The organism is Streptomyces sp. NPDC046900 (assembly GCF_040644975.1).
In the GTDB taxonomy this organism is placed as follows: Bacteria; Actinomycetota; Actinomycetes; order Streptomycetales; family Streptomycetaceae; genus Streptomyces.
Window position 1 is genome coordinate 1 of record NZ_JBEYXD010000043.1, and the last position, 55,663, is coordinate 55,663.

Below are 55,663 nucleotides of genomic sequence, written 5' to 3' on the forward strand. Positions count from 1 at the left end.
GGCCCAGTCCCCCGCGGGGGACTGGGCCACTGCTCTTTGTGCGGCTCCCGAATGGTCTGGAGGGTGGTCAGCCTCAACCGGTGACGTACTGCTGCATGCCGGGCACCGTCAGGGTCCCGCCGAACTGCCCGGCCTGGGTGACCTTCACGTTCGTGAAGTAGATGAAGGGGATGTTCAGCGGCGGCGGGCTGTCCGGGCTGAAGGTGATCGGGATCAGACCGAGCAGATTGCCCGAAATGCTCTCGGTGTACATCACCGTCTTGCCGTCACGGATGGTGGACGTCGTGCCCTTGCCCGCCTGGACGTGGTACGTCTTGCCGTTGTCGCCGTCGACGAGCTGGTGCAGATCGCCGATGTCGGTGCCATCGGAGATCACGTACTTCAGGACCTTCTTCACGGTGCCGTTGGCGGTGCGCACCTTGACGACGCCCTGGTAGTCCGCGCCCCTGAGCGTCAGCGAGCTGGCCTGAAGGTGCCAGGGGGCGTCGGGCAGAGCCACGATCTTCTCCACGCCGCCCTCGTCGTCGGTGGCTGCGACGCAGTCGTCCGGCACGCTCGGGCTCGCGGAGACGCTCGGGACGGCGGACTCGACCGACTTCACGGCGTCACCGGCCGCCTTGGTGGCATCGGAGACCGTCTTCGTCGCCGTGTCCGTGGTGTCCTTCACGGTCTTGTTGACCGTGTCGGTGAGCTGCTTGGTCGTGTCCTTGACGGTGGTGGACGCCGTGTCCTTCGCGGTCTCCTTCGTCGAGGACGCCGAGGAGGCGGAGGGCGTGGGGGTGGCGCTCGTGGACGTACTCGAACCGCCCGTGAGGACACCTCCGATCGCGTCTCCGAGGGTCCCCAGCAGGCCGCCGCCCTGGGAGGCCGAGGGAGTCGGCGTGCCGCCGCCCGACGGCTTGCCGGACGTGCCCGTCGAGGAGGCGGACGGCTTCGGCGTGACCTTGTCGTCGGAACCTGAATCCGACGAAGAGGTCTTGCCCGGCGAGCTGTCCGTCTTGCCCGGCGAGGCCGAGGGCGTCGGCTGAGCCGTACCGGCGGACTCGGACGCACTCGCGGAGGCGGACGGCGACGGCGAGGACGAGGAGTCCTTGGAGCCGTCCACCGCCTCCACGCACTTCTGGTACTCGTCGACCGACATGCTCTTGGCCGGGTGGTCGTCGGCACGGGCGAACGTGGCGTTGAGCCCGACTCCCATGAAGACGGCGGTCGGCATCGCGGCCATGGCTATCGCCTTGCCCGCCGGCATGTGGAACCTGGTGAACAGCGGCTTCTTGGGTGCCGCGTGGCGCGGCCCGGTTCTCACACGGGACGCGTCCACGTCCGTCCCGTGGGTCACCTCGTCAGCCGGCACTGTGCCTCCCGTTCGTCCCGTTGAGCGGGGTCGTTCCTGACAGGTCGTCCTGCGCGCTCACCCCGTCCGCGGCCTCGAACGGGCTGTCCTCATCAGCCGTTCCGGCCTCCTGCCCCTGCGGCTTCGCTACACCCGGGGCCCACGACACGGCCATGGCACCGCCGATCAAGGCGAAGAGGAAGCCGACCACGAAGCCACCGAAGTTGGAGACAGGCAGGGACACCAGGGCCAGCAGGATCGCCGCGACACCCGCGAAGACTCGTACGTGCTGCTGGAACCACAGGGTCAGGCCCAGGACGACGAGGAGCACGCCGATGATCAGGGACCCGGCTCCGGCAGTGGTCGCCATCGCCACCGTGAGCTGACCGATCTTGAGGTGCGCATACGGGAAGTACATGATCGGAAAGCCGCTGAGCAGGACGAAGAGTCCGGCCCAGAATGGGCGGGTGCCCCGCCAGTCGCGGAAGCGCCGCCGGTAGACGCGGAGATAGTGCTCGTTCTGCGCGGGCGACTCGGCGTTCATCGAATAGCTCCCTGGAGCGGTATTGCTGAGGTGAGGGGGTTGTGCGGCAGTGATGTGCAAGTAGTGAAGGTGAGGGTGGAGAGGGAACGGGCGGGGAAGGCCAGTGGCTCCCCCGCCCGTCAGCGAGTGCTTAGTAGCACTCGACGCCCTGGCCGCTGCCCCACTGCAGACCCATGTGCAGGTTCGCGAGCTTGAAGGTGCCGGCGGTGGTCGCCCACGCCGTCTGCTTCACGCCGGTCAGCGTGGCCGAGTCGGCCTGCTGAGCGAACCCGAAGGGGTTGGCCTTCTTCTGCTGGATCTCGTCGGCCTTGGGCTTCGGGCCCTTGGTGACGCTACCGGCCGCGACGCCGATGTCGATCCCCTTGAAGACCGCCTGGTCCGAGTCGAGGTTCGAGACGTCGATGAAGAGCTGGTCCGCCTGGACGTCCGTGCCCTTGTCACCCGCAGTCAGCTTGAGAGTGACCGACTTGCCCAGGAACGGGATCGGGGTGACCACGGACTGGCACATGTTGGTGATGCTGGCGTGGTCGAACGCCGAGACCGCCACCGGGTGCGCCTGGTCCGTGCTGCCGTCGAGGCTCTTGCCCGAGTCGACCGCGCCGTACTGCGTGAAGCCGGTGCCGACCAGCTGGCCGGCACTCACCTTGAACTCCTGCCCCGAAACACTGAACGAGGCGGCGAGTGCGCCCTGCGCGAGGGCCACGCCTATCGCTGCTGTCGCGGCGACGCTGGGCACCATGACCACAGCGAACCGCTTCCATCTGGTCCCGCCACGCACTTGGGACTCCATGTTTCCTCCTTCTCGGACGTACATCTCCTGACCCCAGCTCGCTACCGGTCGGCGGCTCAGCCGGGCAGGGATGGGAGAAGTGCTACGTCCTCGGGAAGGAGAGCGCCCGCACTCGGAGGCGCGAACTGCGCCCGAATCACCGGCGATCACCCCCGAGCGACAACCACTGGTCGCGCCTGACACGCATCACGCACAACCTGCCGGACAGGCTCCGCAACAGCGGAGACCCCCCTGTCCAGGACCCGACGCCACTGCCGCCGGCTCCTGCCCGGTGGGGACCCACCGAAGACCCGTTGACCCGGCTGGCAGGCGGGTACGGCGATGGACCGAGCGTCGCCGATCGTGGTGCATTCTCGCCGCCCCCGCAAGGGGGTTCGTTACTGGCTAGTAACGGCCGGATAACCGCGCCACGACGCGGCGGCATCAAACCGCAACTCTTCGTGGCGCAAAGGGAGATGACGAAACGGTTGAAGAAGGGACAGAAGCCGACAGAACCAGGGCCTCGACTTACTCCAAGTAACAGCGGCCGCGATTACCAAGATTTGGTAAAGCGCGGCCGCTGTGTGCCTCCGTCGGCGAATCTTTCACTCGGGCATCACATGCCCGTCCGTTTAGCGACTGGTCAGAACAGCGCCCGCGCGAGCGCCCTGCGCGCCGCGGTCACACGCGGGTCCTCGGCGCCGACCACCTCGAAGAGTTCCAGCAGCCGCAGCCGTGCGGTGTCCCGGTCCTCCCCCGCCGTGCGCTGCACCGTCTCGACGAGCCGCCCGAACGCGTCCTCCACATGACCGCCCACCAGATCCAGGTCCGACGCGGCGATCTGTGCCGCCACGTCACCCGGCTTCTCCGCGGCGTTCTTGCGCACCTGCTGCGGGTCGAGGTCCTGCACCCGCTGCAGCAACTCGGCCTGCGCGAGGCCCAGCTTGGCCTCGGTGTTGCCCGGGTCGTCGCTCAGCACGTTCCTGTAGGCCTGGACCGCCCCGCCCAAGTCGCCCGCGTCCAGGGCCTGCACGGCCGCCTCGAGCAACGCGTCATAGGGCCCTGCGGGGGCCTGGACGGGCGTCTCGGCGCCGCCCGGCTCGGCATCGGGGTCGACGGTCAGGCCGGTCAGTCCGAAGCGCTCCTCGGCGACCTGGACGAGCTGGTCCAGGGTCGCGCGGATCTGCTGCTCGGGGGCGGCACCCTGGAAGAGGGGCAGCGCCTGCCCGGCGACTACGGCGAAGACGGCCGGGATCCCCTGGATGCCGAACTGCTGCATCAGCATCTGGTTGGCGTCGACATCGATCTTGGCGAGCACGAACCGGCCGCTGTACTCATGGGCCAGCCGCTCCAGGACCGGGCTCAGCTGCTTGCAGGGCTGACACCACTCGGCCCAGAAGTCGATGACGACCGGGACCTCGGTGGACCGCTGCAGGACGTCGCGCTCGAACCCCGCCTCGTCGACGTCGATGACGAGGTCGGCCGGGGAGACCGCCCCTCCCCCGCCCTGACGGGCCGCTTCGGCGCGCGCCTGCTCCGCCTTCGCCTTGGCATCCTGGGCTGCTTTCACCGCGGCGAGGTCGACGACTCCGCTCATGGACATGTTCCGTGGCTGCATGAGTACATCCTCCCCCCTTCGAAACGCCGCTGTGAAAAGCCCTGTGAAAAGCTGTGCCCGGCGGTGCCGGTCCGGTGTTGACGTCGGTCCTGTGATGCTCTGCGCCGGGTCCCCACTCGGCGCCGGTGGTCGTCGCTCGCGCGCACGCGTCACATCGGGACGCACACGCTTTCGCTACGAGTCGTAGCGTAACTGTCCCCGGGGGTCCCCGGGGCCGCTCCACCGGTGATCTCCCTCACCACTTCACATGACGTCCGGAAATGGCGGTGGACCCGGCCGGATATGGTCACAGGCATGCAAAGCAGCACCTCCGCCGCCCGCACCGGACGCCCGCGCAACGCCGCCGCGGACGCCGCGATCCTCCGGGCGACCCGACAGGCGCTGGTCGAACTGGGCTGGTCGAAGCTGACCCTGGGGGACGTGGCGACCCGGGCGGGGGTCGCTAAGACGACCCTGTACCGCCGCTGGGCGGGCAAGAAGGAACTCGTGGTGGACGCGGTGGCGGAGCTCTTCGACGAGCTGGAGCTCCCCGACCGCGGCAGTCTGCAGGCGGACGTGGAGGGGGTCGTCCTCCAGTTCGCCGCCCTCCTTGAACAGCCGGCGACCAAGACCGCGCTGATGGCGGTCGTCGCCGAGGCCACACATGACGAGGCGCTGCGGCAACGGATCCGGGAGGCGATCGTCGACCGGCAGAAGCGGCTGGTGATCGAGGGCCGCCGACGGGCCCAGAGCCGCGGCGAGATCCCCGCCGACGACGCCGACCCCGCCCCGCAGGTCGACCTGATCTTCGACATGATCGCGGGCGCCGTCGTGCACCGCACGCTCGTCTCCTGCGAACCCATCGACGCCGACTGGGCGTCGCGCTTCACCTCGGTGCTGCTCGGCGGGCTGGCGACGGACGCCGACTGACGGCGCGCCGCAGGATTACCGACGGTAAGGCCTACACCGAAAAGTCTTCCGGCCTGCGACCCCGGATGTTCACCATCTTGCGGCGCACACCTCTTGCCTGGCTGTCATGTCATCGTCATGCTTGTCCGCGGCGAATCTACCCGCATAGATCCGCTGTCACGGCTCCAACTGAACAGTGAGACACGGCTCCATCCGTCAGTGAGACATCGACCACTCTCCCCAGGAGGATCGATCCACGTGAGACCCAGTCTCCCCCGCCGACGCGGCCTCGCTGCCGTCGCGGCGTCCCTGGTCGCGCTCTGCGCCGGCCAGACCCTGAGCGCCCTGCCCGCGACGGCCGCCCCGAAGGCCCCCGCCCCCGCCTCCGCCGTCGTCGCGGCCGAGGACCACGCCGCACAGGCGATAGCCGGCTCGCTCACCGACTCCGCCTGGCGCGCCCACGTCCGGAGCGCGGCGCTCACGTCCGACGAGGTGGCCGTCACCCCCCTCGCCGGCAAGGCAGGCGGCAGCCTCAGGTCCACCCTCGCCGCAGCCGACCGCCGTATCGCCGCCGCCAAGGGCCTGCACTCCGGAGTCGGTTCGCTGCTCCGGCTGCGGCTCGGGGACAGCTCCATGCGCGCGGCGCTGGCCGCCGGGGTCACGCCCTGGGTGGCCGCCGCCACCGCGGACGACGACGCCGCCACCGTCACCGCCTACGACAGCCGGGGCCGGGCCCACACGATCGACGCCCGCAAGGCGCCCTCGCACCCGGTGTACGTCGTGGACATCGACGGCGCCAAGGCGCTGTCCGCCGGTCTGGGCGTCCTGAACGAGGAACTCACCCGCTACGGCGTGGCCTCCGCCGCGTCGGCCCCGCAGCAGGCCCGCACGGCCGCTCCGCGGGCCCAGGCGGCCACCGGGGGCTTCTGGACCACCCGCATCACCTCGGTCCGGCTCGCGGACGACGAGGAGCCCTGGATCAAGGGCGACGCCGAGATCTACACCCTCGTCACCGGCTTCGGCCAGGACGGCACGGCCCGGGTCGACCCCGTCGACATGCCGTACCTGGACAACGACAACACCACGTACTACCCCAACCAGATCCTGGTGAACTGGTCGAACTACAAGTACAACCTCGCCGACGCCGTGATGATGGAGGACGACGGCAGCACCAACTACCGCGACCTCGCCAAGGCGATCGCCACGGCGCTGCTCACCATCGCCGACCAGGGCACCTACATCCCGCTGGTGAACGCGGTCCTGGACGCCATGCCGAACGACTGGTGGACGGACGACCCGGACTACGTCGACTCCTGGTACACCCTGGCCCAGAGCGACAACGGCACCCGCTACGGCGCTCGCGGCAACGGCTGGATGACGGTACAGCCGTACTTCGTGCAGGAGTTCTGAGAACACCGGCGGTCGACCACACAAACGGGCCGGCGGGAACCTGGTTCCCGCCGGCCCTTTCGCATTTGGCCCTCAGAACTGCACGGGCTCGGTGTACGTGCCCCACTCGTCGCGCAGCGCCCCGCAGATCTCCCCGAGCGTGGCCTCCGCCCGAATGGCGTCCAGCATCGGCTCGATCATGTTGGCCCCGGACCGCGCGGCGGCCAGCATGCCGTCGAGCGCGGTACGCACCGCGTTCTCGTCCCGCCCGGCCTTGCGCTCGCGCAGGACCCGGACCTGCTCGCGCTCCACCTCGTGGCTGACCCGCAGGATCTCCAGATCGCCGGTGACCGAGCCGGTGTGGACGTTCACGCCCACCACCCTCTTCTCGCCCTTCTCCAGCGACTGCTGGTAGCGGAACGCGGACTCCGCGATCTCGCCCGTGAACCAGCCGTCCTCGATGCCCCGCAGTATCCCGGAGGTCACCGGCCCGATGGGGTGCTGACCGTCGGGATGCGCCCGCAGACCCCGCTCCTTGATCTGGTCGAAGATCTTCTCGGCGTCCGCCTCGATCCGGTCCGTCAGCTGCTCGACGTACCAGGAACCGCCCAGCGGGTCGGCGACGTTGGCGACGCCGGTCTCCTCCATCAGCACCTGCTGTGTGCGCAGCGCGATCTCCGCGGCCTGCTGGCTGGGCAGCGCCAGGGTCTCGTCCAGGGCGTTGGTGTGCAGCGAGTTCGTCCCGCCCAGCACGGCCGCGAGCGCCTCCACCGCCGTGCGCACCACGTTGTTGTACGGCTGCTGCGCGGTCAGCGAGACACCGGCGGTCTGCGTGTGGAAGCGCAGCCACTGGGCCTTCTCACTGGTCGCCCCGTACACGTCGCGCATCCATCGCGCCCAGATCCGGCGCGCCGCCCGGAACTTGGCGATCTCCTCGAAGAAGTCGACGTGCGCGTCGAAGAAGAAGGACAGGCCGGGGGCGAACACGTTCACGTCCAGGCCGCGGCTGAGTCCCAGTTCCACGTACCCGAAGCCGTCCGCCAGCGTGTACGCGAGCTCCTGCGCGGCCGTCGCTCCGGCCTCCCGGATGTGGTACCCGGAGACGGACAGCGGCTTGTAGGCGGGGATGCCGGCGGCGCAGTGCTCCATCAGGTCGCCGATGAGGCGCAGATGCGGCTCGGGCTGGAAGAGCCACTCCTTCTGGGCGATGTACTCCTTGAAGATGTCGGTCTGCAGCGTGCCGTTGAGCACGGCGGGATCCACGCCCTGCCGCTCGGCGGCGACCAGGTACATGCAGAAGACCGGGACGGCCGGACCGCTGATCGTCATCGAGGTCGTGACATCGCCGAGCGGAATGTCCTTGAACAGGACCTCCATGTCCGCCGCCGAGTCGATCGCCACCCCGCAGTGCCCGACCTCGCCCATGGAACGGGGGTCGTCGGAGTCGCGGCCCATGAGGGTCGGCATGTCGAAGGCCACGCTCAGGCCCCCGCCGCCGGCCTCGAGGATCATCTTGTAGCGCTCGTTCGTCTGCTCGGCGTTGCCGAAGCCGGCGAACTGCCGGATGGTCCACGTCCGTCCCCGGTAGCCGGTCGGGTACAGGCCGCGGGTGAACGGATACTCACCCGGCCAGCCGATCCGCTCGAAGCCCTCGTACGTGTCCTGGGGTCGCGGACCGTACACCGGCTCGACGGGATCGCCGGAGAGCGTGGTGAAGTCCGCCTCGCGCTTGCGTGCGGCGTCGTAGCGGGCCTGCCAGCGTCGGCGGCCCTCCTCGATGGCGTCTGCGTCCATACCGTCGAATTTACTAGGACGTCCAAGTAAATGTCGACCGCTCAAGCCGGCGTGCTGATGAGAAGCCGATGAACGCGGGCCGAAAACCGCCGCACGAAGCCGTCGTACGGCGGTGGCAGCCGGGCCTCAGGCCTTGGCGACCGCCGGCGTCCCCTCCGCGAGCTTCGCCTCGAGCTCGTGGCTGACCTTGCGCTCGACGAAGAACGCGGCCGTCGGGATGGTTCCCGCCAGCAGGACCCACAGCTGCTTGCCGACCGGCCACTTCGCCTTGGAGCCCAGGTCGAAGGCGAAGACCAGGTACACCACGTACAGCCAGCCGTGCGCGATGCCGACGACGCGGGTGAAGTCCGCGGCGCCGTTCACGTCCAGCACGTACTTGGCGATCACACCGAGGGTCAGCAGGACCAGCAGCACGCCGGTGACGTAGGCCATCACGCGGTAGCGGGTCAGCACGCTCTTTTTCATGGGGACGAGGGTAACCGCCGGTTTCGGGCGATCTTCGGGCACCCCCGGGCCGGTACCCGAGCCTGTCAGTCGGCTTTGAAGTCGCCCGCGGCGACGCGCAGAGGGCGCAGCATCGCGAAGATCTCGCCGCACTCCTCCGCGTCGTACGCACCGAGCCCGAAGTCCATCGCCATCAGGTCGCGGGTGGCCGCGTCGCACACCTCACGGCCCTTGTCGGTGATGGAGGCGAGGGTGCCGCGGCCGTCGTTGGGATTGGGCCGCTTGGCGACGAGACCGGACTTCACCAGGCGGTCGACGGTGTTGGTGACCGAGGTCGGGTGCACCATCAGGCGCTCGCCGATCTTCGACATGGGCAGTTCGCCCGCCTTGGAGAAGGTGAGCAGCACCAGCGCCTCGTACCGCGCGAAGGTCAGTCCGTACGGTTTGACGACCGCGTCGACCTCGGCCAGCAGAATCTGCTGCGCCCGCATGATCGAGGTGATCGCGGTCATGGACGGCACGTTCCCCCACCGCTGCTGCCAGTGCTCGTCGGCGCGGGCGATGGGATCGAAGGAGAGGCTGAGGGGCTTCGGCACGGCATCGACCTTACCCGCCGGTCATATGCTGGTCAGCCCTGTCTCGCTTTTCGGTCAGCCGGCCGCCCGGGCGCACACTGGAAGCGGAAGGCCAAGCGCCACGAGCGGGAACCTGGAGGTGGGCCATGAGCACCCTCGAAGAACACGTCGACGTCGGAGTCCCGGTCGACAAGGCCTGGAACACCATCCACCGGGTGGAGAACTATCCGCGCTTCGTGGGCGGAGTGCGCGACGCCCGGTCGGAGGCGGGTGGCCGGGCGCATCTGGACGTCGAGGCGGGCGGCCGGTCCCGGGAGTTCGAGGCCGAGGTCTCCGACCGCGGCGGGGAACGCGTGATGGAGTGGCACACCACGGAGGGTCCTGAACTGGCGGGCTCCTTCTCGTTGCAGCCGATCGAAGGGGACCGCACCCGGGTCCAGATACGGATCGAATACGACCCCGCCACCGTCCATGAGACGTTCGGCGGGCCCAAGGGCTTCGCCCAGGCCACTGCGATCGAGCGGCTCGTCCGCAGCGACCTCGAGCACTTCAAGGAGTACGTCGAAGCGGAGAAGTGAGCGGCAGGAGACCGCTGGGCACCATGGCCCCGGGTCCCCGGGCGTCCGCCGGGCCGGCAGGGTCCCGGTGGCGTCCGGCAGGCCCCGTCGCGCGCCGGGAGCGAACCGCGGGGCACCGCCGCTAGGGACGCGACGCCCGGCGCAGTGCGTGCCGCACCGCTCGCTGTGCCACCGGGCCCAGGTCGTCGAGTGCCGCCACCAGGGACGCCAGCTGGTCCAGGGCGGCCAGCGCCGCGCCCGCCCCCGGTGCGTCCACTCCCTCGTAGAGTTCGATCCCGACGAAGGAAGCCGACACCGCGCGCGCGAGTCCGCCTGCGTCGGCGAACTCCCCGAGCGGCGTCGTGGCCAGCACCCGGGCCAGCACCCGTTCGATCTCGGTGATCCACAGTTCGAGCCCCGCCGCCGTGGCCGGGGCGAGCCGGGGGTGGGTCTGCGCGCCGGCCAGCAGCTGGCCGAGCACCGCGACATGCCCCGCCGCCTTCTCCTCCTCGTGCATCTCGCGCCCGAACGCGAGCAGTTCCCCGAGGGTGCCGATCGCGTCCAGCCGGTCCCGGTAGCGGGCCACCCGCTGCTCCGTCCCGTACCGGCAGGCCGCCGCGAGCAACTCGTCCACCGAGCCGAAGTGGTAGAAGACGAGTGCCTGATTGACCCCGGCGGTCGCCGCGATCGTCCGGGCCGACGTCTTGGCGATCCCCTGCTCGGTGAGGGTTCGCAGCGCCCCCTCCAGCAGCTTCACCCTGGTCGCCTCGCTCACGCCCGCGCCTCCTCGCGCACCGGCCGCAGCCCGGGGCGCACCCCGTGCTCCCGCGCGTCCGCGTAGGTCGTGGTGAAGGACCCCTCGTAGCCGAACAGCGGCCCGAAGTACCGGTTCACCACGCGCACCCTGATCCGGAAGCGTCCCGCCGACTCGTCGAACGACTCCCGTACCTCCGCCTCGGCGCCGATGAGCTCCGGCACCCGCACGTCCACCGGCCCCTCCCGGAAACGGTGTTCGCCGGAGCGGATGAGCAGCGACCCGTCCGGCTCCGCGCGGAAGTGCAGATCGCTCGCCAGATGCTGGTGCGTGCCCAGGTAGTCCAGGACCCGGTCGCCCTTGGGGCTCAGGACCATCTGCGCGTCGAAGCGGCGAGCGCGCCCGGGAAGCCGGAAGGTGCGCACGAACGTCACCGTCTCGCGGCCGAAGGTGTCGGTGTAGGGCACGTTCTCGATGGTGAAGGGGACGTTCCGCCCCTGACGCGGGACGAGGATGTGACGGGTCGCGCCGAGCGCGAGGAACGGCTTGACGAACCCCCTGCCGTGCCAGACGCGGTCCATCACCCCGTGTCCGGTGCAGGCCTCGCCGCTCGCGAGCCCCATGGAGAAGCGGCGCCGCAGCTCCGGGTGCAGCCGCTCGAAGTCCGCGCCCATCACCGTACGGAAGATCGAGGTCATGACGGGTGCTCCAGGGTGGCGAGCAGACGCGGCGCGGTCACCCGCGTGGGCGGGGTGCGCAGACACCGGCGGGCGGCCGGGGTGCGGGACAGGGGCGACTTGGACAGGGCGACGCAGATGGCGACGGCCAGCAGCAGCGGATACAGATACGCCATCGTCGCGGCGAACGGGCCGAACAGGCCCAGGAACGGGTCCAGGCCGAGGCCGGTGCAGGAGACGGTGAGGACCAGGGCGCGGACGGCCAGTTCCAGCAGCCAGTTCGCCAGGGCGCGCTCCGGGGTGATCCCCCGCTCCAGCCACAGGCGGAGGCGGTCGAAGGACCAGGCGGTCGCCCAGCCCATGAGCGGCCGCAGGACCAGCCGGTCGGCGAGGGAGCCGAAGGCGCCCCAGCGCGGCCGGTAGTCGTACCCGGTCAGGAAGCGCACGCCGTCGCCGTCGGGCACGTACCGCCAGTAGCCGCTGCCCTCGGCGATCAGCGACAGCGGATGCGGTGAGGAGAACCGCAGCGCGGAGGTGCGTGTGCCGTCCGGTCGCGTCCTCTCCCCCGCCGACACGCCGGTCCCGGAGATCTTCAGGAAGGGCAGCACACGCGTCGCGTACCGGAAGCGCTGCGGCTCGCCCTCCGCGCGCGGCAGACAGTCGATCTCGGTGAACCGCAGGTCCCACCGCTGGTGCAGGGCGGGGTCCTGCGTGCGTTCCCACAGCTCGTCGAGGCCGGCGCGTATGTGCGCCTCTACGTAGAGCCCCATCCCGAATCCCCCAGGTCGATGCCCCGTTTGAGCGACCGCTCAAACAACTGGCCTGACACTACAGCAGGTTTGAGCGAACGCTCAAACCCCTGGTACGGAAAAACCCCGGCCCTAGGGACCGGGGTTCTCCGTTCACGGGCGGGGAGTTACTTGCCGGACAGATGCCGCTCCACCGTCTCCACCTTCGAGGTGAGGCCGTCGGTCACGCCCTGACGGATGTCCGCCTTCAGCACCACGGAGACCCGTGGCGCCCGCTCCTCGACCGCGGCGACGGCGCGCTTCACCACGTCCATCACCTCGTCCCACTCGCCCTCGATCGACGTGAACATGGCGTCGGTACGGTTCGGCAGACCCGATTCCCGAACCACCCGGACGGCGTCGGCGACGTACTCCCCCACGTCCTCGCCGACGCCCAGGGGCGTCACGGAGAAGGCGACGATCACGCGTTCACGATCCCTTCCTTGCGTGCGCGGGCGGCGATGACGGCGTTCTCGGCCTCGCGGCGCAGCTTGCGCTCGGCGAAGAAGCCGCCGGTCGGCAGCACGGAAAGGACGAAGTAGACGGCGGCGGTCCCGGCGGACCACCGGGCACGGTTCCAGGCGTCCGCCCAGAAGATCACGTACAGGATGAACAGGACCCCGTGGATCGCGCCCATGACGGGCACCGCATTGAAGTCGGTGGTGCGCTTCAGTACCGAGCAGACGAGCAGCAGCAGGAAGGAGACGGCCTCGGGGGCCGAGACCAGGCGGAGCCGGCGGAGGGCGGTGGCGGTCTTTATGTCCACGGGTCACCTTCGGTGGGAGAGTCGCTGACGACGCAGTCGCTTTGTGAACGTGTGCACAAGCCCGCCCATTGTGACATCCGGGAACCGGTGGATCCGGAACCGGGGGTGCGGGGTGTCGGCGCCCGGCTGCCGCGGAGTGCCGTCGCCGGGCCCGACCTCTCAGGGACGCGTCAGGGTCCGGATCCACCGCGCGACTCTGTCCGCTCCACCCGCCCGACCGCTACCTTCGCCACGTGGCGATGTTCCGACTTCAAGGAAGCAAGGTGCTGGCCGTCGACATGGCCGGGGACGCCGTGAAGGCCAAGAACGGCTCCATGGTGGCGTACGACGGGCAGATGGCCTTCAAGAAGCTCACCGGCGGCGGTGAGGGGCTCCGGGGAATGGTGACCCGCAGACTCACCGGCGAACAGATGACCGTGATGGAGGTGAAGGGGCATGGGACGTGCTGGTTCGCGGACCAGGCCACCGAGATCAACCTCGTGACCCTCCAGGGGGACAAGCTGTACGTCGAGTCGAGCAACCTGCTCGCGACGGACGCCGGTCTGCGCACCGGCACGACGTTCACCGGCCTGCGCGGCGCCTCCCAGGGCAACGGCCTGTTCACCACGACCGTCGAGGGCCACGGCCAGGCGGCGATCATGTCGGACGGTCCGGCGGTGGTACTGCGGGTGAGCGCCCAGTACCCGCTGACCGTCGACCCCGGCGCCTATGTGGCGCACCAGGGGAACCTGCGCCAGTCGTTCCAGTCGGGCGTGACGTTCCGCACATTCTTCGGCGAGGGCGGCGGCGAGGCCTTCCAGATCCGCTTCGAGGGGGACGGACTGGTGTACGTCCAGCCCAGCGAGCGCAAAACGATCGCGGGGGACGTCTGACATGGCCTTCCACGAACTGAACTCGAAGGTCGTCGAAGCGACGGTCGTACCGGGGCAGCGGCTGTTCAGCCAGCGCGGCGCGATGCTCGCCTACAAGGGCGACGTCTCCTTCACCCCGAACATCCAGGGCGGCCAGGGCGGGGTCATGTCGATGATCGGCCGCCGCATCGCGAACGAGGCGACGCCGCTGATGACGGTCGAGGGCAGCGGCACGGTGCTGTTCGGGCACGGCGGCCACCACATCCAGGTGATCCAGCTCACGGGCGACACCCTGTACGTCGAGGCGGACCGCCTGCTCGCCTTCGAGGGCACCCTCCAGCAGGGCACGATGTTCATGGGCTCCCAGGGCGGCGTCATGGGCCTGGTGCGCGGCCAGGTCACGGGCCAGGGCCTGTTCACCACCACGCTCAGGGGGCACGGTGCGGTCGCCGTGATGGCGCACGGCGGCGTCTTCGAGGTGCCGATCACCCCGCAGCGCCCGGTGCACGTCGACCCCCAGGCGTACGTGGCCCACCACGGCGACGTACGCAACAAGCTCTCCACGGCGCTCGGCTGGCGCGACATGGTGGGGCGCGGCTCCGGCGAGGCGTTCCAGCTGGAGCTGAGCGGCAGCGGTGTGGTCTACGTCCAGGCGTCGGAGGAGAAGCTGTGACCACCTACCCGGGCGCCGGCCCCGTCGTCCTCGACCCGATGACGCTGCCGGCCGACGACAACGTGAACAAGTACACCTTCTGCGTGGAGCTCAAGGGGAGCCAGTGGTTCCTGCAGAAGGGCAAGATGATCGCCTACTACGGCTCCATCGAGTTCAACGGGATCGGGCACGGACGACTCGACCGTATTGTCCGTACGTCCTTTCATTCGCCACTGCACGCGAGCGACTGGGTGGTGGCGGAGGGCTCGGGCAAGATGCTCCTCGCCGACCGGGCCTTCGACGTGAATTCGTATGACTTGGACGACGGCAATCTGACCATTCGCTCGGGCAACCTGCTCGCTTTTCAGCCAACTCTGTCCCTGAAGCAGTCGATCATCCCGGGCTTCCTGACGCTGATCGGAACCGGAAAGTTCGTGGCCGCGTCCAACGGTCCGGTGGTGTTCATGGAACCCCCGATCCGGGTGGACCCGCAGGCCCTGGTCGGCTGGGCCGACTGCCCGTCTCCGTGCCACCACTACGACCACGGGTATCTGACGGGCGTATGGGGCGGTCTACGTGCGATGACAGGGCTGGGCGGGGCCTCCGGGGAGGAGCACCAGTTCGAGTTCGTCGGGGCGGGCACAGTCCTGCTCCAGTCCTCGGAGACACTGATGGCCGAGCAGGCGACAGGAGCGGTCCCGCACGAGCCCGGGGTGCCGGGTGGCGGTGGGGTACCCGGTCACCAGGGGGCACCGGGGGCACCGCGCCTTCCCGGACAGCTGGGGGACGTCCAGCGTCGCTTCGGGCTGTGAGCGGTAGTCTGCGGAGTGTGACGTCGAACGCGTGCGCACAGTCACACCACCCTCACTAGTTCGCCTTTCAACCTTTTAGGTAGACTTCACTCATGGAGACCGAGACGGCCACGCGCTGGCTGACCGATGCGGAGCAATGCGCTTGGCGCACCCACCTGGAGGTCAACAGGCTGTTGACGTACCAGCTCGAAAGGGACCTCCAGCCGTTCGGCCTGACGATGAACGACTACGAGATTCTGGTGAATCTCTCGGAGTCGGAGGATATGCGGATGCGAATGAGCGACCTCGCCGCCGCCACCCTCCAGTCCAAGAGCCGCCTCTCGCACCAGATCACTCGTATGGAGAACTCGGACCTGGTACGCCGCGAGAACTGCGAGTCCGACCGCAGGGGGCTGTTCGCCGTCCTCACGGACCACGGCCTGGAGACGATGAAGAAGGTCGCGCCCTACCACGTGGCGTCGGTGCGGCGGCACTTCATGGATCTGCTGCCCCCCGACGACCTGGAACACCTGCACAAGTCCCTGGGCCCGATCGCCGAGCATCTGCGGGGCCAGCGGGGCAAGCCGTAGCGCCACGGCGGGGCGGGTTGCCACCGCGCACCCCGCCCCGCCCCGGACGCGAGTCCTTCGCCCCGGGCACGCCCGCGGAGACCCACGACGGTCGCCGCGTACCGTGCCCGTCGTGCCGCTGCGCGCCCCGGAGACCCCGGAGCGGGCCCTGAGGGGCAGACGCCGCGGCCCACCGGCGTGGACCGGCCGAACCATCGGCACCGACCGCCGTGTCGGCCTGGGCGCCGGGCCTGGAGACGCAGGCCCGGCGCCTGGGGCGACTGGTCCGCGATCAGATAGGTGAAGCCGAAGGCCAGAGCGATGAACGGCCCTGACGGGCCGCGGCCTGTCAGGACTGCGAGGTCGAGGACAGGCCCACAAGGCCGCGGCGGGGCACGACTAGTGGCCGTCAGGCCCCGCGCAAGCCGCGCGGCCCCCGCCAGGACGGCGGGGCCAGGGCGGGCCGCACACGGCCCGTGCCACGGCAACGACCGGCACCGGACACGATCCGCCAACCAGCGGTCAGGCACGGCGCACCGGCTGGTCGCCGGCCCCACCACCAGCACCCGGGTACAACTCGACAGCCGGCCGGTCAGCCCACCACCGGGCATCCCGGCGCGCCTGTCAGCCGTTCGTCAGGCCGCCAGCGGCGCCCAAGGGCGACCGAACACCCGGCGGTCAGCCACTGAGACCGGCACCCCGGCATGACCCGCGCACCAGGCCGTCAGGCCCGCGTTGGACGCGAGGCCACCGTCAGGGGGCGAGGTCAGGGCGTGCTGCACAAGGCCGCTGTCGTGTAACGACCAGCACCGGGCGCGACCCGCCACGGGCACCGCGGCAAGGCTTGTCGGCCGGTCGCCAGGCCCACCAGCGGCGCCCGGGCACAACCCGGCGGCCGACTGCCTACACCGCCACCAGCCACCCCCGGCGCGGCCCGTCAGCCCTTCGTCAGGCCTGCAACCGGGCACCGCGGGACCAGGCGGTCAGCCCACCAGCGGCGCCCAAGCACGGCGCGTCGGCTGGTCGCCGATACCGGCACCCAGGCACCACCTGACACCCCGCCGCACGGGCCCCCACCAGCACCCGGGCACAACTCGACAGCCGGCCGGTCAGCCCACCACCGGGCATCCCGGCGCGCCCGTCAGCTGTTCGTCAGGCCCGCTACCAGTTCGTCGGCCGCCCGGTAGGGGTCGAGGTCGCCGGCCACGATCCGCTCCGCCAGGGCGCCCAGGCGGCGGTCGCCGTGCAGGTCGCCGATGCGCTCCCGCAGGGCCGTCACCGCGATCGTCTCGACCTCGCGGGAGGCGCGGGCCAGCCGGCGTTCCGTCAGCACCCCATGCTCCTCCATCCACGCCCGGTGCTTCTCCAGCGCCTCCACGACCTCGTCGACGCCCTCGCTTCGGGCGGCGACGGTCTTCACGATCGGCGGGCGCCAGTCGCCCGGGGCTCGTGACTCGCCGAGCCCGAGCATGTGGTTCAGCTCGCGGGCGGTGGCGTCCGCGCCGTCGCGGTCCGCCTTGTTGACGACGTACACGTCGCCGATCTCCAGGATTCCCGCCTTCGCGGCCTGGATGCCGTCACCCATCCCGGGTGCCAGCAGCACGACCGAGGTGTCGGCCTGGGAGGCGATCTCTACCTCCGACTGGCCGACCCCGACGGTCTCCACCAGGATCACCTCGCAGCCCGCCGCGTCCAGCACCCGGATGGCCTGCGGGGCCGCCCAGGCGAGGCCGCCCAGATGGCCGCGGGTGGCCATCGAACGGATGTACACACCGGGGTCCGAGGCGTGCTCCGACATCCGCACGCGGTCGCCCAGCAGCGCGCCGCCGGAGAAGGGCGAGGAGGGGTCGACGGCCAGGACGCCGACCCGCTTGCCCTGCTTGCGGTACGCCGTCACCAGCGCCGAGGTGGTCGTCGACTTGCCGACACCCGGCGAACCGGTCAGGCCCACCACGTACGCCCCGCCGGTCAGCGGAGCCAGGGCGGCCATGACCTCCCTGAGCTGCGGGGACGCCCCCTCGACCAGGGAGATCAGCCGGGCCACGGCCCGCGGCCTGCCTTCCCTGGCCTGGGCGACCAGCGAGGGGACGTCCTGCATCACAGCTCCGTTCAGATTCAAGATGACGTACGGCGTACGGGGTGCTCAGGCCTTGGGTACCCGCACGATGAGCGCGTCACCCTGGCCGCCGCCACCGCACAGCGCGGCCGCGCCGACACCGCCGCCGCGCCGCTTCAGCTCCAGGGCCAGGTGGAGTACGAGCCGGGCACCGGACATGCCGATCGGGTGCCCCAGAGCGATGGCGCCACCATTGACGTTCACCTTTTCGGTGGAAACCCCAAGGTCCTTCATTGACTGCACCGCGACGGCGGCGAACGCCTCGTTGATCTCGATCAGGTCCAGGTCCGAGACCTCCAGACCCTCCTTCTTCAGGGCGTGCATGATCGCGTTCGAGGGCTGCGACTGCAGGGAGTTGTCCGGACCGGCCACGTTCCCGTGCGCACCGATCTCCGCGATCCACTCCAGGCCAAGCTCCTGAGCCTTGGCCTTGCTCATGACGACCACGGCCGCCGCACCGTCCGAGATCTGCGAGGAGGAGCCGGCCGTGATGGTGCCGTCCTTGCTGAACGCCGGGCGCAGCTTGGCGAGCGACTCCACCGTCGTCTCGCCGCGGATCCCCTCGTCCTTGCTGAAGACCACCGGCTCGCCCTTGCGCTGCGGCACCTCGACCGGGGTGATCTCGGCCTCGTAGACGCCGTTCTTCTGGGCGGCGGCGGCGCGCTGGTGGGACAGGGCCGCGATCGCGTCCTGCTCCTCGCGGCCGATGCCGAGGCGCGTGTTGTGCTTCTCGGTGGACTCGCCCATGGCGACGCCCTCGAAGGAGTCGGTCAGGCCGTCGTAGGCCATCGCGTCGAGCATCTGGACGGAGCCGTACTTGAAGCCCTCGCGGGACTTCGGCAGCAGGTGGGGAGCGTTGGTCATGGACTCCTGGCCGCCCGCGACGATCACGTCGAATTCACCCGCACGGATCAGCTGGTCGGCGAGCGCGATCGCGTCGAGGCCCGACAGGCACACCTTGTTGATCGTCAGGGCCGGGACGCTCATCGGGATGCCGGCCTTGACCGCGGCCTGACGTGCCGGGATCTGCCCGGCCCCGGCCTGCAGCACCTGCCCCATGATCACGTACTGCACCTGGTCGCCACCGATCCCCGCACGGTCGAGGGCGGCCTTGATCGCGAAGCCGCCGAGGTCGGCTCCGGAGAAGGACTTCAGCGAGCCGAGCAGCCGTCCCATCGGGGTGCGGGCACCCGCGACGATGACGGAGGTCGTGCTGTTCGTTCCAGACATGAGCTGCGATCCCCTTCCGGCCGGAGCCGAGGAGTGAACGAGGGTTTACTTCGAATGTACTGAGCGGTAGTCCGCCCCGTCATCACGCCGTCAGTGTGATCGCGCGCACGTTGCGTAACCACTCCGGGAGCGCTGCACTAACAACATGCTGACGCGAATCGACCACATCGGGATCGCCTGTTTCGACCTCGAGAAGACCGTCGAGTTCTACACCTCGACCTACGGCTTCTCCGTGTTCCACACCGAGGTGAATGAGGAACAGGGTGTACGTGAGGCCATGTTGAAGATCAACAACACCGACGACGGCGGCGCCTCCTACCTCCAGCTGCTCGAACCCATCCGCGAGGACTCCACCGTCGCGAAGTGGCTGGCGAAGAACGGCGAGGGCGTACATCACATTGCCTTCGGAACGGCGGATGTCGACACGGACGCCGCCGACATCAAGGGCAAGGGCGTACGCGTGCTGTATGAGCAGCCACGGCGCGGTTCCATGGGGTCGCGGATCACCTTCCTGCACCCCAAGGACTGCCACGGTGTGCTGACAGAACTGGTCACTTCCGCGGCTGTTGAGTCAGCTGAGCACTGACTCCCGTACATATGGGCCGGTAGGGTTGGGGGCGGTCGCCGCTCCACCAGGGCGACCGGGTCCCGCCTGGGCGGTGGGACACGAGTCCGGGGTCCGGGTTTCGGGGGACGAGCGACGGGGCAACAGCCCATGCTCCGCCGTTGATCTGACACCATTCCCCGGGGGCCCCGTTCGGCGGATGGACGGAGCTCGATCGGAGAAGCTTGCGACCAGGGGACGGATGGGACCGCGCAGTGCGGGGCTACGAACGCCAGGAGCGAGAGCCGGCGGCTGACGTCGACCACCTCTCTCGGTTCGAGGCCGAGATGGAGCGGCTGAAGACCGAGCGGGAAAAGGCGATCCAGCACGCCGAGGACCTCGGCTACCAGGTCGAGGTGCTGCGCGCCAAGCTGCACGAGGCGCGCCGCACCCTCATGACCCGTCCCGCCTATGACGGGGCCGACATCGGCTACCAGGCCGAGCAGATGCTCCGCACTGCCCAGATGCAGGCGGACCAGCTGCGGGCGGACGCCGAGCGCGAGCTGAGCCAGGCCCGCGCGCAGACGCAGCGCATCCTCCAGGAGCACGCCGAGCAGGCCGCCCGCCTCCAGGCCGAGCTGCACGCCGAGGCTGTCGCCCGCCGCCAGCAGCTCGACCAGGAGCTGGCCGAGCGCCGGCAGAACGTCGAGTCGCACGTCAACGAGAACGTGGCGTGGGCCGAGCAGCTGCGCGCCCGTTCCGAGTCCCAGGCCCGCCGGCTGGTCGAGGAATCGCGCGCCGAGGCCGAGCAGGCGCTCGCCGGCGCCCGCGCCGAGGCCGAGCGGGTCACCGCGGAGGCCCGGCACCGGCTGCAGAGCGACGCGGAGGCCGCCCGCGCCGAGGCCGACCAGATCCTGCGCCGGGCCCGCACGGACGCCGAGCGGCTGCTGAACGCCGCGTCCACCCAGGCCCAGGAGGCCACCGACCACGCCGAGCAGCTGCGCGCCTCCTCCGCGAACGAGTCGGACACGGCCCGCCGGCATTCCGCCGAGCTGAGCCGCGCCGCCGAGCAGCGGATGGCGGAGGCGGAGGCGGCGCTGCGCGAGGCGCGCGCCGAGGCCGACAAGGTCGTCGCCGAGGCGAAGGACGCCGCCGCCAAGGCTCTCGCCAGCGCCGAGTCGACCAACGAGCAGCGCACCCGCACGGCCAAGGAGCAGGTCGCCCGGCTGGTCAGCGAGGCCACCACGGACGCGGAGGCCACCAAGGCCGAGGCCGAGCAGGTGGTCGCGGACGCCAAGGCCGAGGCCGAGAAGATCCTCGCGGAGGCCTCGGACAAGGCCCGCAGTGTCACGGCCGAGGAGACCGCCTCCCAGCTCGCCAAGACGGCCCGTACGGCCGAGGACGTCCTCAACAAGGCGTCGGACGACGCCAAGGCGACCACCAAGGCCGCCGCCGAGGAGGCCGAGCGGATCCGCAGAGAGGCAGAGGCCGAGGCGGACCGGCTGCGTGCCGAGGCGCACGACATCTCCGAGCAGCTCAAGGGCGCGGCGAAGGACGACACCAAGGAGTACCGCGCCAAGACGGTCGAGCTGCAGGAGGAGGCGCGCCGGCTGCGCGGCGAGGCGGAGCAGCTGCGCGCCGAGGCGGTCGCCGAGGGCGAGAAGATCCGCTCCGAGGCCCGCCGCGAGGCCGTCCAGCAGATCGAGGAGGCGGCCAAGACCGCCGAAGAACTGCTCGCCAAGGCGAAGGCCGACGCGGACGACCTGCGTCAGAGCGCCGCCACCGACAGCGAGAAGGTGCGCACCGAGGCCATCGAGCGGGCCTCGATGCTGCGCCGCCAGGCCGAGGAAACCCTCGAGCGCACCCGCAACGAGGCCGAGACGCAGCGCGCCGAGGCCGTCGAGCTCGCGGACGCGATCAAGGAAGAGGCCGAGCGGGCCGCGCGCGACCTGCGCGAGGAGACCGAGCGGGCGGTCGAGGCACGCCGGGCGGACGCCGCCGAGGACCTGACCCGCCTCCAGACCGAGACCGAGCAGCGGCTGGTCTCCGCCGAGCAGGCGCTCACCGACGCCCGGGCGGAGGCCGAGCGGATCCGCCGCGAGGCCGCCGAGGAGACCGAGCGGCTGCGTTCCGAGGCCGCCGAGCGCATCCGTACGCTCCAGGCGCAGGCCGACGCCGAGGCGGACCGGCTGCGCAACGAGGCCGCTGCCGACGCCTCCGCCTCCCGGGCGGAGGGCGAGGCCGTCGCCGTGCGTCTGCGTACGGAGGCGGCGACGGAGGCCGAGCGGCTCAGGACAGAGGCGCAGGACACCGCAGACCGGGTGCGGTCCGAGGCCCAGGCCGCCGCCGAGCGACTGGGCACCGAGGCCACCGAGACGCTCGCCGCCGCGCAGGAGGAGGCATCGCGGCGCCGTCGCGAGGCCGAGGAGTTCCTCGGCTCCGCGCGTCAGGACGCCGACCAGGAGCGCGAGCGGGCCCGCGAGCAGAGCGAGGAACTGCTCGCCGTGGCGCGGGCCCGGGTCGAGGAGGCCCAGACCGAGGCCGTACGGCTGGTGGAGGAGGCCGACCGGCGGGCCACCGAGATGGTCTCGGCCGCCGAGCAGCACGCTCAGCAGGTACGGGACTCCGTCATCGGGCTGCACGAGCAGGCGCACGAGGAGATCACCGGCCTGCGCTCGGCCGCCGAGCACGCGGCGGAGCGCACCCGCGCCGAGGCGGAGGAGGAGGCGGACCGGGTCCGCGCCGACGCCTACGCCGAGCGCGAGCGCGCCGGCGACGACGCGGGGCGTATCCGGCGGGAGGCCGCCGAGGAGTCGGAGGCCGCCAAGACCCTCGCCGAGCGGACGGTTTCGGAGGCGATCGCCGAGGCCGAGCAGCTCCGTTCGGACGCCGCCGCGCACGCCCAGCGCGTGCGGACCGAGGCTTCGGACTCCATCGCCACCGCCGAGCAGGACGCGGCGCGCACCCGCGCGGAGGCCCGCGAGGACGCCAACCGGATCCGGTCGGACGCGGCCGCGCAGGTGGACACCCTCATCACCGAGGCGGGGTCGGAGGCGGAGCGGCTGCGCGCCGAGGCCGCCGAGACGATCGGGACCGCGCGGCAGCACGCCGAGCGGATGCGCGCCGAGGCGGAGCGGATCAGGGCCGAGGCACGGGCGGAAGCCGAGCGGGTGACCGCGGCCGCCCGCAAGGAGGCCGAGCACACTCTGGACGAGGCCCGCAAGGACGCCAACAAGCGGCGCTCCGAAGCGGCCGAGCAGGTCGACACGCTCATCACCGAGACCGCCGCCGAGGCCGACAAGCTCCTCGCGGAGGCTCAGCAGAGCGCGCACAAGACGACCGCGGACGCCGAGTCGCAGGCCGACACCATGGTGGGCGCTGCCCGCGCGGAGGCCGAACGCCTGGTCTCGGAAGCGACGGTGGAGGGCAACTCGCTGGTGGAGCGGTCCCGGGCGGACGCGGACGAGCTGCTCGTCGGCGCGCGCCAGGACGCGACCGCGATCCGGGAGCGGACGGAGGAGCTGCGCGAGCGCATCACGGCGGAGGTCGAGGAGCTGCACGAGCGGGCGCGGCGCGAGTCGGCCGAGGCGATGAAGTCGGCGGGCGAGCGGTGCGACGCGCTCATCAGGGCCGCCGAGGAGCAGCTGGCGAAGGCCAAGACGCAGGCGAAGGACACCGTCTCGGAGGCCAACTCCGAGGCGGGCAAGGTCCGTATCGCCGCGGTCAAGAAGGCCGAGGGGCTGCTCAAGGAGGCCGAGCAGAAGAAGGCCACGCTGGTCGCCGAGGCGGAGAAGATCAAGGCCGAGGCGATCCGCGAGGCCCGGGAGGCCGTCGAGGAAGGCAAGCGCGAGCTGGGGATCCTGGTGCGCCGTCGCGAGGACATCAACGCGGAGATCTCCCGTGTCCAGGACGTCCTGGAGGCGTTGGAGTCCTTCGAGGCCCCGTCGGGAGGCAAGGACGGCGGCGTCAAGGCGGGCGCCACCGTGGGTGCTCCACGTTCGGGTGGCAAGGCGTCGGAGGGATAGCCGAAAGGCCGATTCTGTGCTTGCGCCACGGGCGTTCCAGACAGGTCCTGGCAAGGTCCCTGGCGGTCAGCCACCCAAAAGGAGTGTCATTCTCCAGACCAAACACCCATCCGCTCGATGACACGCCGCTTCGAGCCCTAGGATTCCCTCTATCACCTCACCGGTCTCATTCGACAGGAACCCCATGAGCGACACTTCCCCCTACGGCTTCGAGCTTGTGCGGCGTGGGTACGACCGCGCTCAGGTGGACGAACGAATCTCCAAGCTCGTCTCCGACCGTGACAGCGCTCTCACCCGCATCACCGCCCTGGAAAAGCGCATCGAGGAGCTCCACCTCGAGACGCAGAACGCCCAGGCACAGGTAAACGACGCGGAGCCGTCGTACGCGGGTCTCGGCGCGCGCGTCGAGAAGATCCTCCGCCTCGCCGAGGAAGAGGCCAAGGACCTGCGCGAGGAGGCCCGCCACGCCGCCGAGCAGCACCGCGAGCTCGCCGAGTCGGCCGCCCAGCAGGTGCGCAACGACGCCGAGTCGTTCGCTTCCGAGCGCAAGGCCAAGGCCGAGGACGAGGGCGTCCGGATCGTCGAGAAGGCCAAGAGCGACGCCTCCCAGCTGCGTGCCGACGCGCAGAAGGACGCGCAGTCCAAGCGGGAGGAGGCGGACGCCCTCTTCGAGGAGACCCGCGCCAAGGCCGCGCAGGCCGCCGCCGACTTCGAGACGAACCTCGCCAAGCGGCGCGAGCAGTCCGAGCGCGACCTGGCCTCGCGTCAGGCGAAGGCCGAGAAGCGCCTCGCCGAGATCGAGCACCGCGCCGAGCAGCTCCGCCTCGAGGCCGAGAAGCTGCGCACGGACGCCGAGCGCCGCGCCCGCCAGACGGTGGAGACGGCCCAGCGCCAGGCCGAGGACATCGTGGCCGACGCGAACGCCAAGGCCGACCGCATCCGCTCGGAATCCGAGCGCGAGCTGGCCGCGCTGACGAACCGTCGCGACTCCATCAACGCCCAGCTGACGAACGTCCGCGAGATGCTCGCGACGCTCACCGGCGCCGCTGTCGCCGCCGCGGGCTCGCCGGCCGAGGACGAGCCGATCTCCCGCGGGGTCCCCGCGCAGCAGTCCCGATAACACGGGGCATACGGCATCCGAACATCCGCGAAGCCCTCTGTCACTGCGGTGGCGGAGGGCTTCGCGCGCATCTAACGTGGCCGCATGATCGAGCTGGAGGGGCTGACCAAGCGGTACGACGAGAAGCTGGCGGTCAACGACCTCACCTTCACCGTGAGACCGGGTGTCGTCACGGGCTTCCTCGGTCCGAACGGCGCCGGGAAGTCCACCACGATGCGCATGGTCCTCGGACTCGACCACCCCACCGCCGGCAGCGTCCGTATCGACGGCAAGCGCTACGACCAGCTCAAGGACCCCCTGAAGCACATCGGCGCCCTGCTCGACGCCAAGTCCGTGCACGGCGGCCGCAGCGCCTTCAACCACCTGTTGTGCCTCGCGCAGAGCAACGGCATCCCGGCCTCCCGCGTCCACGAGGTCCTCGACACGGTCGGTCTGACCCCTGTCGCGCGGAAGAAGGCCAAGGGCTTCTCGCTCGGTATGGGCCAGCGTCTCGGTATCGCGGGCGCGCTCCTCGGCGATCCGCGCATCCTGATGTTCGACGAACCGGTCAACGGACTGGACCCCGAGGGCATCCACTGGATCCGCACGCTGATGAAATCCCTCGCGGCGCAGGGCCGTATCGTGTTCGTCTCCAGCCATCTGATGAGTGAGATGGCGCTCACCGCCGAGCATCTCGTGGTCATCGGCCAGGGCCGGCTGCTGGCCGACACCTCGATGGCCGACTTCATCGCGCGCAACTCCCGGTCGTACGCGCGCATCCGCTCCCCTCAGCGCGAGCGGCTGCTCGACGTGCTGCACGAGGCGGGCATCACGGTCGTCGAGTCCGGCAGCGGGGCGCTGGAGGTGGACGGGGGCAAGGCCGAACTGATCGGTGAACTGGCCGCCCGGCACCAGATCGTGCTGCACGAGCTCAGTACGCAACAGGCCTCGCTCGAGGAGGCGTTCATGCGGCTGACCGCGCAGTCGGTGGAGTACCACGCGCACACCGACGTCCCCGGCGACGCCTGGGCCCGTCCCGCCCGGCGCCTCGAGTGGGGTGCCGACTGGAAGAAGGGAGCCTGAGCCATGGCGGCGACCCAGGTCATCAGGTCGGAGTGGACCAAGATCCGGTCGGTGGCGTCCACGGTCTGGACGCTCTCCGTCGCGCTCGTGGTCACCGTCGCGCTCGGCATGCTGATCTCCGCCCTGACCAGGCGGGAGTTCGACGGCATGAGCACGCGGGAGCGGGTCACGCTCGACCCGACCTTCATCAGCTTCGCCGGGATGAGCCTCGGGCAGTTGGCGATGATCGTGTTCGGGGTGCTCGTCGTGTCGAACGAGTACAGCACCGGCATGATCCGCACCTCGCTCGCCGCGGTCCCCCGGCGCGGGTCCCTTATGTTCGGGAAGATCACGGTCGCCACCGCGCTCGCCCTCGCGGTGGGCATGGTCACCAGCTTCGTCGCCTTCTTCCTCGGCCAGGCGATGCTGGGCCCGCACCGGGCGTACCTCGGCGACCCCGGTGTGCTGCGCGCGGTCGTCGGCGGCGGGCTCTACATGACGCTCATCGCGGTGTTCTCCATGGGGGTCGCCGCGATGCTGCGCTCGCCGATGCTGTCTCTCGGCGTCCTGATGCCGTTCTTCTTCCTGATCTCCAACATCCTGGGGAACGTCTCTGCCACCAAGAAGATCGGCCGCTTCCTCCCCGACCAGGCCGGGAGCAGGATCATGCAGGTCGTGGCACCGGCCGGGGACGACACCCCGTACGGTCCATGGGGCGGCCTGGGCATCATGGTGCTGTGGGTGATCGCGGCCCTGATCGGCGGATACGTCCTGGTGAAGCGGCGGGACGCCTGAACCCCGCTGGTCAGGCGGCCCCTACGGCCCGCCCGGGTGACCGCTGTCGCGCCGGTGACCTGCGGGCCTTTGCTTTCTCTTGAGTGGAACCGTCAGCGGCCGGATATCCTCCTAAGCCTTACGGGGGCAGTGTCGGCCCCGACGTCCTGAACCTTTCGATGGGTGCGGAGCATGATCGAGGCAGTCGGCCTGACGAAGCGCTACGGCGACAAGACGGCCGTGTACAACCTTTCCTTCCAGGTGAGGCCGGGTACCGTCACCGGCTTTCTCGGGCCCAACGGCTCGGGCAAGTCGACGACCATGCGGATGATCCTCGGCCTTGACAACCCCACCTCGGGGCAGGTGACGATCGGCGGCTACCCGTACCGCAAGCTGCCCAACGCCCCCCGCCAGGTCGGCGCACTGCTCGACGCCAAGGCCGTGCACGGCGGCCGGTCCGCCCGCAGCCACCTGCTGTGCCTCGCCCAGCTCTCCGGCATCCCGGCCCGCCGCGTCGACGAGGTGCTCGGTGTGGTGGGCCTCCAGGAGGTGGCGAAGAAGCGGTCCAAGGGGTTCTCGCTCGGTATGGGCCAGCGGCTCGGCATCGCCGCTGCCCTCCTCGGCGACCCCCAGGTGCTGCTGTTCGACGAACCGGTCAACGGTCTCGACCCCGAGGGCATCCTCTGGGTGCGCAATCTGATGAAGTCCCTCGCGGCGGAGGGCCGCACGGTCTTCGTCTCCTCCCACCTCATGAGCGAGATGGCGCTCACCGCCGATCACTTGATCGTGATCGGACGCGGTCAGCTGCTGGCCGACATGAGTGTGAAGGACTTCATCTCCGCCAACTCGGCGGACTTCGCGCGCGTCCGCACCCCCGACACCGAGACCCAGCAGCGGGAGAAGCTCATCTCCGCGCTCACCGAGGCGGGCGGCCATGTGCTGCCCGAGCAGGACGGCGCGCTGCGCATCACCGGGCTGCCGCTGCCCCGCATCAGCGACATCGCGCACGACGCCGATGTGCGCCTGTGGGAGCTGTCGCCGCACCAGGCCTCGCTCGAGGAGGCGTACATGCGGATGACGCAGGGCGCGGTCGACTACCGCTCCACCATCGACCAGAAGGCGGGGCTGATGCAGCCGCTGCCGCCGGGTATGCAGCCGCCGGTCGCGATCCCGGTGCCGGGTCAGGGCCAGCCGGGCTGGTACGCCCCGCCGCCGCCCCAGCACGGTGGGCAGCCCTTCGCGCTGCCGGGGCAGCAGCCCGCGGGCCCGTACGGCGCTCCTGCCGTGCCTACCGTCTCCGGCACGGGCCCGAACCCGTACGCGCAGCCGGCGGCCCAGCAGCCGCCCGCTCAGCCCGTCCCCTCCCCCGCACCCGACCTGACCAAGTCCGAGGACGCCCGATGAGCACGCCCCAGCACCCGATGCCGCAGGCCGCGCCCGCCTGGCAGGCGGCGCCCGGTTCCGCGTACCCCACGTACACCTCGCCGATCCCGGTGGTACGGACCCACCTCGGGCATGCCATCGCCTCCGAGTGGACGAAGATCAGGTCGGTGCGTTCCACGATGTGGACGCTCGGAGTGTTCGTCCTGCTGGTGATCGGCATCGGCGTGGCCGCCGGTGCGGTGGTCGCCGACTCGTCCTCGGAGCTCGGGGGCGAGAACCCGCTCGGCCTCGGCTTCTTCGGGCTGCTCCTCGGGAGCATGTGCATCATCACGCTCGGAGTCCTGACCACCGCGTCGGAGTACGGCACCGGCATGATCCGCACCACGATGACCGCCTGTCCCAGCCGCAGCCGGGTGCTGGCCGCGAAGGCGATCGTCTTCTTCCTCGTCGCCTTCACGGTGTCGCTGGTCGCCTCGTCCTTCGTCGCCTTCGCGCAGGTGGCCATGCTGGACGGCCACGGTGCGAGGACCCCGTCCGGCGGCGAGTGGTTCAAGGCGACGGTCGGCATCTCGCTCTACATCGCGTTGCTCGGGCTGCTCGCGCTCATCGTCGGCTCGATCGTGCGGCACTCGGCGGGCGCCATCACCATCATGATCGGGGCGTTGCTCGCCCCGCTGGTCATCGCGCTGTTCATGTTCGCCGAGTCCCTCGCCAAGGTGCGCACGGGGCTGCTGGAGTACTCGATCCCGAACCAGCTCAGCGTCTTCTACTCCAACTCCCTGACCACATCGGGCCCCTCGGGGTGGGACCCGCTGTGGATCATCCTGGGCGTGACCGCCGCCGCGTTCGCCGGCGCCTGGCTGCTGCTGGAGAAGCGGGACGTGTAGCCCGGTTCAGTACTTCGGCGCGTTACGGGACCGCTGCACCCGCGTGGTGCGGCGGTCCTTCGCGTTCCAGCAGGCCTTGTGCCAGTGCCGGCGGTCTTCCACGCCCGCGTGCGCGGGCCAGGCCACCAGGTGCGGGACACCGGAGGGGATCACCTGGTCGCACCCGGGGCAGCGGTACGTCTTGCCCTCCGCGCCGGCGCCCGCGACATGGCGCACGCTCCACTCCTCGCCCTGCCAGCTCTCGGTGGACTGCCAGCCGCCGTAGCGCGACCTGTCGTCGTCCGCGCTCGGGCCGGACCAGCCGGAGCCCTTCGGTCGGTTGCGACGCGGGGACACAGAACACCTCACGGGGCTATACAGGGAGCACGGGCCTTTTCCAGCCTACGCGGCGCACGCAGGGGTACACGGTCGTCACCGACTTCGGCAGAAACCCTTACCTCCGGCCCTGTTCTGCAGACAATCCGCAAATCTCTCCGTCAAGCCGTGACTTCGGCACATGTCAGGGAGTTATGCCGGGTGGGGGAGCTCCGCGTCGGAGCCAGGAAAGCAGGAAGAGCGATGCACGTAGGAAGTTTTGTACTGGCGGCCCAGTTTCCGGGACAGGGCCAGGGGGAAGCCCTGCACCGCGCGGTGCGGTCGGCCGAAGCCGCCGAAGAGGCGGGTCTGGACACGGTGTGGCTGGCAGAGCACCACTTCGTACCGTACGGGACCTGCCCCTCGGCGATCACGCTGGCCTCCCATCTGCTGGGCCGCACCCGCCGGATCCGGGTCGGCACGGCGGTGAGCGTCCTGCCCACCGTCCACCCGGTGGCACTCGGCGAGCAGGCCGCTCTGCTGCACCTGATCTCGGGCGGGCGCTTCTCGCTCGGGGTGGGCCGCGGCGGGCCCTGGGTGGATCTGGAGGTCTTCGGCGCGGGCCTGGAGGCCTACGAGACCGGGTTCCCCGATTCACTCGATCTGCTGATGCGCTGGCTGCGCGAACCGTCCCTCGCAGCCACGGGGGAACGATTCAGCTTCCGTGAAGTCCCGGTCGTGCCACGGCCCTCCGAGTCGCTCACCGACGCCGAGGGGCCCGAGGTCGTCGTCGCCTGCACCTCGTCCGCGAGCGTGCGGCTGGCGGCAGAGCGCGGACTCCCCATGCTTCTCGGCATGCACGTGGGGGACGAGGAGAAGGCGGAGATGATCGCGCTGTGGCGGCAGTACGCACGTGCGGCCGGGGTCGACGGCGATGTGATCGCCGGCGCCCGTCATGTCTCGGCCGGCGTCTGCCAGATCGCCGACCGGCGCACCGACGCGGTGGAGACGCTCACGAAGGCGATGCCGGGCTGGCTGAAACAAGGCCTCGACGCGCATGTCACGGTCGACGGCCGGGCCCGCGCGATGCGGGACCCGCTGGCGTACACCGAGCTCCTCTGCGCTCTGCATCCGGTGGGCACACCCCGGTTGTGCGTCGACCGGCTCGCGGCCACGGCGGAGCGGACCGGCGTCAGCCGCTTCGCCCTGCTCGTCGAAGGCTCCGGAGACCTCGCGGCGACGGAGGAGAACGTACGGAGGCTGGGTGCCGAGGTACTCCCCCACCTCCGCTGACTCCGCCGGTGCCGTCCACCGGGGGGAGCTTGCCGCTCCGGTACTGATGCACCTCCCGCGTACGGAGCGGCAAGCCGTGGTCGTCGCGTGGCTCAGCAGTCGCGCAGTTCCGGCGACTGGTTGAGCAGTTGACTGCGGACCGAGGTGAAGCGCGCCAGTGTGTCGTCCACCGAGGAGTCCAGCGGGAACACCGCCACCCGGTGGCAGTTCTGGAAGGCCAGGCGCACTCCGAAGTGCCGCTGCAGGGCGCCGCGTATCGCGTCACTCGCGAGCGCACGCAGCAGTTGTCCACGTGCCTGCTCGTCCGGCGGGGGCGTCTGGTTGTCGGCGAAGTCTCCGCCGTCCACCTTCAGCTGGGCCACCAGAGAGCTGATCATCTCCCACGCATAGGGCAGGGAGGTCCGGACGCAGTCGACGAAATCGGCTTCGTTGACCTCGCCTCGCTCGGCCTGTTCGAGTAGGGCCGGTGAGACGTCGAGCGACATGGGTACTCCTCTCGCACCCCAAGACAACAGGGGTTGACGGACAGGGAAGGGAGTTCGCACTGCCGAACACTCTCAGTACACACTGCGCGACCTCCCGTTTACTACGTTAAGCAACGGCGGAGGGCCGCACCAGGAGAATGCGCACACAGCGACGCCCCATTAGGCACACAACAAGCCATTGACGAACGGGGGCATCCCGGGTGAAAGCGCGGAACACGGAAATCCGCCGGAAAGGGCCCCGGGAGACCCCGCGTGGGCGCCCGGCCGAGTCCGCGCGGAAGGGGCCGCAGAGGCTTGGGGAAGCACTGGAAGACGGGCGACCGGTCTGCGCGCGGGGACGCGGAGAACGGCCGCCGTGGGCGCACGGACGCCCGAGAAACGACGGTCGGCGAGGGTGCGCGGGAACGGCCGATTGATCACGGGGAAAACCGGTGGCACGACCGGGGCCGCCGGCTCGGCTGACGAGGGCGAATCGCGCCCGGGCCGCGGGGTCGAGTAGCGTTGCCGACCATGCGTCTCGTCATCGCCCGGTGCTCCGTCGACTACGCGGGCCGTCTCACCGCTCATCTCCCCTCCGCGCCCCGTCTGATCCTGGTCAAGGCGGACGGCAGCGTCTCGATCCACGCGGACGACCGGGCCTACAAGCCCCTCAACTGGATGTCGCCGCCCTGCACGCTGAAGGAGGGCGCGGGCGACGGGGCCGGCGTGTGGACGGTCGTCAACAAAACGGGCGAGAAGCTGATCATCACGATGGAGGAGGTCCTCCACGACTCCACGCACGAACTCGGCGTGGACCCGGGCCTGATCAAGGACGGCGTCGAGGCGCACCTTCAAGAGTTGCTCGCGGACCGCATCGAGACGCTCGGCGAGGGCTACACGCTCATCCGGCGTGAGTACATGACGGCGATCGGCCCGGTGGACATCCTGTGCCGGGACGCCGACGGCGGGACCGTGGCCGTGGAGATCAAGCGGCGGGGCGAGATCGACGGTGTGGAACAGCTCACGCGCTACCTGGAACTCCTGAACCGCGATCCGCTCCTCGCCCCGGTCCGCGGCGTCTTCGCGGCACAGGAGATCAAGCCGCAGGCCCGCGTGCTGGCCACGGACCGCGGCATCGGCTGCACGGTCCTGGACTACGACGCGCTGCGCGGCATCGAGGACGACAAACTGCGGCTGTTCTGACGGGTGTCACCACGACGGCGAGGGCCGGGTCCGGAGAGCGGACCCGGCCTTCTGTGTTGCCGGGCAGCGGCGGGGACTTCAGATCACCGGGCCCGAACCGCTCGGCGTTCCCGAGCCGGTGCTGCCCGACGGTGCGCCTGCCGAGCTGAACGAGGTGGCCGGGGCGCTGGAGGACGCCGGACCGCCGGCCGAGTCGGTGGTGCTCGGACTCGTGGATTCCGACGTCGTGGGGGTCGGCGTCGGCGCGGGCGTCGAGGTAGGCGGCTGCGACGAGGGCGGCGTGGTCACCGGCGTCGACGTGGGCGACTTGGTCGGGGACTTCGACGGGGACTTCAGATCACCGGGCCCGAACCGCTCGGCGTTCCCGAGCCGGTGCTGCCCGACGGTGCGCCTGCCGAGCTGATCGAGGTGGCCGGGGCGCTGGAGGACGCCGGGCCGCCGGCCGAGTCGGTGGTGCTCGGACTCGTGGATTCCGACGTCGTGGGGGTCGGCGTCGGCGCGGGCGCCGAGGTAGGCGGCTGCGACGAGGGCGGCGTGGTCACCGGCGTCGACGGCTTCGACGTGGGCGACTTGGTCGGGGACTTCGACGGGGACTTCGACGGAGTCGGGCCCTTCGTACCCGTCGGGGCGTCCGACGGGTACCCGCCGGTGCTCCGCGGCGTGGGGTCGTCGGACGTGCCATAGGTGCCGTCGGGTCCCGGGTCCGTCGACGTCGGCGACGGGCTGTGGGAAGCGGCCTTGCCACCTCCGGTGCCGTCGCTGTTCGGCTGGTCCGCACCGACGCCACCGTCGTCGTCCGCGCCCTGGCTCGCCGGGGGATCCACGCGGACGTTCCCGGACGGGGTGTTGGTGTCGTTGTTCGAGGTCATGCCGAGCCCCACGACCGTGCCGAGCACGGCGACCAGCACCGCACCGGCGCTCGCGGCCACCAGATTGCGCCGACTGCCCTTCCCCGCGCCGCGCACGCCCCCGCGCGCGGGCGGGGGCGTGGCCGCGGCCCGGTGTGTGATCAGGGTGGCCGTGTCTGCGGCCGGGGCGGACAGGGTGAAGCGGGCGGGTACGCCGCCGGGCGGCGTCGCCGGCTCCTCGTGCCGCGCCTCCGGCATCTCCTCGTCCGCCGTGAGCCCGCCGGGCGACGTCGTGCCGGAGCGGTCGGCGACCAGGGCGAGGGCGCGCCGCCCGGAGACCGTGCCGCGCTTGTCGGCGAGGGCGCCACGCAGCCCGTTGGAGGCCTCCAGTTCGGCGCGGGCCCGGTCGAGCTGTCCGCCGCAGAGCGCGAGGATGCCCAACTCGTGGTGGAAGTAGGCCTGTTCGCCGACCTCGCCGGAGAGCCGGGACGCCTCGGCGCCGGACCGCAGGGTTCGCTCCCAGGCGCCCCAGTGCAGCCCCCCGGCGAACGCGGGCGCGGCCTGCCGGGCCAGTCGTATGGCGAGGTTCTCCTGATCCTCGGACGCCGGGGACTCCGTCTGCTCGGGGGAGTCGCCCTCGTCGGGGGCGACCGGGAGCCCGGCGGAGCTGAGCGGCACCAGAACGGCCAGCGCGGCCAGTACGGCGTCGGCCTCCGCCGAGACACGTTCCGCCGTGACCGAGGGGTGCCCGGCCCACCAGGCGTAGTGCTGGGCGGCCTTCAGCGCGTACTCCTCCGCGCCGGTCCCGTACCCGGCCGCCTCCAGCTGGGCGAGCACCCCGGCCGCCAGCCGGTAGTGGGCGCCGACCGGGGAGACCAGCGCGCAGCCGACGAGTTCGGCGAGCGCCGCGTCCGCGTGGGTGTCGTCGACCAGGGCCGGCAGATGCGTCTGGTGGGGCACCTCGCCGCCGAGCGCGACCGCGAACTTGAGGGTCTCGCGCGCCGACACGCTCAGCCGGGAGGCGAGCAGCGGGGCGGGCGCGGCGGCCTCCGCGAGCGAGGGCAGCGGGACCTCATGGCCGTCCCCGGCGTCGACGGACGCCTCCACAGGGGCGTTCTCGAAGACGCCGAACTCGTCGACGGCGCTCTCGTCGGCCGCCCGCCGGTCGCGCTGCCGCAGCAGCGCACCCGCCTGGACGAAGCGCAGGGGCAGACCCTCGGACTCGAACCACAGGTCGCCTGCCCAGGTGACCTCGTCCTCGGTGAGGTCGCGGTCGACGGCGCTCTCCAGCAGCTCCAGGCCGCCCGCGCGGTCGAGCCCGCGGAGGAGGACCTCTTCGACCTGCGCGTCGGCGGAGGGCGCGGGTACGTCGGGCGTGGCGGAGAGCAGGAAGGCGCACTCGGGTGTGGCGTCGAGCAGCTCGTCGAGCGCGCTGCCGCCGATCTCCAGGTCGTCGAGGACGACGACGGCACCGATCTCGCGGACGTGCCGGAGGAGCTCCTCGCGCTCCGGGCGGTACAGCGGAGCTTTGTGAACGGCGGCGAAGAGGACGTACAGGAGGTCGCTCGCGGTGCGGCGGTAGCCGGAGAGGCGGACGACGCCGTCGGGCGCGAGGTCGGAGCAGTCCTCGGCGACGACGTCCAGGAGCGCGCTGCGGCCCGAGCCGGCCGGGCCGGTGAGCCGGACGGTGCGGCCACGGGCGAGGAGCCGCACCAGCTGCTCGCGCTCCTCCTGGCGCTCCAGCAACGGCATCTGCGGCGGTGTGGGACCGGCCGGGACGGGCGGCCGGGCGGCGGGGGCGCGCTCGGCCCGCTCGTCGGCGGTGTACTTCACCGGCGGGGCGGGACGTTCGCCGGGCGGGCAGAGCTCGATCTCGCTGCCGTCGACGGGGTTCACGGTGAGCAGGTAGTCACCGGACACGATCTCGACGGTGCGGGCGGGCGACGACGTCGGCTGTACGAAGTCCTGGGCGAGGGGGTCCCGCGGCGCGCGCTGACGCGGCAGGTCGCCGGGGCCGTCGTGGCCGTACTCCTCGGGTCCCGTGTTGTTCGGGTCCATAGGTCCCAGCCCCCCAAAAAGCGTCGCGTGCCTGAGCCCCTCCCGGCCTTGCTGCACACTGCCGCGTCGCTTCTGGTCCGGTGCCCGCTTCTAGGGTCATAGGGCGGCGGGCAGCCGAACCCTAAACCTTCGCATACTGTCCTTGGCAAGCCGGGGTACCGCGCCGCCCGAGACGTCACGGTCTCGTGAGGATTGCGCCTGACGCGCCTTTGGCGGTCGTTCACTCCCGCGACGCGCCCCGCGCCCCGCGATCACACCCGGGGCAGCGACTCCACTCCGATGCCGCCCTCGATGGCCAGGATCCGGTGCAGCCGGGTGGCCACCAGCAGGCGCTGCATCTGCGTCGGCACACCACGCAGCACCAGCCGCCGGCCGCACCGCCCCGCCCGGCGGTGGGCTCCCATGATCACCCCGAGCCCGGTGGCGTCCCAGGAGTCCAGCTCGGACAGGTCGAGTACGAGGTCGCCGACGCCGTCGTCGACGGCCGCATGCAGGACCGTACGGGCGTCCGCCGCGCTGCGCAGGTCGAGGCGGCCCCCGACGACCAGCCCGGCGTGGTCGCCCCTGATGTGCATATCCGCTCCCCGAGAGTGCGTCGTCGTACTCCGCGATGTGGTTGTGCAACCTGTGACTGTCCTGGCGACAGTCTGGTTGCCGTCTGTAAGCGAACCGATACCGAATTCACCCAATGGGGTGATCCCCCATGGGTGCGTGCGGTTTCAGTACGTGTAGAAGCCCTGCCCGCTCTTGCGACCGAAGTCACCGGCGTCAACCATCCGGCGCATCAGCTCCGGCGGAGCGAACTTCTCGTCCTGCGACTCGGTGTAGATGTTGCTGGTGGCGTGCAACAGGATGTCGACGCCGGTGAGGTCGGCGGTGGCCAGCGGCCCCATGGCGTGGCCGAAGCCCAGCTTGCAGGCCAGGTCGATGTCCTCGGCGGTGGCCACACCCGACTCGTACAGCTTGGTCGCCTCGACGACGAGCGCCGAGATCAGACGGGTCGTCACAAAGCCGGCGACGTCGCGGTTGACGACGATGCAGGTCTTGCCGACCGACTCGGCGAACTCGCGGGCGGTGGCGAGGGCCTCGTCGCTCGTCTTGTACCCCCGGACGAGTTCGACCAGTTGCATCATCGGCACGGGCGAGAAGAAGTGCACGCCGACGACCCGCTCCGGCCGCTCGGTCGCTGCCGCGATCTTGGTGATCGGGATGGCGGAGGTGTTGGACGCGAGCACCGCGTCCTCACGGACGAGCTTGTCGAGCGCACGGAAGATCTCGTGCTTGACCTCGAGCTTCTCGAAGACCGCCTCGACGACGACGTCCGCGTCGGCGACGGCGTCCAGGTCGGTGGTGGAGGTGATACGGGCGAGCGCCGCGTCGGCGTCGTGGGCCTCCAGCTTCCCCTTGCTCACGAACTTGTCGTACGAGGCCTTGATGGCGTCGGTGCCACGCGTCAGCGCCTCCTCGGTGACATCCCGCAGGACGACGTCCCAGCCGGCCTGAGCGGATACCTGGGCAATACCGGAACCCATCAGTCCGGCTCCGATGACGGCAAGCTTCCGTGCCACTGTGCGACTCCCCTGACGCGCTTCGTAATGCCTCTCGGCCGGACCATAGCGCTCGTGGGGGGCTGTGTGACCGGTAAGTAATGCGCGTCACGTCTCAAATGACGGACATCACACCGGCCCGTGTCATTCCGGCGTCCCGGCGGCGCAGTTGGGCCCCTTCTCACCCAACAGGTGCCGCATGTCCCCGAGGAGTGACAGCACGTTCGGTGAGGCTTCGCCCGGATTGCGCCCCATGGCGTTCGCACGGCCGGCGACCGCTGTGAAGCGCCGCGATCCGGTGCGTCTGACCGAGGCTCAGACGCGGCGGAAGGCCGCTGTGCGTGGCGCCGCCGGACTCGCTCGTACCCGCCGTCCATGCCGTCGGTGCTTCCCCCGGACCCGATGCTGGAGGGCGCTCGCCCCGGAACGGCCGAATACGTTCTCCGCCCCACCCGGACGGGGCCCCGCTGCGACGCGCCGGGCCCGTGACGGTGGGCACTCGGGTGTTCCGCCCGGCCTTGACGTAACTACGCTGGTCACATGGTCAATCTGACGCGCATCTACACGCGGACCGGCGACAAGGGCACGACGCACCTCGGGGACATGAGCCGGGTGCCGAAAACCGACCTGCGGATCGCCGCCTACGCGGACGCCAACGAGGCGAACGCGGTGATCGGCACGGCGATCGCGCTGGGCGGTCTCGACGAGGAGGTCGTCAAGGTCCTCACCCGCGTCCAGAACGACTTGTTCGACGTGGGTGCGGACCTGTCGACGCCGGTGGTGGAGAACCCGGAGTTCCCGCCGCTGCGGGTCGAGCAGTTCTATGTCGACAAGCTGGAGGCGGACTGCGACCGTTTCCTGGCCGAGCTGGAGAAGCTGCGCTCGTTCATCCTGCCCGGCGGTACGCCCGGCGCGGCCCTGCTGCACCAGGCGTGCACGGTCGTACGGCGGGCCGAGCGCTCCACCTGGGCAGCGCTGGAGGTCCACGGCGAGGTCATGAACCCCCTCACCGCGACCTACCTCAACCGCCTGTCCGACCTCCTGTTCATCCTGGCCCGGTACGCCAACAAGGAGACCGGTGACGTGCTGTGGGTGCCGGGCGGGGAGCGCTGAGCCGCGCTCCCCGGCCGGTCAGCGGTCGCGGTCGTCCTGCGCGGCGTCCCGGTCCGCCTGCGTGAGCGCGGACTCGGCGGCGGACAGCGCCTTCTGCACGTCGGCGATACCGGAGGGTTGCGCCGAGGGGGCCACGGACGAGGAGGGCGTGGCCGCCGCGCCGTCGTTCCGCGCGCAGCCCGCGGTGAGCCCCACCAGGAGGACCACCGCGGGCGCCGCCCAGCGCACAGCTCGCCGAGCCCGCATCAGCTCGCCGCCTTGCCGTTGTCGTGCGCGGCGCACCAGGTCTTGACGCCCGCCAGGTCCTTCTGCCGCTGCTGAAGCGTCGGCACCAGGGACTTGCGGAAGGTGAGCCGGTCCTGGAGGTACGTCGCGATCTCGGTGTGGCCCGCGTTCTTCGCGTTCTCCACACGCCGCTCCAGCCGCGCCACCGAGCCGCGCGTGCCCACGCCGGCGTCCAACCGCCTCAGGGCCCGGTCGATCCGCCGGTCGAGCTTCGGCACCCGCTTGCACAGCGCGTGCGCGCCGTCACCGGTCGGCGCGGGCGCCGGGGTGCTGTCGGCCGCGGCCGCCCCCGTCCCGGTCGCCAGCAGCGCCGCCGCGGCCAGCCCCGCGAGCAGGGTGCGCCGTCGTCGTCGTGCGTTCATCTTCGCCTCCGTTCCCCGGACGGCCCCGACGTCCGTCCGATGCCTCCGGAGGCTAGGAACCCTCTTTGTGGGAACCTTGTGACTGGTTTGACCTGGCTGTCCCGATCAACCAGTCCCGGCGGTCGGGCAGGGCCCCACCGGTCCGGGGCAGCCGCACCTCGAAGCGTGTGCCGACACCGCCCGCGCCGTCCGCCACCGTGACGCTCCCCCGGTGCAGGGCCGCCTGCTGGGCGACCAGGGTCAGACCGAGACCCGAGCCCGTGCTGTGCGGCCCCCGCCGGTACCGCTCGAAGATCCGGCCGCGTGCCTCGGCCGGGATGCCCGGACCGCGGTCGTCCACCATGATCACGACGTCGGCGCCGGTCCCCCGCACACCGACGGCGACATCCGCCTGCCCCGCCGCGTCCCGCCCGTGGGCCAGCGCGTTGGCGATCAGGTTGTCGAACAGCAGCCGCAGCCCCGGCTCCCAGCAGTGCGCGGTCAGTCCCGGCTGTGCGCTCAGGGCGATCCGGGCGTCCGGAGCACGGCGCCGGGCCTCGGCGACGGCGGCGTCCGCGGTCTCCGCCACGTCCACCGTGCGGAACGCCTCCGCCTCCACCAGATCCCCGCGCCCCAGCTCGCGCAGCATCACCAGCAGGCCGAGCAGCCGGGCGTGCTCGTGGCGAAGGTCCTCCAGGACCTCGGTCCGGTCCGGGTCGGGCAGGTCGGGGTGCTGGGCGAGGATGTCGAGGTTGGTGCCCATGCTCATCATGGGGGTGCGCAGTTCGTGCGCGGCCGCCGCCGAGAAGGAACGTGCGGTGTCCAGGGCCTGGGCGGTGCGGGCGGCCTGTTCGTCGTAGCGGGCGAGCACCGTACGCACGGTGGCGGCCAGTTCGTCGACCTCCGTGATCCCGGTCGGCTCGTGTGGCGGCCGGACGGGGCTGGTACGCGGGTCCAGTCCGGCGGTACGGCGGGTGAGGCGGCGCAGGGGGGCGGCGGCGCCCGCGGCTGTGCCCCAGGCCAACAGGCCCGACAGGGGGGCCGCCAGCACGGTGGTCACCAGGACACGGCGCCGGACGAGCCGGAGCTGGGTGCGGTCGGCGGTGTCCGGTGCGAAGACCCAGAGGGTGCCCGAGGCCCGGGCGGTGCGGACGGGCCGGGACAGCGTCCGCCAGCCGGTGCCGCCGGCGCGGACGGTGACCGGCCCGGCGGCGTGGGCGGGCAGCCGTATCGAGGAGGCGGGCTGCGGGCCGGCCTGGAAGGTCGCGTCCGGTGCGACGAGGCGTATGCCGACGTCGAGCGCCGCGCCGTAGAGCGCGCGCTCCCGGGTGTCGGCCGCTTTGGGCCGGCCGGCCGCGGCGGCACGCAGCAGGGCCCGGGCGTCCGGGGCGACGGCGGCGGCCCGCTCCCGCAGATGGTCGTCCTCGGCGCTGTGCAGATCGCGGGCGACCAGGTTGAGCAGCAGCCAGCCGGAGGCCAGCACGAGAAGCGGGACGGTGCAGCCCACCGCGAGCCCGATGCGTGTCGACAGTCTCACGGCTCGTCCCGCAGCACGAAGCCCACGCCGCGCACGGTGTGGACGAGCCGCCGGGCGCCGCCCGCTTCCAGCTTGCGCCGCAGATAGCTGACGAAGGTGTCGACGGCGTCGGTGCGCACGTCGAAGTCGTAGCCCCAGACCCGGTCCAGGAGCTGGTCGCGGGTGAGGACGAGCCCGGCGTTGCGGGCCAGCACCTCGAGGAGTTCGAACTCGCGCCGAGTCAGCTCCAGGCGCCGGCCGGCGCGGTGGACCGTGCGGGCCGCCGGGTCGATCACCAGGTCCGCCACCCGCAGCTCCTGCCGGTCGTCGGGCGGCCTGCGGCGCAGCAGGGCGCGCAGCCGCAGCACCAGTTCCTGCAGCGCGAACGGTTTGACCAGGTAGTCGTCGCCGCCCGCCTGGAGCCCGGCTATGCGGTCGGCGGTCTCGTCGAGTGCGGACAGCATGAGGACGGGCAGGTCCTGTCCCTCGTCCCGGAGCCGTGCGCATACCTCGATGCCGCTCATGCCGGGCATCGACACATCGAGGACGAGCACGTCGGGCGGGGCGTCCCGGATCACGCTCAGTGCCGCGGGCCCGCTGTCCGCGGTGCGGACGGCGAAGCCGCTGAGCCGCAGCCCCCGCTCCAGGGAGCGCCGGATGGCCGCGTCGTCATCCACGACGAGCACCGCGCCGGGGCGCGTGGTGCCGCTCGTCCGCCCTCCAGGGTCCACTGTCACGCCGGGCAGCGTACGTCCCTCCGGTGGACGCGTGACAGCCGGGCGAGGGTGCGGGAGTTGGGGCGACCCGTTCACCAACTGCACTGTGGTCCAGACCTATTGACCGATGGTCCAGACCTTTCTATTCTCGCGGCACTGTGGGCGTGAAGGCTCAGTCATGCCCATGACACCCCGGCTCATTTCGACAAGAGGAGGCGCTGCATGCGCTTCAGACACCGAGCCGCGGCAGGTCTGGCGACCCTGCTGCTCCCACTCGCCGGCCTGGTCGGCCTCGCCGGTCCCGCACAGGCAGCGACATCGGCCACCGCCACCTACGCCAAGACCCAGGACTGGGGCACCGGCTTCGAGGGCAAGTGGACCGTCAAGAACACCGGCACCACGTCCCTCAGTTCCTGGACGATCGAGTGGGACTTCCCCTCCGGTACCTCCGTCACCTCGGCGTGGGACGCGGACGTGACGAACTCCGGCACCCACTGGACCGCCAAGAACAAGTCCTACAACGGCACGCTCGCCCCCGGGGCCTCCGTCTCCTTCGGCTTCAACGGCGCCGGCCCGGGCGCACCGAGCAACTGCTCGCTCAACGGCGGCAGTTGTGACGGCGGCACCACCGTCCCCGGCGACAACCCGCCCTCCGCTCCGGGCACCCCCACGGCGTCGGGCATCACGGACACCTCGGTGAAGCTGTCCTGGAACGCGGCGAGCGACGACAAGGGCGTCAAGAACTACGACGTCCTGCGGGACGGCGCCAAGGTCGCCACGGTGACGACGACGTCCTACACGGACTCCGGTCTGAACGCAGGCTCCGACTACTCGTACACCGTCCAGGCCCGTGACACCGCCGACCAGACCGGTCCCGTCAGCGGCGCGGTCGAGGTGCACACCACCGGCGGCACCACGAACCCGCCGCCCCCCGGATCCGCCGTCAGGCTCGGGTACTTCACCGAGTGGGGCATCTACGGCCGCAACTACAACGTCAAGAACCTGGTGACGTCAGGCTCCGCGGCGAAGATCACGCACATCAACTACGCCTTCGGCAACGTGACCGGCGGCAAGTGCGCGATCGGCGACTCCTACGCCGACTACGACAAGGCGTTCACCGCCGACCAGTCCGTCAGCGGCGTCGCCGACACCTGGGACCAGCCGCTGCGGGGCAACTTCAACCAGCTGCGCGAGCTCAAGGCCAAGTACCCGAACATCAAGGTGCTGTGGTCCTTCGGCGGCTGGACCTGGTCCGGCGGATTCGGTGAGGCCGCGAAGAACCCGGCCGCCTTCGCCCAGTCCTGCTACGACCTGGTCGAGGACCCGCGCTGGGCGGACGTGTTCGACGGCATCGACATGGACTGGGAGTACCCGAACGCCTGCGGTCTGTCCTGCGACAGCAGCGGGCCGGCGGCCTTCAAGAACCTGATGTCCGCAGTGCGCGCCAAGTTCGGCGCGAACTACCTCGTCACCGCCGCCACCACGGCCGACGGCTCCTCCGGTGGCAAGATCGACGCCACCGACTACGCGGGCGCCTCGCAGTACGTCAACTGGTACAACGTGATGACGTACGACTTCTTCGGCGCCTTCGCCCCGCAGGGCCCCACGGCCCCGCACTCCCCCCTCACCTCGTACAGCGGCATCCCGACCGCCGGATTCACCACGGCGGACGCGATCGCCAAGTACAAGGCGCAGGGAGTGCCCGCGAACAAGCTGCTGATCGGCATCGGCTTGTACGGGCGAGGCTGGACGGGTGTCACCCAGGACGCCCCGGGCGGCACGGCCACCGGACCCGCCCCGGGCACCTACGAACAGGGCATCGAGGACTACAAGGTGCTCAAGACGTCCTGCCCGGTCACCGGCACCATCGCGGGCACGGCGTACGCGCACTGCGGCAGCAACTGGTGGTCGTACGACACCCCGGCCACCATCGGCACGAAGATGGCGTGGGCCAAGAGCCAGGGGCTGGGCGGCGCCTTCTTCTGGGAGTTCAGCGGTGACACCAGCAACGGCGAGCTGGTGAGCGCGATCAACAGCGGTCTGTCATAGGGCGGTTTCCGGCCCGAGACCACATCGACTCCCCTCGGTCCGCCGGGGGGAGTCGGCGTGTCTACGCCACATTGACCCGCTGTCCGGGCGGAGCCGCCTCCAGCCACGCGAGAAAACCGGTCAGCGCGTCCTCGCTCATCGCGAGCTCCAGACGGGTGCCCCGGTGCTGACAGGCGAGGATCAGCGCGTCGGAGAGCAGCGCCAGCTCCTCCTCGCCCTCGGGGCTGCGCCGGCCGGCCACCTCGATCGCCGAACGCTCCAGGACACGGCGCGGGCGCGGGGCGTAGGAGAAGACGCGGTACCACTCGACCCGGTCGCCGTTGTAGCGGGCGACTCCGTAGCTCCAGCCCTTGCCGCTGGTGTCGGTCTTCTCCGGCACGTCCCAGCGCAGGCTGCAGTCGAACGTGCCGCCCGAGCGCTGAATGAGCCGGCGCCGCAGACCGAAGACGAACAGCCCCACCACCACGAGAGCGACGACAATTCCGCACACAGTCAGAGCGAGGACCATCGGCACCGACCTCCTCGTCTCCTAGGTAACGGAACGGAAAAAACATCCGCATTTGCCTCAGCCGCGGCTGGTTCCGGATTGCTCCGGTCCAGCCGCGGCTGAGTGTCACGTCATTGCATACGCGCTGTGGTCAGCTCGCCGCCGCCGCACGCAGCCGGACGTCCGCACGGCGCTCCGCGGAGGCGTCAGCCTCCGACTTCGCGCGCTCGAGCGCCCGCTCCGCGCGCTGGACGTCGATCTCGTCCGACAGTTCGGCGATCTCGGCCAGCAACGACAGCTTGTTGTCCGCGAACGAGATGAAACCGCCGTGCACCGCGGCGACGACCGTTCCACCATCACTCATACGGATGGTCACCGGGCCCGACTCCAGCACACCGAGCAGCGGCTGGTGACCGGGCATGACGCCGATGTCGCCGGACGTGGTGCGCGCGACGACCAGGGTGGCCTCGCCGGACCAGACCTGGCGGTCGGCGGCGACCAGCTCGACGTGCAGCTCAGCAGCCAAGGGTGGCTCCTCGGATCACCACCCGGCGGGTCTGCCGGGTGTTGGGATGAATTCTAGTAGGCGTACAGAGAGGGACGGGACGCGGGCCATGGCAGGGCGCGGTCTCGTCCCTCTCCGTCACGAGCACAGCGTCAGGAGACGCCCAGCTCCTTCGCGTTCTTCTTCAGGTCCTCGATACCACCGCACATGAAGAACGCCTGCTCCGGGAAGTGGTCGTACTCGCCGTCGATGATCGCGTTGAAGGCCGCGATCGACTCCTCCAGCGGGACGTCCGACCCGTCGACGCCGGTGAACTGCTTGGCGACGTGGGTGTTCTGGGACAGGAAGCGCTCCACACGGCGGGCCCGGTGGACGACGAGCTTGTCCTCCTCGCCGAGCTCGTCGATACCGAGGATCGCGATGATGTCCTGGAGGTCCTTGTACTTCTGCAGGATCGTCTTGACGCGCATGGCGGCGTCGTAGTGGTCCTGCGCGATGTACCGCGGGTCCAGGATCCGGGACGTGGAGTCCAGCGGGTCCACGGCCGGGTAGATGCCCTTCTCGGAGATCGGACGGGACAGAACCGTCGTCGCGTCGAGGTGGGCGAACGTGGTGGCCGGGGCCGGGTCGGTCAGGTCGTCCGCGGGGACGTAGATCGCCTGCATCGAGGTGATCGAGTGACCGCGGGTCGAGGTGATGCGCTCCTGGAGGAGGCCCATCTCGTCGGCCAGGTTCGGCTGGTAACCCACCGCTGACGGCATACGGCCGAGCAGCGTGGAGACCTCGGAACCGGCCTGCGTGAAGCGGAAGATGTTGTCGATGAAGAACAGCACGTCCTGCTTCTGGACGTCGCGGAAGTACTCGGCCATGGTGAGGCCGGCCAGCGCGACGCGCAGACGGGTGCCCGGGGGCTCGTCCATCTGGCCGAAGACCAAAGCGGTCTTGTCGATGACGCCCGAGTCGCTCATTTCCTCGATGAGGTCGTTGCCCTCACGAGTGCGCTCACCGACACCGGCGAACACGGAGACACCGTCGTGGTTGTTGGCCACACGGTAGATCATCTCCTGGATGAGCACCGTCTTGCCGACGCCGGCGCCGCCGAACAGGCCGATCTTGCCGCCCTTGACGTACGGGGTCAGCAGGTCGATGACCTTGACGCCGGTCTCGAACATCTCGGTCTTCGACTCGAGCTCGTCGAAGTTCGGGGCCTTGCGGTGGATGGTCCAGCGCTCGCCGTCGTACGTCTCGTCGACGTTCAGCACCTCACCGAGGGTGTTGAACACCTTGCCCTTGGTGAAGTCGCCGACCGGGACGGTGATGCCGTCGCCGGTGTCGACCACCGGAGCCTGGCGGACCAGACCGTCGGTGGGCTGCATGGAGATGGTGCGTACCAGGCCGTCACCCAGGTGCTGGGCGACCTCCAGGGTCAGCGTCCGCTTCTCCCCCTCCTTCGCCGGGTCCAGGACCTCGACGTGGAGGGCGTTGTAGATGTCCGGGATCGCGTCGACGGGGAACTCCACGTCGACGACCGGGCCGATGACCCGCGCGACGCGGCCCGTCGCCGTGGCCGTCTCAACAGTGGTGGTCATTAGTAGTCACTCCCCGCGGTCGCGTCGGCCAGGGCGCTCGCGCCACCGACGATCTCGCTGATTTCCTGGGTGATTTCGGCCTGGCGGGCCGCGTTGGCAAGCCGGGTGAGCGTCTCGATGAGCTCTCCGGCGTTGTCGGTGGCCGACTTCATCGCGCGCCGCGTGGCGGCGTGCTTCGAAGCGGCCGACTGGAGCAGCGCGTTGTAGATACGGCTCTCCACGTAGCGCGGCAGCAGGGCGTCGAGGACGTCCTCCGCCGAGGGCTCGAAGTCGTACAGCGGAAGGATCTCGTCCTTGCTGGGCGACTCTTCGGCCACTTCCTCGAGGCTGAGCGGCAGCAACCGGTCGCCGAGCGCCGTCTGCGTCATCATCGAGATGAACTCGGTGTAGACGATGTGGAGTTCGTCCACGCCGCCGTCCGCCGTCTCCTTCTCGATGGCCTCGATGAGCGGAGCCGCGACCTGCTTGGCGTCCGCGTACGTCGGGTCGTCGGTGAAGCCCGTCCACGAATCCGCGATCTTGCGCTCACGGAAGTTGTAGTGGGCGACACCGCGACGGCCGACGATGTACGTGTCGACCTGCTGGCCCTCGCGCTCCAGCCGTGCGGTCAACTGCTCCGCCGCCTTGATCGCGTTGGAGTTGAAGGCGCCGGCCAGACCGCGGTCGCTCGTCAGGAGCAGCACCGCGGACCGCGTCACCGTCTCGGCCTGGGTGGTCAGCGGGTGCTTGGTGTTCGAGCCGGTGCCGACCGCCGTGACCGCGCGAGTCAGCTCGGTCGCGTACGGCGTGGAGGCCGTCACCTTGCGCTGCGCCTTGACGACGCGCGAGGCGGCGATCATCTCCATCGCCTTCGTGATCTTCTTGGTCGCGCTGACGGATCGGATGCGACGCTTGTAGACCCGGAGCTGGGCTCCCATGAGTCAGGTCCCTTCCTTACGTCACTTGGCGGCAGCGGCAGGAACGTCCTCGCCGAGCAGCTTGCCGTCCGAGGTCTCGAACTGCTTCTTGAACTCCGCGACGGCGTCGTCGATCGCCTGGATCGTGTCGTCCGACATCTTGGCGCCCTCCTTGATGGAGGTCATGAGGCCCTGGTGCTTGCGGTGCAGGAAGTCCAGGAGCTCGCGCTCGAAGCGGCGGATGTCGGCGACCGGTACGTCGTCCATACGGCCGTTGGTGCCGGCCCAGACCGAGACGACCTGGTCCTCGGTGGCCATCGGCTGGTACTGGTTCTGCTTCAGCAGCTCGACCATGCGCTGACCGCGCTCCAGCTGGGCCTTCGACGCGGCGTCCAGGTCGGAACCGAAGGCGGCGAACGCCTCCAGCTCACGGAACTGGGCGAGGTCGACGCGCAGCCGGCCGGAGACCTGGCGCATGGCCTTGTGCTGGGCGGAGCCACCGACGCGGGAGACCGAGATACCGACGTTCAGAGCCGGGCGCTGGCCGGCGTTGAACAGGTCGGACTCCAGGAAGCACTGGCCGTCGGTGATGGAGATGACGTTGGTCGGGATGAACGCCGAGACGTCGTTGGCCTTGGTCTCGACGATCGGCAGGCCGGTCATCGAACCGGCGCCCATGTCGTCGGAGAGCTTGGCGCAGCGCTCCAGCAGGCGGGAGTGCAGGTAGAAGACGTCACCGGGGTAGGCCTCGCGGCCCGGCGGGCGGCGCAGCAGCAGGGACACGGCGCGGTAGGCGTCGGCCTGCTTCGAGAGGTCGTCGAAGATGATCAGGACGTGCTTGCCCGCGTACATCCAGTGCTGGCCGATGGCCGAACCGGTGTACGGCGCCAGGTACTTGAAGCCGGCCGGGTCGGACGCCGGGGCGGCGACGATGGTCGTGTACTCCAGCGCGCCGTTCTCCTCCAGCGCGCGGCGGACCGACGCGATGGTGGAGCCCTTCTGGCCGATGGCGACGTAGATGCAGCGGACCTGCTTCTTCGGGTCGCCGGTGCGCCAGTTGTCGCGCTGGTTGATGATCGTGTCGACGGCCAGGGCGGTCTTGCCGGTCTGACGGTCACCGATGATCAGCTGGCGCTGACCGCGGCCGATCGGGGTCATCGCGTCGACGGCCTTGTAGCCGGTCTCCATCGGCTCGTGCACCGACTTGCGCTGCATGACCGTGGGGGCCTGCAGCTCGAGGGCGCGGCGACCATCGGTCTCGATCTCGCCGAGGCCGTCGATCGGGTTGCCGAGCGGGTCGACGACACGGCCGAGGTAGCCCTCGCCGACCGCGACCGAGAGCACCTCACCGGTGCGCCGCACCGGCTGGCCCTCCTCGATGCCGCTGAACTCACCGAGGACGATGGCACCGATCTCGCGCTCCTCGAGGTTGAGGGCGAGGCCGAGGGTGCCGTCCTCGAACTTCAGCAGTTCGTTGGCCATGGCCGAGGGCAGACCCTCGACCTTCGCGATGCCGTCGCCGGCAAGGGTGACCGTACCGACCTCCTCGCGCGAGGCCGCGTCCGGCTTGTACGACTGGACAAAGTTCTCCAGCGCGTCCCGGATCTCCTCCGGCCGGATCGTGAGCTCCGCCATCTGGGTTCCCTGCTCTCCTTGTTGGGCCCGAAGTTTCTGTGGGGGTCTGGGGGCGACCCCCAGGAATCCTCTGCACGGCCCAACTCGGGCCGTAGTACTGCGTATGGAGTTGCTGCTAGCCCGCCATGCGACGGCGCGCGTCCTCGAGCCGGTCCGCGATCGAACCGTTGATGATCTCGTCACCGACCGTCACCTGGATCCCGCCGAGGACCTCAGGGTCCACGTCGAGGTTCAGGTGCATCTGACGGCCGTAGACCTTGGCCAGCGCGGCACCGAGGCGCCGCTTCTGGGCGTCGCTCAGCGGCACAGCCGAGGTGACCACGGCGACCATGCGGTCACGGCGCGCGGCCGCGAGCTTGGACAGGGACTCGAGTCCCGCTTCCAGGCTACGTCCCCGCGGCGCGGTCACAAGGCGCGTCACCAGACGCTCGGTCGTCACGTTGGCACGGCCGCCGAGCAGCCGGTGCAGCAGCTCGACCTTGGCCGAGGCGCCAACGGCGCGGTCGGTCAGCGCGGCACGCAGCTCGGTGTTGGAGGAGACGATCCGGCTGAACCGGAACAGCTCGTCCTCGACGTCGTCGAGCGCGTCCGCCTTCTCGGCGGCGGTGAGGTCGGCGACATTCGCCAGCTCCTCGAGCGCGTCGACCAGGTCACGCGGCTGCGACCAGCGCGAGCGCACCGTGCCGGACACCAGGTCCAGGGTCGGCCCGGTGACCTGGGCGCCGAGCAGGCGCCGGACCAGTTCGGCCTTGGCCTCGCCGGGCTGCGCCGGGTCGGTCAGGACCCGACGCAGCGACGCCTCGCGGTCGAGCAGCGCGGTGACGGCCGCCAGCTCGTCGGCGAGCTGCGCCGCGTCCACGGACGTGGAGTCCGTCAGCGCGTCCAGACGCTCCCGTGCGGCTGCCAGGGCCTCGCGGCTCGCTCCGTTCATCGCGCGGCCTCGGCCTTCTCCTCGAGCTCGTCGAGGAACCGGTCGATGACGCGGCTCTGGCGGGCGTGGTCGTCGAGGGACTCACCGATCAGCTTGCCGGCCAGCTCGGTGGCGAGCCTGCCGACGTCCTGACGCAGGGCCTGAGCGGCGGCCTTGCGGTCGGCCTCGATCTGCGTGTGACCGGCGGTGACGATCTCTTCACGCTGCCGCTGGCCTTCCGCGCGCATCTCGGCGATGAGGGTGGCGCCCTGCTCCTGCGCCTCCTGGCGCAGACGCGCGGCCTCGTGCCGGGCCTCGGCGAGCTGAGCCTTGTACTGCTCGAGCACGCTCTGGGCCTCGACCTTCATGGCCTCGGCCTCTTCGATGCCGCCTTCGATCGCCGCGCGGCGCTCCTCGAGAACCTTGTTGATGTTCGGAAGCGCCTTCTTCCAGAAGAAGAAGAACACGATGGCGAAGGCGATGGTGCCGACGAGCAGCTCAGGACCCGGCGGGACGAGGGGATTCTGCTTCTCCTCAGCCGCCAACTGAACCAGGGTGGCGATCACATCAGTGCCTTTCGTCGATACGTGCCGGTGAGTATGTGATTACTGACCGAACACGAACGGCATAACGATGCCGATGAGGGCGAGCGCCTCACAGAAGGCGAAGCCGAGGATCTGGTTGGCGCGGATCAGACCGGCCGCCTCGGGCTGACGGGCCAGGGCCTGGGTGCCGTTACCGAAGATGATGCCGATACCGATACCGGGGCCGATGGCGGCGAGGCCGTAACCGATGGAGCCGAGGGAACCGGAGACGCCGGCGGCGAGGTCGATGGCAGCGGACATGCCGTTTCTTCCTTCTCTTTTACGGACCGGTGGGGGTTGGCCACCGGACGACTGGGGTGGTGTGGAGCGGGTGGCGGTCAGTGGTGCTCGGCGAGAGCGCCCTGAACGTAGGAGCAGGCCAGCAGCACGAACACATACGCCTGGACGGCCTGGATGAAGAGTTCGAACATGATCATCACGACGGTCATCGCGAAGGAGACGCCCGCACCGGGGATCATGTAGCTGTTCAGCAGGTACCAGCTGGCGACGGTGAACATCGCGAGCAGCAGGTGGCCGGCGAACATGTTGGCGAACAGTCGCACCGCGTGCGTGAACGGCCGGACGAGGACGTTCGAGAAGAACTCGATGACCACGACGAGCGGCAGCACCGGGCCGAGCGACTTGTCGTAGCCGGTGAGGTTCTTGAATCCGCCGGAGAAGCCGTGGCGCCTGAACGTCATCGTCATCCAGGTCACGTAGACCACGGCGGCGAGCACCGCCGGGTACGCGATGATCGACGACACCGGGAACTGCGCGAGCGGGATCACGGACCAGATGTTCATGATCCAGATGAAGAAGAACAGCGAGACCATCAGCGGGACGTACTTCTCGCCCTCGCGCTTGCCGAGCGTCTCGTAGACGATGCCGCGGCGCACGAAGTCGTAGCCGGCCTCGCCCACCATCTGCAGCTTGCCCGGGACCACCTTGGCCTTGCCGAAGGCCGCCCAGAAGAAGCTGACGACGAGGGCGCTGGTGATGAGGGCGAGCAGCATCACCTTGTTGAACTCGAAGCCGCCAACCGTGGCGAGCGGCTTGAAGAGGAACGAGTGCAGGCCCGGAGCCGGAAAGCCGCACCCGTTGTCGGACAGGATCCGACAACTCCAGTCAAAGGCGAGCTGGGTCTGGTCAGCACTCACCGCGGGCTCCTTCGGCGTGACGCATGGGTACGGCAACCTCGTTGTGTCGGCGCGGCGCGCAGCCGCGGATCGGCACCGGACTGGTGTTACGGATGTGGGGGCGGCTGGGGGGCATAGAGCCTCGCGAATAAGCAGGCGTCAGCTCGGATGCCCGCGCCCGCGATGCCGCAGTTGGCACCGGACGATAGCAGGATCTCTCACACGTCTTTATCCCGGCCCTACCCCTCACGACGGAGAGCCCGCGTTCTGGGACTTCTCGCTGTTCTGGGCGTCCGGTTCGACGTAGAACATCTTGGTCTTCAGGTGCGCACGAGCCTGCGCGGCCATCCACACCACGGTCGCGACGACGAGCGACAGAGCGAACGTCTTCGGGTCGAAGAGAGAGGTGTGCTTGAACAGGCCGACGAAGATCAGCAGCAGCAGGAGCTGAGCGACGTAGAGCATCAGCCCCATGGCCTGAAACAGGTGCGGGAGCGTTTTTGCCGTCCACTGCAGGACGTACAGGCCGAGTCCCATGAACAGGATGGCGAGCGCCGCACCGACGGCCGCGCCGAGCGCCCCGTCGCCCCCCGCGACCACGCCGCTCACGGCGACAGTGATCACGCCGACGGCCGCGGTGGGCACGGCGATCCGCAGAAGGTTCCGGGCGTCATTGGACGGCATGGCGGCAACTCCGCTTACTCAGGGGGCAGGGGTGTCGTCATGGACGAGCGTAGTCCCGGGCCGAGTGGGGTCCACACACCGAGGGGTCCCTTGCTTGGGTCCTTCGGCTCTATCCCGGGTTCTCGTGAACCGTATCACAAACTATTTGATGTGGTCTTTACCTAGGTGCTGTGCGTGCGGTCACACATGAGAGTGAACCCGCGCGTCTGCGCGAGCGTCAGGGTGCCTTGTCTGATATTGGGGGTCTTTGGACCCCCACCTTTTGGCAACGCGTTAGTCAGATTCTTACCTTGGACGCGGTCAACGCGAAGGCTCGGCGTCGTGCCGTTCCAGCCGGGTCCGGGTACTGAGGGCGGTGGCGCCGTTGAGCCCGGAGACACTCGCGGCGACCGGGGTGCGGTGCTCCTGCTCGGGCTCCGTCCGCTCCTCCGCCCCGAACGCCTCGGCGTCCAGGGGACCCAGGACGGCGGGGGCCCGGCGGCGGTAGCGCGGCGGAACGAACGCCTCCGCCCAGCGGGGCGCACGCGGCGTGAACCGCGGCAGCAGAAGCAGGACCAGGCCGACCGCGCTCAGCGCCACGATCCCGAGCACGATCCACAGCGACGCCGAGTTCACGGAGTACCCCAGGGCGCCGAAGGCGATCAGCGCCGACCAGAAGTACATGATCAGCACGGCCCGGCTGTGCGAGTGACCGATCTCCAGGAGCCGGTGGTGCAGATGCCCGCGGTCGGCCGTGAACGGCGACTGGCCCCGCCAGGTGCGGCGCACGATCGCGAGGACGAGGTCGGCGGCCGGGACGGCGATGATCGTCAGCGGGAGCAGCAGCGGGATGTAGACCGGGACGGTCTGGTGGACCGTCGCCCGCTCGGAACCGGAGAAGAGGTTCATCGCGTCCGGGTCCACCTGGCCGGTGATCGAGATGGCCCCGGCAGCGAGCACCAGGCCGATCAGCATCGAGCCCGAGTCGCCCATGAAGATCCGCGCCGGGTGCATGTTGTGCGGCAGGAAGCCCAGGCACATGCCCATCAGGACGGCCGCGAACAGGGTCGCCGGGGCGGCGGCCTCCAGACCGTAGCCGTACCAGATGCGGTAGGCGTACATGAAGAACGCGGCGGCCGCGATGCACACCATGCCGGCGGCGAGGCCGTCGAGGCCGTCGACGAAGTTGACCGCGTTGATCGTGATGACGACCAGCGCCACCGTCAGCAGGGTGCCCTGCCACTGCGTGAGCGCGACCAGGCCGACGCCCGGTACGGGCAGCCACAGGATCGTCAGACCCTGCATGACCATCACGCCCGCGGCGATCATCTGGCCGCCCAGCTTGATCAGGGCGTCGATCTCGAACTTGTCGTCCAGGACACCGATGAGCCAGATGAGCGCGGCGCCCGACAGCAGCGCCCGCGGCTCGTTCGACTTCGCGAAGACCTCGTTGAGGCTCTTGAGGTGGTCGGCGACCAGCAGGCCCGCGCACAGGCCGAAGAACATGGCGATACCGCCGAGCCGGGGGGTCGGTTCCCGATGCACGTCACGGGCCCGGATCTCCGGCATGGCTCCGGCCACGATCGCGAACTTGCGTACCGGCCCTGTCAGCAGATACGTCACCGCGGCCGTGATGCAGAGCGTCAGCAGGTATTCACGCACGGGCATCCCCACAGATCTCGCTGAACATCCTCAGCCCCACAGCCTAGCTTCGCGTGCATACGGTTGAGGACTAACGGGTAGCGACGATGGTTGCACGGGTGGCTGTGCACTCCGCTCCGCCTACCCACTACGGGCCGGGATACGGCGGAAATCTTCCGGTGAGCTCCCGCACTTCTTCACGCACCTTCTTGCTGTCCGCCTCGTCCCGCAGCACGGCCGCGAACAATTCCGCGATGTACGTCATCTCGGCCTCGCCCATGCCCTGCGTGGTCAGAGCGGCGGTGCCCAGGCGCAGGCCGCGGGCGTCGCCGTGAGGAAGCGCACACGTGTCGAGGATCATGCCGGCCGCCGTGAGCCGCCCCCGCGCGGTACGGCCGTCCACGCCCAGCGGGGCGGGGTCCACCGTCAGCAGATGGGTGTCGGTGCCGCCGGTGATGATCGCCAGCCCCTCCGCACCGAGGGCCGCCGCGAGACAACGGGCGTTGATCACCACCTGGTGCGCGTACACGGCGAACGGCTCCGTCGCCGCCTCCCGGAACGCGACGGCCTTGGCGGCGATGGCGTGCATCTGCGCTCCGCCCTGGGTGAAGGGGAAGACGGCCCGGTCCACGCGCTCGGCGAGTTCGCTCCCGCACAGGATCATGCCGCCGCGCGGGCCGCGCAGCACCTTGTGCGTGGTGGCGCAGACGACGTCGGCGTACGGCACCGGGCTGGGCGCCGCGCCGCCGGCGACCAGGCCGATCGGGTGGGCGGCGTCGGCGATGAGGTAGGCGCCCACCTCGTCGGCGACCTCCCGGAAGAAGGCGTAGTCGATGTGCCGCGGATAGGCGATGGACCCGCAGACGATGGCCTTGGGGCGGTGGGTACGGGCGAGGGTGCGCACCTGCTCGTGGTCGATGAGCCCGGAGTCCGCCTCCACCCCGTAGCCGACGAAGTCGAACCAGCGGCCCGAGAAGTTGGCGGGCGAGCCGTGCGTGAGATGGCCGCCGTACGGCAGCCCCAGGGCGAGCACGGTGTCGCCGGGCCTGAGCAGTGCGGCGTACGCGGCGAGCACCGCGGACGATCCCGAGTGCGGCTGCACATTGGCGTGCTCGGCCCCGAACAGTGCCTTCGCCCGCTCCACGGCGATGCGTTCGGCCATGTCGACGATCTCGCACCCGGCGTGGTAGCGGGCGCCGGGGTAGCCCTCGGCGTACTTGTTGGCGAGCGGGGAGCCGAGGGCGGCGAGCACCGCCGGCGAGGTGAAGTTCTCCGCCGCGATGAGCTGCAGCGTCGTCGACTGCCTGTCGAGTTCCCCGAGGAGGATCTCGGCCAGCTCGGGGTCCTGCCGCTGCAGGACGTCGGCCTCGAGGGTGTGCGTGACCGCCATGGTGGGCTCCGGGCGTCGGGAACGTACGTCCAATGTAGGCCAGGGGCCCCGGGCCCGCCGGTCACCGCGTCCGCGCGGGTACCCCGATGGGCCCTGACAGGGTCCCCCGTCCGCACGCACAGGGGGCCGTGGCGCCTTGGCCGTACCGCCCCGGACACGGGAGGGCCTGCCCCCTTCCCGCGCGCACCGGGGCTGCGGCGCGCGGCCGTCCCGACGGGCACGGGCGTCGCCTGCGAAGAAGTCGTGGATCGCGGATCGGGCCTGGGCCCTGATCAGGCCCGGGCCCGGACGCCCGTCAGGGCCGTCACCACCGGGTCCAGCGCCTGGTGGATCTCGTCCCCGATCGAACGGAAGAACGGCAGCGGTGCCCCATACGGGTCGAAGACCTCGTCCGCCTCGACCGTGGGGGCGAGGAGCCAGCCGCGCAGGGCCGCCGCGGCCCGGACCAGGGCGCGGGCACGGGCGACCACGCCGTCCTCCAGCGGAGGCAGCGTGGCGGGGTCTATCGCGCGTACGAGGCGGGTGAACTCCTTCAGCGTGAAGGTGCGCAGGCCCGCCGAGTGGCCCATGGAGATGACCTGGGCGCGGTGGTCGCGGGTCGCGGTCAGGACCAGGTCGGCGCGGATCACGTGCTCGTCCAGGAGTTCCCGGCCGACGAAGCCGGAGGGGTCCGCACCGAAGTCGGCGAGGACCGTCTCCGCGTTCGCCTCCATGGGCGCGCCCTCGTGGCCCCAGGTGCCCGCGCTCTCCACGATCAGCCCGCCCCACAAGGGGTCGCCGAGCCGGTCCGCCAGGGCATGCCGGGTCAGCCGCTCGGTGATCGGCGAGCGGCACACGTTGCCGGTGCTGACGTGGAGGATGCGGAAGGTGTCACGGTGAAGCCCCACCTGTGCCGGGCTCCCCGTCTCGTCCCCGTTGCCTATGCCACGCCCCGCGTCAGGGGCTGTCAATTCGCCACCTCGAGGTCGGGGACCACCTTGCGCAGCTCCTCGGCCGACAGCGCGCCCTGGCGCAGCAGGACCGGCACCTTGCCCGTGACGTCGACGATGGACGACGGCACGTTGCCGGGCGTCGGGCCGCCGTCGAGGTAGACGGAGACCGAGTCGCCGAGCATCTCCTGCGCGGCGTCGCAGGTCTCCGGTGCGGGGTGGCCGGTCAGGTTCGCGGAGGAGACGGCCATGGGGCCGACCTCGGTCAGCAGCTCGATGGCGACCGGGTGCAGCGGCATGCGCACGGCGACGGTGCCACGGGTGTCCCCCAGGTCCCACTGCAGGGACGGCTGGTGCCTGGCGACGAGCGTGAGGGCGCCCGGCCAGAACGCGTCGACCAGCTCCCAGGCCATCTCCGAGAAGTCCGTGACGAGGCCGTGCAGGGTGTTCGGGGAGCCGATGAGGACGGGCGTGGGCATGTTACGGCCCCGGCCCTTGGCCTGGAGCAGGTCGCTCACGGCCTCCGAGGAGAACGCGTCGGCGCCGATGCCGTACACGGTGTCGGTCGGCAGCACCACGAGTTCGCCACGGCGGACGGCGGACGCGGCTTCGCGCAGACCGGTCGTGCGGTCGGTCGCGTCGTTGGTGTCGTATCGCCGTGCCATCTTCAGCTGGCCTCCTCGTACACGTAC

At 70.3% G+C, this 55,663-nt stretch carries 56 protein-coding genes; 19 read left to right on the top strand and 37 right to left on the bottom strand.

Annotation, left to right across the window (positions count from 1 at the left end; all coding sequences use genetic code 11):
* Nucleotides 1-73: 73 nt before the first annotated feature.
* The 4 genes from ABZ904_RS31480 to ABZ904_RS31495 form a co-directional block, all read right to left on the bottom strand.
* Nucleotides 74-1,354 (bottom strand): hypothetical protein, encoded by a 1,281-nt coding sequence (locus tag ABZ904_RS31480; RefSeq protein ID WP_359395342.1) that lies wholly within the window; start codon nt 1,352-1,354, stop codon nt 74-76.
* Nucleotides 1,344-1,877 carry a DUF6114 domain-containing protein gene (locus tag ABZ904_RS31485; RefSeq protein ID WP_359395344.1) on the bottom strand — a complete coding sequence of 178 codons (534 nt, stop codon included), beginning with the start codon at nt 1,875-1,877 and terminating at the stop codon, nt 1,344-1,346. The genes ABZ904_RS31480 and ABZ904_RS31485 overlap by 11 nt, the downstream gene beginning before the upstream one ends.
* A 130-nt stretch (nt 1,878-2,007) precedes the next feature.
* A complete protein-coding gene (locus tag ABZ904_RS31490) occupies nt 2,008-2,667 on the bottom strand; it encodes a DUF6230 family protein (protein WP_359395346.1) in 660 nt (219 codons plus the stop codon).
* 622 nt (nt 2,668-3,289) lie between these two features.
* Nucleotides 3,290-4,264, bottom strand: coding sequence for a tetratricopeptide repeat protein (locus tag ABZ904_RS31495; protein WP_359395348.1), 975 nt, complete (start codon nt 4,262-4,264; stop codon nt 3,290-3,292).
* A 294-nt stretch (nt 4,265-4,558) separates the two neighbouring features.
* Here ABZ904_RS31495 and ABZ904_RS31500 point away from each other — a divergent pair, with 294 nt between their 5' ends.
* Nucleotides 4,559-5,173, top strand: a complete 615-nt coding sequence (locus ABZ904_RS31500) for a TetR/AcrR family transcriptional regulator (RefSeq protein WP_359395350.1) — start codon at nt 4,559-4,561, stop codon at nt 5,171-5,173.
* A 237-nt stretch (nt 5,174-5,410) separates the two neighbouring features.
* Entirely contained in the window at nt 5,411-6,562 is a 1,152-nt protein-coding gene (locus tag ABZ904_RS31505) for a DUF3103 family protein (RefSeq protein WP_359395352.1), read from the top strand.
* Nucleotides 6,563-6,634: 72 nt separating this feature from the next.
* Here ABZ904_RS31505 and ABZ904_RS31510 read toward each other — a convergent pair whose 3' ends face one another.
* From ABZ904_RS31510 to ABZ904_RS31520, 3 genes are all read right to left on the bottom strand, one after another.
* Complete coding sequence (locus ABZ904_RS31510) at nt 6,635-8,335, bottom strand: methylmalonyl-CoA mutase family protein (protein ID WP_359395355.1); 1,701 nt, start codon at nt 8,333-8,335, stop codon at nt 6,635-6,637.
* 126 nt (nt 8,336-8,461) lie between these two features.
* On the bottom strand, nt 8,462-8,800 hold the full coding sequence (locus tag ABZ904_RS31515; protein ID WP_359395358.1) for a DUF3817 domain-containing protein: 339 nt from the start codon (nt 8,798-8,800) through the stop codon (nt 8,462-8,464).
* 65 nt (nt 8,801-8,865) lie between these two features.
* Nucleotides 8,866-9,375, bottom strand: coding sequence for a MarR family transcriptional regulator (locus ABZ904_RS31520; protein WP_359395360.1), 510 nt, complete (start codon nt 9,373-9,375; stop codon nt 8,866-8,868).
* Between the two features lie 125 nt (nt 9,376-9,500).
* Between ABZ904_RS31520 and ABZ904_RS31525 the strand changes: the two genes are divergently transcribed.
* Complete coding sequence (locus ABZ904_RS31525) at nt 9,501-9,932, top strand: SRPBCC family protein (RefSeq protein ID WP_359395363.1); 432 nt, start codon at nt 9,501-9,503, stop codon at nt 9,930-9,932.
* A gap of 121 nt (nt 9,933-10,053) precedes the next feature.
* Here the strand turns inward: ABZ904_RS31525 and ABZ904_RS31530 are convergent, their stop codons facing one another.
* The 5 genes from ABZ904_RS31530 to ABZ904_RS31550 form a co-directional block, all read right to left on the bottom strand.
* Nucleotides 10,054-10,686 carry a helix-turn-helix domain-containing protein gene (locus ABZ904_RS31530; protein ID WP_359395365.1) on the bottom strand — a complete coding sequence of 211 codons (633 nt, stop codon included), beginning with the start codon at nt 10,684-10,686 and terminating at the stop codon, nt 10,054-10,056.
* A complete protein-coding gene (locus tag ABZ904_RS31535; protein ID WP_359395368.1) occupies nt 10,683-11,363 on the bottom strand; it encodes a DUF4166 domain-containing protein in 681 nt (226 codons plus the stop codon). The genes ABZ904_RS31530 and ABZ904_RS31535 overlap by 4 nt, the downstream gene beginning before the upstream one ends.
* Nucleotides 11,360-12,112, bottom strand: coding sequence for a hypothetical protein (locus ABZ904_RS31540; RefSeq protein ID WP_360995086.1), 753 nt, complete (start codon nt 12,110-12,112; stop codon nt 11,360-11,362). The genes ABZ904_RS31535 and ABZ904_RS31540 overlap by 4 nt, the downstream gene beginning before the upstream one ends.
* A gap of 146 nt (nt 12,113-12,258) precedes the next feature.
* Entirely contained in the window at nt 12,259-12,555 is a 297-nt protein-coding gene (locus ABZ904_RS31545) for an MTH1187 family thiamine-binding protein (RefSeq protein ID WP_359395372.1), read from the bottom strand.
* A complete protein-coding gene (locus ABZ904_RS31550; RefSeq protein ID WP_359395374.1) occupies nt 12,552-12,896 on the bottom strand; it encodes a DUF3817 domain-containing protein in 345 nt (114 codons plus the stop codon). The genes ABZ904_RS31545 and ABZ904_RS31550 overlap by 4 nt, the downstream gene beginning before the upstream one ends.
* A 239-nt stretch (nt 12,897-13,135) precedes the next feature.
* Between ABZ904_RS31550 and ABZ904_RS31555 the strand changes: the two genes are divergently transcribed.
* The 4 genes from ABZ904_RS31555 (at nt 13,136) to ABZ904_RS31570 (ending at nt 15,780) form a co-directional block, all read left to right on the top strand.
* Nucleotides 13,136-13,768 carry an AIM24 family protein gene (locus ABZ904_RS31555; RefSeq protein WP_359395586.1) on the top strand — a complete coding sequence of 211 codons (633 nt, stop codon included), beginning with the start codon at nt 13,136-13,138 and terminating at the stop codon, nt 13,766-13,768.
* Between the two features lies 1 nt (nt 13,769).
* Nucleotides 13,770-14,420 carry an AIM24 family protein gene (locus ABZ904_RS31560; RefSeq protein ID WP_359395377.1) on the top strand — a complete coding sequence of 217 codons (651 nt, stop codon included), beginning with the start codon at nt 13,770-13,772 and terminating at the stop codon, nt 14,418-14,420.
* The gene (locus ABZ904_RS31565) at nt 14,417-15,211 is read left to right on the top strand and encodes an AIM24 family protein (RefSeq protein ID WP_361827059.1); all 795 of its coding nucleotides are present in this window, start codon (nt 14,417-14,419) and stop codon (nt 15,209-15,211) included. Before ABZ904_RS31560 ends, ABZ904_RS31565 begins: the two co-directional genes overlap by 4 nt.
* A 92-nt stretch (nt 15,212-15,303) precedes the next feature.
* The gene (locus tag ABZ904_RS31570) at nt 15,304-15,780 is read left to right on the top strand and encodes a MarR family transcriptional regulator (RefSeq protein ID WP_359395382.1); all 477 of its coding nucleotides are present in this window, start codon (nt 15,304-15,306) and stop codon (nt 15,778-15,780) included.
* A gap of 1,120 nt (nt 15,781-16,900) precedes the next feature.
* On the opposite strand, the gene meaB is transcribed toward ABZ904_RS31570, so the two are convergent.
* Both meaB and ABZ904_RS31580 read right to left on the bottom strand, forming a co-directional pair.
* Nucleotides 16,901-17,857 carry a methylmalonyl Co-A mutase-associated GTPase MeaB gene (gene meaB, locus ABZ904_RS31575; protein ID WP_359395385.1) on the bottom strand — a complete coding sequence of 319 codons (957 nt, stop codon included), beginning with the start codon at nt 17,855-17,857 and terminating at the stop codon, nt 16,901-16,903.
* A gap of 45 nt (nt 17,858-17,902) precedes the next feature.
* A complete protein-coding gene (locus ABZ904_RS31580; RefSeq protein WP_359395388.1) occupies nt 17,903-19,105 on the bottom strand; it encodes an acetyl-CoA C-acetyltransferase in 1,203 nt (400 codons plus the stop codon).
* Nucleotides 19,106-19,250: 145 nt separating this feature from the next.
* Between ABZ904_RS31580 and mce the strand changes: the two genes are divergently transcribed.
* From mce to ABZ904_RS31615, 7 genes are all read left to right on the top strand, one after another.
* Nucleotides 19,251-19,691, top strand: a complete 441-nt coding sequence (mce, locus tag ABZ904_RS31585) for a methylmalonyl-CoA epimerase (protein WP_359395390.1) — start codon at nt 19,251-19,253, stop codon at nt 19,689-19,691.
* Nucleotides 19,692-19,924: 233 nt separating this feature from the next.
* A complete protein-coding gene (gene scy / locus ABZ904_RS31590) occupies nt 19,925-23,674 on the top strand; it encodes a polarized growth protein Scy (RefSeq protein WP_360995072.1) in 3,750 nt (1,249 codons plus the stop codon).
* Between the two features lie 184 nt (nt 23,675-23,858).
* Nucleotides 23,859-24,794, top strand: a complete 936-nt coding sequence (locus ABZ904_RS31595; protein WP_359395394.1) for a cellulose-binding protein — start codon at nt 23,859-23,861, stop codon at nt 24,792-24,794.
* Between the two features lie 84 nt (nt 24,795-24,878).
* Nucleotides 24,879-25,856, top strand: coding sequence for an ATP-binding cassette domain-containing protein (locus ABZ904_RS31600; protein ID WP_359395396.1), 978 nt, complete (start codon nt 24,879-24,881; stop codon nt 25,854-25,856).
* Nucleotides 25,857-25,859: 3 nt separating this feature from the next.
* Nucleotides 25,860-26,630 (top strand): ABC transporter permease, encoded by a 771-nt coding sequence (locus ABZ904_RS31605; protein ID WP_359395398.1) that lies wholly within the window; start codon nt 25,860-25,862, stop codon nt 26,628-26,630.
* Nucleotides 26,631-26,801: 171 nt separating this feature from the next.
* Nucleotides 26,802-28,013 (top strand): ABC transporter ATP-binding protein, encoded by a 1,212-nt coding sequence (locus ABZ904_RS31610; protein WP_359395400.1) that lies wholly within the window; start codon nt 26,802-26,804, stop codon nt 28,011-28,013.
* Nucleotides 28,010-28,879, top strand: a complete 870-nt coding sequence (locus ABZ904_RS31615) for an ABC transporter permease (RefSeq protein WP_359395403.1) — start codon at nt 28,010-28,012, stop codon at nt 28,877-28,879. Before ABZ904_RS31610 ends, ABZ904_RS31615 begins: the two co-directional genes overlap by 4 nt.
* Before the next feature lie 6 nt (nt 28,880-28,885).
* Here the strand turns inward: ABZ904_RS31615 and ABZ904_RS31620 are convergent, their stop codons facing one another.
* Complete coding sequence (locus tag ABZ904_RS31620; RefSeq protein WP_359395405.1) at nt 28,886-29,215, bottom strand: ATP/GTP-binding protein; 330 nt, start codon at nt 29,213-29,215, stop codon at nt 28,886-28,888.
* Nucleotides 29,216-29,437: 222 nt separating this feature from the next.
* Between ABZ904_RS31620 and ABZ904_RS31625 the strand changes: the two genes are divergently transcribed.
* Entirely contained in the window at nt 29,438-30,466 is a 1,029-nt protein-coding gene (locus tag ABZ904_RS31625) for an LLM class flavin-dependent oxidoreductase (protein ID WP_360995061.1), read from the top strand.
* Nucleotides 30,467-30,558: 92 nt separating this feature from the next.
* Here ABZ904_RS31625 and ABZ904_RS31630 read toward each other — a convergent pair whose 3' ends face one another.
* Complete coding sequence (locus tag ABZ904_RS31630; RefSeq protein ID WP_359395410.1) at nt 30,559-30,951, bottom strand: SCO5389 family protein; 393 nt, start codon at nt 30,949-30,951, stop codon at nt 30,559-30,561.
* Between the two features lie 510 nt (nt 30,952-31,461).
* On the opposite strand from ABZ904_RS31630, the gene nucS reads away from it, so the two are divergent.
* Together nucS and ABZ904_RS31640 are read left to right on the top strand one after the other, a co-directional pair.
* Nucleotides 31,462-32,133, top strand: a complete 672-nt coding sequence (gene nucS, locus ABZ904_RS31635) for an endonuclease NucS (protein WP_360995058.1) — start codon at nt 31,462-31,464, stop codon at nt 32,131-32,133.
* Between the two features lie 118 nt (nt 32,134-32,251).
* On the top strand, nt 32,252-32,536 hold the full coding sequence (locus ABZ904_RS31640) for a hypothetical protein (protein WP_361827070.1): 285 nt from the start codon (nt 32,252-32,254) through the stop codon (nt 32,534-32,536).
* Here ABZ904_RS31640 and ABZ904_RS31645 read toward each other — a convergent pair.
* The 3 genes from ABZ904_RS31645 to ABZ904_RS31655 all read right to left on the bottom strand — a co-directional run bounded on the left by ABZ904_RS31645 (nt 32,466) and on the right by ABZ904_RS31655 (nt 36,607).
* Complete coding sequence (locus tag ABZ904_RS31645; protein WP_361827073.1) at nt 32,466-35,039, bottom strand: ATP-binding protein; 2,574 nt, start codon at nt 35,037-35,039, stop codon at nt 32,466-32,468. The genes ABZ904_RS31640 and ABZ904_RS31645 overlap by 71 nt on opposite strands.
* 251 nt (nt 35,040-35,290) lie before the next feature.
* Entirely contained in the window at nt 35,291-35,614 is a 324-nt protein-coding gene (locus ABZ904_RS31650; protein WP_359395419.1) for an STAS domain-containing protein, read from the bottom strand.
* A 144-nt stretch (nt 35,615-35,758) separates the two neighbouring features.
* On the bottom strand, nt 35,759-36,607 hold the full coding sequence (locus ABZ904_RS31655) for a 3-hydroxyacyl-CoA dehydrogenase family protein (RefSeq protein WP_359395421.1): 849 nt from the start codon (nt 36,605-36,607) through the stop codon (nt 35,759-35,761).
* A gap of 519 nt (nt 36,608-37,126) precedes the next feature.
* Here ABZ904_RS31655 and ABZ904_RS31660 point away from each other — a divergent pair.
* Nucleotides 37,127-37,699 carry a cob(I)yrinic acid a,c-diamide adenosyltransferase gene (locus tag ABZ904_RS31660; RefSeq protein ID WP_359395423.1) on the top strand — a complete coding sequence of 191 codons (573 nt, stop codon included), beginning with the start codon at nt 37,127-37,129 and terminating at the stop codon, nt 37,697-37,699.
* A gap of 18 nt (nt 37,700-37,717) precedes the next feature.
* On the opposite strand, the gene ABZ904_RS31665 is transcribed toward ABZ904_RS31660, so the two are convergent.
* The 4 genes from ABZ904_RS31665 to ABZ904_RS31680 are packed head-to-tail and all read right to left on the bottom strand — an operon-like array spanning nt 37,718 to nt 40,578.
* Nucleotides 37,718-37,945 carry a hypothetical protein gene (locus ABZ904_RS31665; RefSeq protein WP_361827078.1) on the bottom strand — a complete coding sequence of 76 codons (228 nt, stop codon included), beginning with the start codon at nt 37,943-37,945 and terminating at the stop codon, nt 37,718-37,720.
* Nucleotides 37,945-38,346, bottom strand: a complete 402-nt coding sequence (locus ABZ904_RS31670; protein WP_359395427.1) for a hypothetical protein — start codon at nt 38,344-38,346, stop codon at nt 37,945-37,947. The genes ABZ904_RS31665 and ABZ904_RS31670 overlap by 1 nt, the downstream gene beginning before the upstream one ends.
* A gap of 52 nt (nt 38,347-38,398) precedes the next feature.
* Nucleotides 38,399-39,862, bottom strand: a complete 1,464-nt coding sequence (locus ABZ904_RS31675) for a HAMP domain-containing sensor histidine kinase (protein ID WP_361827081.1) — start codon at nt 39,860-39,862, stop codon at nt 38,399-38,401.
* Entirely contained in the window at nt 39,859-40,578 is a 720-nt protein-coding gene (locus ABZ904_RS31680) for a response regulator transcription factor (RefSeq protein ID WP_359395431.1), read from the bottom strand. Before ABZ904_RS31680 ends, ABZ904_RS31675 begins: the two co-directional genes overlap by 4 nt.
* A 201-nt stretch (nt 40,579-40,779) precedes the next feature.
* On the opposite strand from ABZ904_RS31680, the gene ABZ904_RS31685 reads away from it, so the two are divergent.
* The gene (locus ABZ904_RS31685; protein ID WP_361827084.1) at nt 40,780-42,606 is read left to right on the top strand and encodes a glycoside hydrolase family 18 chitinase; all 1,827 of its coding nucleotides are present in this window, start codon (nt 40,780-40,782) and stop codon (nt 42,604-42,606) included.
* Between the two features lie 61 nt (nt 42,607-42,667).
* On the opposite strand, the gene ABZ904_RS31690 is transcribed toward ABZ904_RS31685, so the two are convergent.
* The 14 genes from ABZ904_RS31690 to ABZ904_RS31755 all read right to left on the bottom strand — a co-directional run bounded on the left by ABZ904_RS31690 (nt 42,668) and on the right by ABZ904_RS31755 (nt 55,636).
* Entirely contained in the window at nt 42,668-43,114 is a 447-nt protein-coding gene (locus ABZ904_RS31690) for a DUF2550 domain-containing protein (protein WP_359395436.1), read from the bottom strand.
* Nucleotides 43,115-43,244: 130 nt separating this feature from the next.
* A complete protein-coding gene (locus ABZ904_RS31695) occupies nt 43,245-43,619 on the bottom strand; it encodes a F0F1 ATP synthase subunit epsilon (RefSeq protein WP_359395438.1) in 375 nt (124 codons plus the stop codon).
* A 131-nt stretch (nt 43,620-43,750) separates the two neighbouring features.
* Nucleotides 43,751-45,187 (bottom strand): F0F1 ATP synthase subunit beta, encoded by a 1,437-nt coding sequence (gene atpD / locus ABZ904_RS31700; RefSeq protein ID WP_359395441.1) that lies wholly within the window; start codon nt 45,185-45,187, stop codon nt 43,751-43,753.
* Nucleotides 45,187-46,104 carry a F0F1 ATP synthase subunit gamma gene (locus tag ABZ904_RS31705; RefSeq protein ID WP_360995040.1) on the bottom strand — a complete coding sequence of 306 codons (918 nt, stop codon included), beginning with the start codon at nt 46,102-46,104 and terminating at the stop codon, nt 45,187-45,189. The genes atpD and ABZ904_RS31705 overlap by 1 nt, the downstream gene beginning before the upstream one ends.
* A 21-nt stretch (nt 46,105-46,125) precedes the next feature.
* Nucleotides 46,126-47,718, bottom strand: a complete 1,593-nt coding sequence (gene atpA, locus ABZ904_RS31710) for a F0F1 ATP synthase subunit alpha (RefSeq protein ID WP_360995037.1) — start codon at nt 47,716-47,718, stop codon at nt 46,126-46,128.
* Nucleotides 47,719-47,833: 115 nt separating this feature from the next.
* Entirely contained in the window at nt 47,834-48,649 is an 816-nt protein-coding gene (locus tag ABZ904_RS31715; protein WP_360995034.1) for a F0F1 ATP synthase subunit delta, read from the bottom strand.
* Nucleotides 48,646-49,194, bottom strand: a complete 549-nt coding sequence (locus ABZ904_RS31720) for a F0F1 ATP synthase subunit B (protein ID WP_360995031.1) — start codon at nt 49,192-49,194, stop codon at nt 48,646-48,648. The genes ABZ904_RS31715 and ABZ904_RS31720 overlap by 4 nt, the downstream gene beginning before the upstream one ends.
* 39 nt (nt 49,195-49,233) lie before the next feature.
* Entirely contained in the window at nt 49,234-49,473 is a 240-nt protein-coding gene (gene atpE / locus ABZ904_RS31725) for an ATP synthase F0 subunit C (RefSeq protein WP_046591560.1), read from the bottom strand.
* Between the two features lie 77 nt (nt 49,474-49,550).
* Nucleotides 49,551-50,321, bottom strand: a complete 771-nt coding sequence (gene atpB, locus ABZ904_RS31730) for a F0F1 ATP synthase subunit A (RefSeq protein WP_360995115.1) — start codon at nt 50,319-50,321, stop codon at nt 49,551-49,553.
* Nucleotides 50,322-50,594: 273 nt separating this feature from the next.
* Complete coding sequence (locus tag ABZ904_RS31735; RefSeq protein ID WP_360995028.1) at nt 50,595-51,032, bottom strand: hypothetical protein; 438 nt, start codon at nt 51,030-51,032, stop codon at nt 50,595-50,597.
* Nucleotides 51,033-51,332: 300 nt separating this feature from the next.
* Complete coding sequence (locus tag ABZ904_RS31740) at nt 51,333-52,673, bottom strand: MraY family glycosyltransferase (protein ID WP_360995112.1); 1,341 nt, start codon at nt 52,671-52,673, stop codon at nt 51,333-51,335.
* 127 nt (nt 52,674-52,800) lie between these two features.
* Complete coding sequence (gene glyA, locus ABZ904_RS31745) at nt 52,801-54,042, bottom strand: serine hydroxymethyltransferase (protein ID WP_361827092.1); 1,242 nt, start codon at nt 54,040-54,042, stop codon at nt 52,801-52,803.
* Between the two features lie 272 nt (nt 54,043-54,314).
* The gene (locus tag ABZ904_RS31750) at nt 54,315-54,992 is read right to left on the bottom strand and encodes a protein-tyrosine-phosphatase (RefSeq protein WP_360995022.1); all 678 of its coding nucleotides are present in this window, start codon (nt 54,990-54,992) and stop codon (nt 54,315-54,317) included.
* Entirely contained in the window at nt 54,989-55,636 is a 648-nt protein-coding gene (locus tag ABZ904_RS31755; RefSeq protein ID WP_359395459.1) for an L-threonylcarbamoyladenylate synthase, read from the bottom strand. Before ABZ904_RS31755 ends, ABZ904_RS31750 begins: the two co-directional genes overlap by 4 nt.
* Nucleotides 55,637-55,663: the final 27 nt, after the last annotated feature.

Bases quoted from the DNA above. Each gene is read 5' to 3' on its own strand.
- ABZ904_RS31485 (WP_359395344.1), bottom strand. From the start codon at position 1,877: ATGAACGCCGAGTCGCCCGCGCAGAACGAGCACTATCTCCGCGTCTAC.
- ABZ904_RS31490 (WP_359395346.1), bottom strand. From the start codon at position 2,667: ATGGAGTCCCAAGTGCGTGGCGGGACCAGATGGAAGCGGTTCGCTGTG.
- ABZ904_RS31495 (WP_359395348.1), bottom strand. From the start codon at position 4,264: ATGCAGCCACGGAACATGTCCATGAGCGGAGTCGTCGACCTCGCCGCG.
- ABZ904_RS31500 (WP_359395350.1), top strand. From the start codon at position 4,559: ATGCAAAGCAGCACCTCCGCCGCCCGCACCGGACGCCCGCGCAACGCC.
- ABZ904_RS31510 (WP_359395355.1), bottom strand. From the start codon at position 8,335: ATGGACGCAGACGCCATCGAGGAGGGCCGCCGACGCTGGCAGGCCCGC.
- ABZ904_RS31515 (WP_359395358.1), bottom strand. From the start codon at position 8,800: ATGAAAAAGAGCGTGCTGACCCGCTACCGCGTGATGGCCTACGTCACC.
- ABZ904_RS31525 (WP_359395363.1), top strand. From the start codon at position 9,501: ATGAGCACCCTCGAAGAACACGTCGACGTCGGAGTCCCGGTCGACAAG.
- ABZ904_RS31535 (WP_359395368.1), bottom strand. From the start codon at position 11,363: ATGACCTCGATCTTCCGTACGGTGATGGGCGCGGACTTCGAGCGGCTG.
- ABZ904_RS31540 (WP_360995086.1), bottom strand. From the start codon at position 12,112: ATGGGGCTCTACGTAGAGGCGCACATACGCGCCGGCCTCGACGAGCTG.
- ABZ904_RS31555 (WP_359395586.1), top strand. From the start codon at position 13,136: ATGTTCCGACTTCAAGGAAGCAAGGTGCTGGCCGTCGACATGGCCGGG.
- ABZ904_RS31560 (WP_359395377.1), top strand. From the start codon at position 13,770: ATGGCCTTCCACGAACTGAACTCGAAGGTCGTCGAAGCGACGGTCGTA.
- ABZ904_RS31570 (WP_359395382.1), top strand. From the start codon at position 15,304: ATGGAGACCGAGACGGCCACGCGCTGGCTGACCGATGCGGAGCAATGC.
- meaB (WP_359395385.1), bottom strand. From the start codon at position 17,857: ATGCAGGACGTCCCCTCGCTGGTCGCCCAGGCCAGGGAAGGCAGGCCG.
- ABZ904_RS31580 (WP_359395388.1), bottom strand. From the start codon at position 19,105: ATGTCTGGAACGAACAGCACGACCTCCGTCATCGTCGCGGGTGCCCGC.
- mce (WP_359395390.1), top strand. From the start codon at position 19,251: ATGCTGACGCGAATCGACCACATCGGGATCGCCTGTTTCGACCTCGAG.
- ABZ904_RS31595 (WP_359395394.1), top strand. From the start codon at position 23,859: ATGAGCGACACTTCCCCCTACGGCTTCGAGCTTGTGCGGCGTGGGTAC.
- ABZ904_RS31600 (WP_359395396.1), top strand. From the start codon at position 24,879: ATGATCGAGCTGGAGGGGCTGACCAAGCGGTACGACGAGAAGCTGGCG.
- ABZ904_RS31605 (WP_359395398.1), top strand. From the start codon at position 25,860: ATGGCGGCGACCCAGGTCATCAGGTCGGAGTGGACCAAGATCCGGTCG.
- ABZ904_RS31610 (WP_359395400.1), top strand. From the start codon at position 26,802: ATGATCGAGGCAGTCGGCCTGACGAAGCGCTACGGCGACAAGACGGCC.
- ABZ904_RS31615 (WP_359395403.1), top strand. From the start codon at position 28,010: ATGAGCACGCCCCAGCACCCGATGCCGCAGGCCGCGCCCGCCTGGCAG.
- ABZ904_RS31625 (WP_360995061.1), top strand. From the start codon at position 29,438: ATGCACGTAGGAAGTTTTGTACTGGCGGCCCAGTTTCCGGGACAGGGC.
- ABZ904_RS31630 (WP_359395410.1), bottom strand. From the start codon at position 30,951: ATGTCGCTCGACGTCTCACCGGCCCTACTCGAACAGGCCGAGCGAGGC.
- nucS (WP_360995058.1), top strand. From the start codon at position 31,462: ATGCGTCTCGTCATCGCCCGGTGCTCCGTCGACTACGCGGGCCGTCTC.
- ABZ904_RS31645 (WP_361827073.1), bottom strand. From the start codon at position 35,039: ATGGACCCGAACAACACGGGACCCGAGGAGTACGGCCACGACGGCCCC.
- ABZ904_RS31650 (WP_359395419.1), bottom strand. From the start codon at position 35,614: ATGCACATCAGGGGCGACCACGCCGGGCTGGTCGTCGGGGGCCGCCTC.
- ABZ904_RS31660 (WP_359395423.1), top strand. From the start codon at position 37,127: ATGGTCAATCTGACGCGCATCTACACGCGGACCGGCGACAAGGGCACG.
- ABZ904_RS31665 (WP_361827078.1), bottom strand. From the start codon at position 37,945: ATGCGGGCTCGGCGAGCTGTGCGCTGGGCGGCGCCCGCGGTGGTCCTC.
- ABZ904_RS31670 (WP_359395427.1), bottom strand. From the start codon at position 38,346: ATGAACGCACGACGACGACGGCGCACCCTGCTCGCGGGGCTGGCCGCG.
- ABZ904_RS31685 (WP_361827084.1), top strand. From the start codon at position 40,780: ATGCGCTTCAGACACCGAGCCGCGGCAGGTCTGGCGACCCTGCTGCTC.
- ABZ904_RS31690 (WP_359395436.1), bottom strand. From the start codon at position 43,114: ATGGTCCTCGCTCTGACTGTGTGCGGAATTGTCGTCGCTCTCGTGGTG.
- atpD (WP_359395441.1), bottom strand. From the start codon at position 45,187: ATGACCACCACTGTTGAGACGGCCACGGCGACGGGCCGCGTCGCGCGG.
- ABZ904_RS31705 (WP_360995040.1), bottom strand. From the start codon at position 46,104: ATGGGAGCCCAGCTCCGGGTCTACAAGCGTCGCATCCGATCCGTCAGC.
- atpA (WP_360995037.1), bottom strand. From the start codon at position 47,718: ATGGCGGAGCTCACGATCCGGCCGGAGGAGATCCGGGACGCGCTGGAG.
- ABZ904_RS31715 (WP_360995034.1), bottom strand. From the start codon at position 48,649: ATGAACGGAGCGAGCCGCGAGGCCCTGGCAGCCGCACGGGAGCGTCTG.
- atpE (WP_046591560.1), bottom strand. From the start codon at position 49,473: ATGTCCGCTGCCATCGACCTCGCCGCCGGCGTCTCCGGTTCCCTCGGC.
- ABZ904_RS31735 (WP_360995028.1), bottom strand. From the start codon at position 51,032: ATGCCGTCCAATGACGCCCGGAACCTTCTGCGGATCGCCGTGCCCACC.
- glyA (WP_361827092.1), bottom strand. From the start codon at position 54,042: ATGGCGGTCACGCACACCCTCGAGGCCGACGTCCTGCAGCGGCAGGAC.
- ABZ904_RS31755 (WP_359395459.1), bottom strand. From the start codon at position 55,636: ATGGCACGGCGATACGACACCAACGACGCGACCGACCGCACGACCGGT.